General features: G+C 61.5%; 46 protein-coding genes. 17 read left to right on the forward strand and 29 right to left on the reverse strand.

Features of this window, described 5'->3' with window-relative positions; all coding sequences use genetic code 11:
- The 9 genes from ruvX to VKP62_10730 all read right to left on the reverse strand — a co-directional run.
- A partial coding sequence (ruvX, locus tag VKP62_10690; GenBank protein ID MEB3197658.1) for a Holliday junction resolvase RuvX occupies window positions 1-321 on the reverse strand: 321 nt, incomplete at its 3' end.
- Window positions 318-2,255 (reverse strand): glycosyltransferase, encoded by a 1,938-nt coding sequence (locus VKP62_10695; protein ID MEB3197659.1) that lies wholly within the window; start codon window positions 2,253-2,255, stop codon window positions 318-320. The genes ruvX and VKP62_10695, both read right to left, overlap by 4 nt.
- A 378-nt stretch (window positions 2,256-2,633) precedes the next feature.
- Complete coding sequence (locus VKP62_10700) at window positions 2,634-3,623, reverse strand: kinase (GenBank protein MEB3197660.1); 990 nt, start codon at window positions 3,621-3,623, stop codon at window positions 2,634-2,636.
- Window positions 3,620-4,612 (reverse strand): NAD-dependent epimerase/dehydratase family protein, encoded by a 993-nt coding sequence (locus VKP62_10705; protein ID MEB3197661.1) that lies wholly within the window; start codon window positions 4,610-4,612, stop codon window positions 3,620-3,622. The genes VKP62_10700 and VKP62_10705 overlap by 4 nt, the downstream gene beginning before the upstream one ends.
- The gene (gene rfbC / locus VKP62_10710; GenBank protein ID MEB3197662.1) at window positions 4,612-5,124 is read right to left on the reverse strand and encodes a dTDP-4-dehydrorhamnose 3,5-epimerase; all 513 of its coding nucleotides are present in this window, start codon (window positions 5,122-5,124) and stop codon (window positions 4,612-4,614) included. Before rfbC ends, VKP62_10705 begins: the two co-directional genes overlap by 1 nt.
- A gap of 2 nt (window positions 5,125-5,126) precedes the next feature.
- Window positions 5,127-5,867 carry a sugar phosphate nucleotidyltransferase gene (locus tag VKP62_10715; GenBank protein ID MEB3197663.1) on the reverse strand — a complete coding sequence of 247 codons (741 nt, stop codon included), beginning with the start codon at window positions 5,865-5,867 and terminating at the stop codon, window positions 5,127-5,129.
- On the reverse strand, window positions 5,860-6,453 hold the full coding sequence (locus VKP62_10720) for an NUDIX hydrolase (GenBank protein ID MEB3197664.1): 594 nt from the start codon (window positions 6,451-6,453) through the stop codon (window positions 5,860-5,862). The genes VKP62_10715 and VKP62_10720 overlap by 8 nt, the downstream gene beginning before the upstream one ends.
- A gap of 11 nt (window positions 6,454-6,464) precedes the next feature.
- Complete coding sequence (locus tag VKP62_10725; GenBank protein ID MEB3197665.1) at window positions 6,465-7,478, reverse strand: GDP-mannose 4,6-dehydratase; 1,014 nt, start codon at window positions 7,476-7,478, stop codon at window positions 6,465-6,467.
- 9 nt (window positions 7,479-7,487) lie between these two features.
- Window positions 7,488-8,474, reverse strand: a complete 987-nt coding sequence (locus VKP62_10730) for an NAD-dependent epimerase/dehydratase family protein (protein MEB3197666.1) — start codon at window positions 8,472-8,474, stop codon at window positions 7,488-7,490.
- Between the two features lie 659 nt (window positions 8,475-9,133).
- Here VKP62_10730 and VKP62_10735 point away from each other — a divergent pair.
- The 5 genes from VKP62_10735 (at window position 9,134) to VKP62_10755 (ending at window position 14,652) form a co-directional block, all read left to right on the forward strand.
- Window positions 9,134-10,267, forward strand: coding sequence for an aldo/keto reductase (locus VKP62_10735; GenBank protein ID MEB3197667.1), 1,134 nt, complete (start codon window positions 9,134-9,136; stop codon window positions 10,265-10,267).
- Window positions 10,264-11,046: a crotonobetainyl-CoA--carnitine CoA-transferase gene (locus VKP62_10740; GenBank protein MEB3197668.1), complete on the forward strand. Its 783-nt coding sequence runs from the start codon at window positions 10,264-10,266 to the stop codon at window positions 11,044-11,046. The genes VKP62_10735 and VKP62_10740 overlap by 4 nt, the downstream gene beginning before the upstream one ends.
- Window positions 11,047-11,323: 277 nt before the next feature.
- Window positions 11,324-12,355, forward strand: a complete 1,032-nt coding sequence (locus tag VKP62_10745; GenBank protein MEB3197669.1) for an NAD(P)-dependent oxidoreductase — start codon at window positions 11,324-11,326, stop codon at window positions 12,353-12,355.
- The gene (locus VKP62_10750) at window positions 12,352-13,659 is read left to right on the forward strand and encodes a radical SAM protein (GenBank protein MEB3197670.1); all 1,308 of its coding nucleotides are present in this window, start codon (window positions 12,352-12,354) and stop codon (window positions 13,657-13,659) included. Before VKP62_10745 ends, VKP62_10750 begins: the two co-directional genes overlap by 4 nt.
- A gap of 393 nt (window positions 13,660-14,052) precedes the next feature.
- Entirely contained in the window at window positions 14,053-14,652 is a 600-nt protein-coding gene (locus tag VKP62_10755) for a hypothetical protein (GenBank protein MEB3197671.1), read from the forward strand.
- Window positions 14,653-14,900: 248 nt separating this feature from the next.
- Here the strand turns inward: VKP62_10755 and VKP62_10760 are convergent, their stop codons facing one another.
- From VKP62_10760 to VKP62_10785, 6 genes are all read right to left on the reverse strand, one after another.
- Complete coding sequence (locus VKP62_10760) at window positions 14,901-15,827, reverse strand: transketolase C-terminal domain-containing protein (GenBank protein ID MEB3197672.1); 927 nt, start codon at window positions 15,825-15,827, stop codon at window positions 14,901-14,903.
- Window positions 15,828-15,835: 8 nt separating this feature from the next.
- Window positions 15,836-16,768, reverse strand: a complete 933-nt coding sequence (locus tag VKP62_10765) for a transketolase (GenBank protein MEB3197673.1) — start codon at window positions 16,766-16,768, stop codon at window positions 15,836-15,838.
- A gap of 123 nt (window positions 16,769-16,891) precedes the next feature.
- Entirely contained in the window at window positions 16,892-17,944 is a 1,053-nt protein-coding gene (locus VKP62_10770) for a transketolase C-terminal domain-containing protein (GenBank protein ID MEB3197674.1), read from the reverse strand.
- On the reverse strand, window positions 17,934-18,878 hold the full coding sequence (locus tag VKP62_10775; GenBank protein ID MEB3197675.1) for a thiamine pyrophosphate-dependent dehydrogenase E1 component subunit alpha: 945 nt from the start codon (window positions 18,876-18,878) through the stop codon (window positions 17,934-17,936). The genes VKP62_10770 and VKP62_10775 overlap by 11 nt, the downstream gene beginning before the upstream one ends.
- A gap of 79 nt (window positions 18,879-18,957) precedes the next feature.
- Window positions 18,958-20,499, reverse strand: a complete 1,542-nt coding sequence (locus VKP62_10780; protein MEB3197676.1) for a tetratricopeptide repeat protein — start codon at window positions 20,497-20,499, stop codon at window positions 18,958-18,960.
- Between the two features lie 122 nt (window positions 20,500-20,621).
- Entirely contained in the window at window positions 20,622-21,212 is a 591-nt protein-coding gene (locus VKP62_10785) for an SIS domain-containing protein (protein MEB3197677.1), read from the reverse strand.
- A 363-nt stretch (window positions 21,213-21,575) separates the two neighbouring features.
- Between VKP62_10785 and VKP62_10790 the strand changes: the two genes are divergently transcribed.
- Window positions 21,576-22,937 carry a DUF3370 domain-containing protein gene (locus VKP62_10790; GenBank protein MEB3197678.1) on the forward strand — a complete coding sequence of 454 codons (1,362 nt, stop codon included), beginning with the start codon at window positions 21,576-21,578 and terminating at the stop codon, window positions 22,935-22,937.
- Between the two features lie 124 nt (window positions 22,938-23,061).
- The gene (locus VKP62_10795) at window positions 23,062-23,715 is read left to right on the forward strand and encodes a hypothetical protein (GenBank protein MEB3197679.1); all 654 of its coding nucleotides are present in this window, start codon (window positions 23,062-23,064) and stop codon (window positions 23,713-23,715) included.
- A gap of 107 nt (window positions 23,716-23,822) precedes the next feature.
- Here VKP62_10795 and VKP62_10800 read toward each other — a convergent pair whose 3' ends face one another.
- From VKP62_10800 to VKP62_10825, 6 genes are all read right to left on the reverse strand, one after another.
- Window positions 23,823-24,803, reverse strand: a complete 981-nt coding sequence (locus VKP62_10800; GenBank protein MEB3197680.1) for a C1 family peptidase — start codon at window positions 24,801-24,803, stop codon at window positions 23,823-23,825.
- Window positions 24,804-24,967: 164 nt separating this feature from the next.
- Entirely contained in the window at window positions 24,968-25,369 is a 402-nt protein-coding gene (locus tag VKP62_10805) for a hypothetical protein (protein ID MEB3197681.1), read from the reverse strand.
- A gap of 184 nt (window positions 25,370-25,553) precedes the next feature.
- Complete coding sequence (locus tag VKP62_10810; GenBank protein MEB3197682.1) at window positions 25,554-26,318, reverse strand: hypothetical protein; 765 nt, start codon at window positions 26,316-26,318, stop codon at window positions 25,554-25,556.
- 211 nt (window positions 26,319-26,529) lie between these two features.
- Window positions 26,530-27,588 carry a phosphotransferase gene (locus VKP62_10815; GenBank protein MEB3197683.1) on the reverse strand — a complete coding sequence of 353 codons (1,059 nt, stop codon included), beginning with the start codon at window positions 27,586-27,588 and terminating at the stop codon, window positions 26,530-26,532.
- A gap of 8 nt (window positions 27,589-27,596) precedes the next feature.
- Entirely contained in the window at window positions 27,597-31,295 is a 3,699-nt protein-coding gene (locus tag VKP62_10820; GenBank protein ID MEB3197684.1) for an AAA family ATPase, read from the reverse strand.
- A gap of 13 nt (window positions 31,296-31,308) precedes the next feature.
- Window positions 31,309-32,928 (reverse strand): family 10 glycosylhydrolase, encoded by a 1,620-nt coding sequence (locus VKP62_10825; GenBank protein MEB3197685.1) that lies wholly within the window; start codon window positions 32,926-32,928, stop codon window positions 31,309-31,311.
- 224 nt (window positions 32,929-33,152) lie between these two features.
- On the opposite strand from VKP62_10825, the gene VKP62_10830 reads away from it, so the two are divergent.
- Genes VKP62_10830 through VKP62_10845 form a run of 4 tightly spaced genes read left to right on the forward strand, consistent with a single transcriptional unit; the run spans window position 33,153 to window position 37,610 of the window.
- Window positions 33,153-34,343 (forward strand): family 1 glycosylhydrolase, encoded by a 1,191-nt coding sequence (locus tag VKP62_10830; protein ID MEB3197686.1) that lies wholly within the window; start codon window positions 33,153-33,155, stop codon window positions 34,341-34,343.
- Window positions 34,344-34,399: 56 nt separating this feature from the next.
- Window positions 34,400-34,909, forward strand: coding sequence for a hypothetical protein (locus tag VKP62_10835; protein ID MEB3197687.1), 510 nt, complete (start codon window positions 34,400-34,402; stop codon window positions 34,907-34,909).
- Between the two features lie 56 nt (window positions 34,910-34,965).
- Window positions 34,966-36,480 carry a glycerol kinase GlpK gene (gene glpK / locus VKP62_10840; protein ID MEB3197688.1) on the forward strand — a complete coding sequence of 505 codons (1,515 nt, stop codon included), beginning with the start codon at window positions 34,966-34,968 and terminating at the stop codon, window positions 36,478-36,480.
- Window positions 36,477-37,610 carry a glycerophosphodiester phosphodiesterase family protein gene (locus VKP62_10845; GenBank protein MEB3197689.1) on the forward strand — a complete coding sequence of 378 codons (1,134 nt, stop codon included), beginning with the start codon at window positions 36,477-36,479 and terminating at the stop codon, window positions 37,608-37,610. Before glpK ends, VKP62_10845 begins: the two co-directional genes overlap by 4 nt.
- Before the next feature lie 25 nt (window positions 37,611-37,635).
- On the opposite strand, the gene VKP62_10850 is transcribed toward VKP62_10845, so the two are convergent.
- The 3 genes from VKP62_10850 to VKP62_10860 form a co-directional block, all read right to left on the reverse strand.
- Window positions 37,636-39,672, reverse strand: a complete 2,037-nt coding sequence (locus VKP62_10850; GenBank protein MEB3197690.1) for a HEAT repeat domain-containing protein — start codon at window positions 39,670-39,672, stop codon at window positions 37,636-37,638.
- 100 nt (window positions 39,673-39,772) lie between these two features.
- Complete coding sequence (locus tag VKP62_10855) at window positions 39,773-40,084, reverse strand: hypothetical protein (protein MEB3197691.1); 312 nt, start codon at window positions 40,082-40,084, stop codon at window positions 39,773-39,775.
- A gap of 257 nt (window positions 40,085-40,341) precedes the next feature.
- Complete coding sequence (locus tag VKP62_10860) at window positions 40,342-41,580, reverse strand: ankyrin repeat domain-containing protein (protein MEB3197692.1); 1,239 nt, start codon at window positions 41,578-41,580, stop codon at window positions 40,342-40,344.
- A 197-nt stretch (window positions 41,581-41,777) separates the two neighbouring features.
- Here VKP62_10860 and VKP62_10865 point away from each other — a divergent pair, with 197 nt between their 5' ends.
- Entirely contained in the window at window positions 41,778-43,028 is a 1,251-nt protein-coding gene (locus tag VKP62_10865; GenBank protein ID MEB3197693.1) for a M14 family metallopeptidase, read from the forward strand.
- 95 nt (window positions 43,029-43,123) lie between these two features.
- The gene (locus VKP62_10870) at window positions 43,124-44,245 is read left to right on the forward strand and encodes an MBL fold metallo-hydrolase (protein ID MEB3197694.1); all 1,122 of its coding nucleotides are present in this window, start codon (window positions 43,124-43,126) and stop codon (window positions 44,243-44,245) included.
- 114 nt (window positions 44,246-44,359) lie between these two features.
- Here VKP62_10870 and VKP62_10875 read toward each other — a convergent pair whose 3' ends face one another.
- Together VKP62_10875 and VKP62_10880 are read right to left on the reverse strand one after the other, a co-directional pair.
- Window positions 44,360-45,340 carry a hypothetical protein gene (locus tag VKP62_10875; GenBank protein ID MEB3197695.1) on the reverse strand — a complete coding sequence of 327 codons (981 nt, stop codon included), beginning with the start codon at window positions 45,338-45,340 and terminating at the stop codon, window positions 44,360-44,362.
- Window positions 45,341-45,466: 126 nt separating this feature from the next.
- Complete coding sequence (locus VKP62_10880; protein ID MEB3197696.1) at window positions 45,467-46,750, reverse strand: S8 family serine peptidase; 1,284 nt, start codon at window positions 46,748-46,750, stop codon at window positions 45,467-45,469.
- 271 nt (window positions 46,751-47,021) lie between these two features.
- Between VKP62_10880 and VKP62_10885 the strand changes: the two genes are divergently transcribed.
- Together VKP62_10885 and VKP62_10890 are read left to right on the forward strand one after the other, a co-directional pair.
- The gene (locus tag VKP62_10885) at window positions 47,022-47,540 is read left to right on the forward strand and encodes an SH3 domain-containing protein (GenBank protein MEB3197697.1); all 519 of its coding nucleotides are present in this window, start codon (window positions 47,022-47,024) and stop codon (window positions 47,538-47,540) included.
- Window positions 47,541-47,723: 183 nt separating this feature from the next.
- Window positions 47,724-48,356 carry a hypothetical protein gene (locus VKP62_10890; protein MEB3197698.1) on the forward strand — a complete coding sequence of 211 codons (633 nt, stop codon included), beginning with the start codon at window positions 47,724-47,726 and terminating at the stop codon, window positions 48,354-48,356.
- A gap of 32 nt (window positions 48,357-48,388) precedes the next feature.
- Here VKP62_10890 and VKP62_10895 read toward each other — a convergent pair whose 3' ends face one another.
- Both VKP62_10895 and VKP62_10900 read right to left on the reverse strand, forming a co-directional pair.
- Window positions 48,389-48,613, reverse strand: coding sequence for a hypothetical protein (locus VKP62_10895; GenBank protein ID MEB3197699.1), 225 nt, complete (start codon window positions 48,611-48,613; stop codon window positions 48,389-48,391).
- Between the two features lie 41 nt (window positions 48,614-48,654).
- On the reverse strand, window positions 48,655-49,086 hold the full coding sequence (locus VKP62_10900; GenBank protein ID MEB3197700.1) for a hypothetical protein: 432 nt from the start codon (window positions 49,084-49,086) through the stop codon (window positions 48,655-48,657).
- Between the two features lie 288 nt (window positions 49,087-49,374).
- Here VKP62_10900 and VKP62_10905 point away from each other — a divergent pair, with 288 nt between their 5' ends.
- Window positions 49,375-50,604 carry a hypothetical protein gene (locus tag VKP62_10905; protein MEB3197701.1) on the forward strand — a complete coding sequence of 410 codons (1,230 nt, stop codon included), beginning with the start codon at window positions 49,375-49,377 and terminating at the stop codon, window positions 50,602-50,604.
- Between the two features lie 168 nt (window positions 50,605-50,772).
- Entirely contained in the window at window positions 50,773-51,918 is a 1,146-nt protein-coding gene (locus tag VKP62_10910) for a CAP domain-containing protein (GenBank protein ID MEB3197702.1), read from the forward strand.
- A 9-nt stretch (window positions 51,919-51,927) separates the two neighbouring features.
- Here the strand turns inward: VKP62_10910 and VKP62_10915 are convergent, their stop codons facing one another.
- The gene (locus VKP62_10915) at window positions 51,928-52,089 is read right to left on the reverse strand and encodes a DUF2256 domain-containing protein (GenBank protein MEB3197703.1); all 162 of its coding nucleotides are present in this window, start codon (window positions 52,087-52,089) and stop codon (window positions 51,928-51,930) included.
- Between the last annotated feature and the right edge of the window lie 386 nt (window positions 52,090-52,475).

A 52,475-nucleotide genomic window follows, 5' to 3' on the forward strand; every position in this document is an offset into this window, starting at 1 on the left:
GAGACGTTCGTCCACCAGCTCCACGGGAAGGGCGATCGCCGCCTGGAGGGATTCCACAAAGCGTTCCACGAAGCGAGCTTGCTCGCCAATGGAGCCGTCCATGTTCCGGGGATAGCCTACCACAAGCTTTGAAGCGTTGTATACGTCGATCAAGTCGATGATCGCGGCGAGATCTTCGTCAAGCGAGGTCCGGGCAATGGTCGTGACCCCTTGGGCGGTCCAGCCAAGCGGATCACTGATCGCCACACCGATGGTTTTAGTGCCTACATCCAAGCCAATCAGGCGCAATTTCCGGCCCTTTCCCCCCAGTGTGCAGATCACGTCGCCACGGCTCCCGAGGCGGCCGGGAAGCCTGATTTAGAGAGCACCTCAAGTCCTTGCCGGGTGGGTGCGTGATCGGGGAGGCGATCGAGGCAGGCAATCCACAGGGAATGCGCATCATCAAGCTTGCCTTCCTGTAGGGCGCAGTAACCAATCCAATACAACAGTTCTGGCTGGTCTGGCTCGTCCTGCCAGGCGGGCAGCAGCATTTCGAGAGCCAGTTCGGTGAAACCGTCCAAACACAACTGCGCGCCACAACTTCGGCGGATGGGCCACCACACCCCGGCCGGAAGCGCGGATGTCTTCGTGATGAGTTGTTCGAACGCGTCAAAGCGCTGATTGCGCAGAAGTGCCCGCAGGGCGCGATGTAGCTGCCGAGTAGCATCGGGGGACCAGCTGGGCCAGCTGGTTTGAGCGGCCCCAACATAGACGAATCGAGCGAACGTCACCAGTTGCCTGGTGGCGTCATTCACCTCTTCTGGCAGTTCCGCTTCGGTCCAGACCAAACCTGCACGTTCTGATGCGCCGTGACAAAGCCACGTCAATCCGGCCCAGAAAGGGTCGTGTGCGCCGACTGCTTCCTTTAGCAATTCGCACGCCTCCGGCGCACGGCCGTCTTCCAATAAGGCACTCAGCCGAAGTTGGCTGACCCCGCTGGTATTCGGAAACGGCTCCAGAATATCCAGCACCTTCTGGTAGCGCCCCACCTCCAGGCCTGCCTTGGCCGCGAGCAGCCGCAGGTCGCCCGAATTAGGGGCGCTTTCGAGACCCCGTTCAGCGAAATCAAGGGCGCTCGAGTAGTCGCCCTGCTTCAGTTTCAGGGTGACCAGCATCGTAAACGGGGACGCGGTCCTCTCGGATGTGAGTGGCACCGCCGCCAACAACTCCTGTTCCCCCTCCTCATCACGTCCCAGATTGAGCAGCGCCTCAGCCCGCCCCACCCGGGTGAACACTTGGGTGAGCAGGGGGTCCGAATAGCGCAGGGCTTCGGCGCTCCGATTCGCAAGACGTGCGGCCAACAGGTCAGCCTCAGCCGCCTGAAAGTCCCTCTTGGCCAGGTAGGTCCGCCCACGTCTGATCAGGAGGTCGGGATGACCGGGAAACACAGTCAACCCCTCGTCGAGCCATGCCGGGATATCATCCCACCGTCCCAGCTCGGCCAAGGCGTCAGCCCCCAGCACATAAGTGCTGAGCATCAGCAAGTTGGGCCCCAGATTCTGGGCACGCATTAACTCGCGGCACTTTTCGTAACCCGAAAAAGCTTCCTTGGCGTCGACGGAGTGAACCGAACTGGCCAGTGCCCACCACGCGTGAGGGTCATCAGGCGCGTCAGCCAACTGCAGACGAGCCAGACGAATATTCCGCTCGATCTTGCCGCGAGAAGTGACCACCGCCGCGCGGTAACCGTCGTGACGGATGCGCAGGCCATCCAGAAGGATCGAGGCAATATCCCCCGTGTCCGGCTGCATCAGGTGTTCGTGGATTCGCGCGCGATAGCGAGCCGTGGGGTCGGTGCGGTCAAACAACCGCAGAACGGGTGCCCCAGTAGTCGATGCGTGCTCATCGACGCTGTAGAGGCGAATCGAGGCCCGCAACGCGCCAGACTGCATCACCAACGCGGCCAACAACTCGGGCATTTCGACAATTAGCTCTTCGTCCGCGTCGAGCACGAGGGCCCACGGTAAGGTCGCAGCCTCCAGACTCGCGTTGCGTGCAGCCGCGAAGTCGTCGCACCACTGGAAATGCACCACCTTGGCCCCGAATGATTCTGCAATGGCCACCGTGCCATCTGTCGACCCTGTGTCGACGATGACCATTTCCCCCACCCAAGGTTGTGCAGAACGGAGGCACCTCGCCAGTTTTTCCTCTTCGTTTTTGACAATCATGCAAAGGGACAGACGTTCCCGCGGAAATTGAAAGGTGTCTTCACTCACGGAAGGTTCCTCCATCGTGCCCGGTGGGCCATGGCATCGTCACTTGAGATCGCGATTTGGTGTGATCACGCAGCGCGACAGCGGCCTGAACGAAGTTCCGTTGGGGCCTTATCCAGAGTGTCGGAACAGGCGTCGAAAAACTTGAGTTTTTCAGTCTCGTCAGCGGCTGGATGGACTCGAAGCGCAGACAAGACGATCATCGCAGCCGAGGATGGATGGACTCAAAATGGGCAGTGGTCAAGCTCCCGTTCCGCAAGCCACGCCACAGCCGCCACGACGCAGGCGGCACAAGGTGAAACGCAAGGGCAATTGCGATAGCCGGACCACCTCAGGCTGCTACTTGCAACCCTCTGCGGCATCGTCAGCCGATGCATTGTTTCAATCGCGAGAAAAATACACGATTTTTGACCCTGTGAACTCAAATCGAAAGGGGACGAACATCCTTTCGTTCAGTACAGCCTGAATGTTTGCGTGGCATTCCTTGGGAGCATAAAACAACATGAAGCCCCCACCACCAGCGCCCAGCAGTTTTCCGCCCAGAGCACCACACTTGAGTCCAGCCTCATAAATTTCATCGATTTTTGGGGTGGAGACCAAATGGCTGAGACCACGTTTAATACGCCATTGCTCGTTTAGCAGTCTTCCAAATTCATCCAAGGCGTCTTCACGAGCAGTCAAACATTCCAAGGCAGTATTGCAAATATCACTCATCGCTCGAAGTTCACTCAGTTTCGTGGGCGTCAGCTCAATCTGAGACCTGGCGATATCGGATGCTGTGCGTGCATATCCCGTGAAACACAGCAGCAGATTCTCTTGCAGGCGCTGAAGCCGCTCCGGAGCAATCACGATCGGATCTACATCAAATTCACGCACTCCAGCAAAACGGATTAAATTCAAGCCGCCGAAAGCGGCCGCAACCTGGTCTTGGGAACCAACGGCCTCTCCAATCCGTTCCTGCTCTACATGCAGGGCTTGGAGGGCCAATTCGCGCTTCGTCGGCATGTAATTTTTCAACGAGTGAAAAGCGTGAAGGGCCCCTACCGTAAACGTGGAACTGGAGCCCAAGCCGGAACGAGCGGGGAGATCAGCCGTGTGAACCAGTTCAAACGCGTCATCAAATTCTAGATAGCGTGCACACTCGCGAACCGAGGGATGGCGAATCTCGTGAATGGTCTGGGTCTCCTCCTTTTCGAAGTAGCGTATCCTGTGCTTGAAATCGAAAAACGGAGGAAGTCTTCTGGCGGTGATATAACTGTACTTGTTGATCGTTGCGCTGATAACAGCACCCGAATTTTCACGGTACCAAATCGGGTAATCGGTGCCCCCGCCAAAAAACGACACTCGGAAGGGTGTGCGGCAAATAATCATAATGCCATCTCTTCAGGCGTCTTTGCGGCATAAGCGCACTTGTACCATGCAACTGTTTTTTGGATTCCAGACGCCAGCGAGGTGGCCGGAACCCAACCCGTCAGGGCTTGGATTCGGTCAATGTTAATTTCTCGACGGGGTATCATCGTGGGCTGCGTCTCGTCATATTCGATCCGAGCATCGGCATAGTCAGCTGCCGTCAAAATGATCGGTAACATTTCCCGAATCGTGACGGGGCGACCGGAGGCGATATTGACGGGCTCGCCCGACTCAACGTGCGGGAAAGCCTTTAGCAGGCCGTCAATGAAATCTTCCACATACAAAAAATCCTTGATATCGCGCCCGTCCCCCCAAACGACGTAAGGGTCTTGTCGCTCAATGGCCCGGCGAATCAAAGCTGCAATCACCTTGGATTCAGTCCGGGTGAACTTATCAAAGGGCCCGTAAAGGTTACCCGGGCGCGCCACTAACGTCTGCATGGGCGCTTTGATCCGGCCACTATACATTTCACACATGACCTCTGAGAAACGCTTCATCCAACCGACGATGAAATATTTCTCGAAGAAGTCGAATCGTGCGTCCTCTTCTCTCACCGCGAAATCAGTGACCGGGTAAACAGTGTTGGAACTGATGAAGCAAAATTTTTTGACTTCATTTTCATATGCCGCCGCCAACATGTACGCATTCATGACCAGGTTAGGCGTGAGATGCACCAAAGGTGTCTTTTCCATGACAGCCGCCCCAGAACTATTGGCAGCGGCCATAAAGACATAGTCCATCCCCTGCGTCGCCTGTCGACAATCCTCTGATTTCGTGAGGTCACACTGAAGATACCTCACGTCTGGCTCTGGACGTTGGGGCGGCTTTTGATGAAGCGTGCCACGCACCTCTGCCCCCAACTCCACCAAGCGGCGCACCAAGTGAGTTCCGATGAATCCACCAGCACCCGTGACGAGAATGCGTTTGCCTGCAAAAAAGTCTGGTGCCATCACCGCCCTACGCCCTCATCTCGCAGAGAGAGAATCGGATGTTTGACCGGCCACCAGAACTGATATTCCGGGTCATCCCAATGAATGGTGAATTGTCCACTCCGGTCATATTCAGTGGTCTGCTTGTAGTGAAAAATGGCCAACTCGGTCAGCACCAGGTGACCATTGCCAAACATTGGCGGGACAAGAACCTGCAGACGATTACGATCCGAAAGGGTGAATCCCTGCCAATGTTTAAACTGCCGAGATTCGGGGTCATTGTTCACGACCACCAGATAGAATGCTCCGTGCAGGCAGGAGATTAACTTCCAGGTCTTAGAATCACCATGGATGCCTCTCAAGACGTGCTGCCGGGAGGTTGAAATGTCATCCTGAATGAAGTTGAGGTCTATGCCGACCTGACGATAGAGCCTGGCATTAAACAATTCCACATAATTTCCGCGAAAGTCTTCAAAATTCGTGGGCGGGGTGATAAGTTTGACGCCATCCAAATTCGTTGTCTGTACTTGCACGTTCAATCCAATCTCGCGTACTCAAAACAGCTCAAGACCTGTGCTCGAGCATAATCAGCCGGCACCCCGATATCTATGAATGTGGCGTCAGACGTCAACCCTACGACGTGTTGGCCAAGCTCTTGGCATCGAGGAAAAATTTCCCCTTCCAAGGAAAGGTAACCTTCGTGTCGTATGAAGGGGTCCAAGGCGCGCGGATGCACCCAGTAAACACCACCGTTCGCCAGTTGCAAACCGGAGGTTTTGGAATGGGCAGCGGAATTGGAAAATTCGACACGACCCGTTGCCGCGATAGTGACCGGAAGGTAGCGCCGCACATCGGTGGTAGGGAACAGTGAAATCACCCAATCACCACCCTGCACTTGGGCCTGCTGATGAAGGTCCTGCAGGGCGACTTTGAAAAAAGTATCGCCGTTCAGCAGAATAAAAGGCTCGCGAAGTTGAAGGTTACGCTGACACAACATGAGCCCGCCCCCCGTCCCCAGTGGCCTCGGCTCCCTGACATAGACGATGGAGCAACCGAGATACGAGTCCCGGAAGTGAGACTCTATCACCTCGTGACGATAGCCTACCGATAACACGAAGCGGCGCACCCCTTGCCGAACCCAGTACAGCAAAAGGTGCTCCAAAAAAGGCCGACCGGCCACAGGGGCCATCGGCTTGGGCAGGTCAGGCACGGTATCACGCAGGCGGGTTCCCAATCCGCCTGCCAGAATGACTGCGACGGTGGGAAAGTTACTCACTGCTCGCCCAGTTAACCTCCGGAGCGCGACAAAAGCGCTCTCCGACCTCCCTCAGTGAACTGCGCCACAGGTCGAGTTGCAAGATTCCCCCTGCCAGTTGAAGAAGGCCCAAACCAGCAATTTGGAGGAACTCACCACGAAGTGCAAACTGCAAAAGGTCACACCGCGGCACAAGTACAATCTCCGTTCCTGGCTCGGGCACAAAATGTGGCGTGCGCTCGGGAAACATGCCAAAAAACAGGTGGTCCATAATGCTAGTTCGATTCATCATCAGGCTGAATGACTTCCCCAATGGCAACAAAGGGCACCTCAATCCCGTTTCCTCCAAAATTTCTCGTCGAGCAGCAACCAATGGGCTTTCTCCGCGTTCAATTCCACCGGCGGGAATCTCAAGGGTGACGGTTTCCAGGTTCGGTCGGTATTGCCGAACCATCACAAAGCGATCATCTTGATCCAAGACGCAACAAATAACTGAGTCAGGCCCAGTCATTCGATAGTAGGGACCATTTCCGCGACAGGGCTCCTCCGGCGCGGCTTCCAAATTAAAATACTCGGTTTCGAAAACGGGCTTAAATTCAGCAAACACGGCATGTACACCTAGCGCAGCAAGAATCGACCACCCTCAGTTTTCACCCGCTTACGCCAGTAGTTCAGCAGGTCGCTCATGGTCTGCTCGAATGGAATTTCAGGGCGCCAACCTGTGTGCTGCCGGAATCTTTCAGTATTCGGAACCTGTAAATCGGCATCAATAGGGCGAAGTCTGTCGGGGTCGACTTCGACTCTGAATTCTTCTCTCAAGGGAGACAACCCGATCAGATATTCCAGAATTGCGCCGACCTCAAGACTATGGTTGCCACCAATATTATAAAAGGCACCGGCCTGAGGATTGACGGTCACCAGCAAGTAGTAGGCGCGCACCGCATCACGCACATCCGTTACCGTGCGCAAACTCTTGAGGTTGCCGACTCTCAGGACGGGCGGAAGAAATCCCGCCTCTGCTAGTGCAATCTGTTTAGCGAACGACGATTCAGCGAAAACATCCCCTCTTCGAGGCCCCGTGTGCGTGAACATGCGCGTACTCATCACGGTCATGCCATAGGCTTCGGCATAGAAACGACCAATAAGGTCGGTCCCGACTTTCGAAATCGCATAGGGAGATGCCGGGTGAAAGGTGCAATCCTCGTCAATGGGCAACTTCTCCCTCGGAACCCGCCCGAAGACCTCAGAAGAGGCGCATACGTGCACCACAGCCCCTGGCACGCTCCGCCGAATAGCCTCGAGAAGCCTGGTCGTGCCAAGAATGTTGGTATCGAGCGTATCGAGTGGCGCGTCGAAACTGGTTTTGGGAAAGCTCTGGGCTGCTAGATGAAAGATAACATCCGGTGTGAACTGATCAATCGCCCGATCGAGGGAGATGGAATCTTTCAGGTCACCGTACACAAGCGCCACGCGATCCCCGCGGTTCACTCGGTCCAGCAAATGTGCCACGTTATCAAGAGGGCTGCGCCAACGTACCAGGCCCACCACATTCCATTCTGTGTGGGCCAGGAGATAGTCCGCAAGGTGCGACCCCACCATCCCTGTAATGCCAGTAATGAATGCGGTGGTCACAGTCGAGCGCTAGTCTTTGAAATAATTCTGCTTGCGTAGATATTCATCTTGGTTTTGCTGGAACCAGTTCCAGGTTTCCTCCAAGCCTTGGCGTAAAGGGGTGACCGGATTGTACTGAATCCAATCGCGAGCGCGACTGATATCCATCACTCGACGGGGAAACCCGGACGGCTTGCTGGTGTCGAAGACGTATTCAAAGTCGAGAAATTCCCGCAGTGTTTCAACTAGCTGTCGAACACTGTAACCAATCCCACTTCCCAAGTTGACGAAGTCGCCTCGGGTCCCGTAGTAAAGCGCCTGAATGACTCCCAATGCCACGTCGCGACTGTATGCAAAGTCCCGAACGGCCGAGCCATCACCCCATACCGTGACGGGATTTTCACCTCGATGTATCCGCATCATCAACGATGGAATCACCATGGCATTGTCTGGGTCAAAATTATCTCCAGGGCCATAAACATTGCAAGGGCGAACGATTGACCAGTCCAGACCACACTGTTGGCGATAAGCTTGAATTTGCAATTCAGCCATACGCTTTGCCCAACCGGGGAAGGTGTCCATGGGAGGGCCATCTCGATTCTCGGTTTCGACGAATATCTCCGTGCTGCTGTAGGCACCGATGGAACTGGTATAGACGAGCTTCTGTACACGGTTGCGCCGCGCAGCCTCTAAGACATTTGTGTTGAACATCAACAAGGGCACAAGGAAACTGGCGGGCTTCGATTGCGTGACCTCGATGGAACCCTTGAGACCAGCCAAATGGAATACGTAGTCGATGCCCGACGTTTGCTCCAAGCAAAACGTCAGCTCGGTGAGGTCTCCATAGACATGCTCCACCTCTGGATGCACAGTCACTTGGTCTAGTGACACCAAACGTATGCGAGCGTTGGCCCCAGCAAGGAGGCGGGTGACCTCTCTTCCGATCAGGCCCGTGCCCCCCGTGATAAGGCAGCGCTTTCCTTCAAAAAATTTGAGCATCTCATCGGGAAGCGACACGGTTTGGCCCACCACATTCACGAGCAATGTGCGAAAACCTCGTTTGGACGCAATTGAGCCAGTCCCTTGAGCTACGCAATTCGAGCGAATCCAGAAATCCCCGCTCGACCGACCGAACGGGACCACCTCGGACCGGACCAGCCAGGGTTTAGCGGCCGTGTGGGCAGTTCAGAACGCCCCTGGAGGAGCCCACCCATTCTACTTCAAATTCTCGATGGCCCCCAGAGGTTTTTACGAACTGGGGTTGAGCGACTGATAGATCGGAAAAGGCCCCCGCGCCAAACTGTCTGCGCACAACTGAACTCCCGACATCTGGCGGACTGGAAGGCGAAGATTTTTTGCAACTCGGTGACCAAGTTGCTGTTCGAGTTCACTTGCGCGTGTTTAATTGTGTAACGCCCCATCGGGGCCTGTAGAACGCTGGTGGCTGAACATCGCGGCATCGGGCAAAACACGTGAAACGAAGCATTCCGACCTCGAGAGCGACCAGTCTTGCACGTGTGTGGGCTACCCGGGGAGCCTCGGTCAGGGCGCAGACATCTAACAGCGCAATTCGAACGATTGCCTTGCAAACCCTGCTGGCTATCCCAACGGATAGATGAGCAGAGCCCGCCGGCTCCCAAAGAGAATCCGTACTTGAACAGGCTTGGTTGATAATCGTGAAACGTATTGCAATCCCAACTGGTGAAGAATTACCAATTGTCGGACAGGGCTGCAGTGGCATTGGGGAGGATGAACGGGCTGAGTCGGCCCGCAGCAAAGAGCAAATTTATGCCCTGGAGCTTGGGATTGACCTGGGGATGACCCTGCTTGATACGGCTGAAGGATACGCATCAGGACATTCAGAGGAAATCGTGGGCCAAGTCATTCGCGGTAAGCGCGACAAGGTCTTCATCGCGACGAAATTTTCACCCGAAAATCACGAGTTTCCGGGGGTGATTCGCGCGGCCGAGGGTTCGCTGAGACGCCTCAAGACAGAATACATCGACCTTTACCAGATTCATTGGCCTAACCCGACCGTACCGATCGAAGAAACTCTCCGGGCCCTGGAACATCTCCGTGACCAAGGAAAAATAAGGCACATTGGATTATCGAACTTTTCTGCTCGAGAAATGCACGTCGCACAGTCGAAACTGCTGAGAGGTCAGATTTTCAGCAACCAAGTTGAATACAATCTATTCGACCGATTCATCGAAACCTCGATCATGCCGCATTGCCTCTCGACCGACGCACTGGTCCTTGCCTACAGCCCTTTGGACAAGGGGAGAACGGTTGACGGTGATGATGGTCGACAGCTGCTCTCCACCTTGGCAGAGAAATATCAGCGAACCCCCTCCCAGATTGCCCTGAATTGGCTGACATCGCAGCCGTCGGTCATTGCGATACCAAAGGCCGTCCGTGTAGAGCACGTTCGACAAAATGCAGCGTCTACCGATTTCAAGTTATCTCAGGAAGACAAAGAGGCCATTGCACAGGTCTGTTCACGTGAACCTGCCTGGATCGATCCCGGTCATATTCGGGTGAGTTTGGCAGGCGAAGGCAACAAGAAGGTCTACCAGACTCGGGAAGAGGCGCTGTCGAACACGCTGGGCCTGTCACCCAGTCCAACAGAATTGGCTGAATTCATCAGACAAGGGGAACCTACCAAACCAGTAAGGTTGGTAAAAAATGATGACCCCAGAGACGAATTTCCATATGATTTAATTGAGGGAAGACTGCGGTACTGGGCTTGGGTCATCGCGTTCAACGGAGAACGACCGGTCCCCGCCTATATAAGAATGGGCAAAAAATGAATCAAGACAGCAGCAAGTCGCACCATAGCAATGACCTGAGCGTCAAGAACTACTCAAGCTACCAGGAGCGAATCTTACGTGAAGAATTTGCAAGCCACTTTCGAAGCTGTCCGATACCAGATGATCAAATCCTCTCGAATCTAGGGCTGTTTCTCAACTCGAAATCATTGGCCCGACTGCTTTTCATGGACCACATCTATCGACAGATTGTCGACGTCATGGGTGTTGTGATGGAGTTTGGCACAAGGTGGGGTCCGAACCTGGCACAATTTTCAGCCCTGCGTGGAATCTATGAACCCTTCAATCGTCATCGCAAGATCATAGGATTTGATACCTTCACCGGCTTCTTGAAAATTGACGCTCAAGACGGTCATTCCGACATGATGAGGGTGGGGCACCTCCGGGTCAGTGAAAATTATCAGACCTACCTGGAACACATCATGCGGTTACAGGAGCAGGACAATCCGCTGGGACATATTCGGAAATTTGAAATAATTGGGGGAGATGCAACAAAAACCCTGCCAGAATATTTAGATAAACATCGTGAAACCATCATCGCCCTAGCCTACTTCGACTTGGACGTTTATGCCCCGACCAAGGCGTGTCTTGAAGCGATCAAGCCTCGCTTGGTGAAAGGCAGCGTGCTCGGCTTCGATGAATTGAACGATCCGGACTCCCCGGGTGAAACGGAAGCCCTTCTGGAAGTCTTTGGATTGAACAACGTACGCTTGAAACGGTATCCCTATGCGTCCAGGACATCATATTTTGTCGTCGAATAGAGTTCAGCCAAAATTCACGGAACCTTGCCCGTCCCAAAACGTGCAATGGAAACCGGACCATCCTGCGGAAACTCGATAGCCCTCAAATTTTTTGCGGTAAACCAAGCCAGACTTGTTGCATTCGAATCGCTTGGGGCCAAGGAGCATGGCCTGTGTCACTGGCCCGCACCGAACACAATTCCCCCTCCAATGGGCCAGCAGGAACACGTGACCTTGGCACTCCTTCACCCACGCCAACCTAGCAGGCAACGGTTTGAGCCCATTAGGGGAGAGCGCTTTGAATCCGACATTCGATGAAATGGAGGCTGGCGGGCTGCCTATTCCCATCGCTCCTCCATGTATCTCACCTGAGAAGCCGGTCCTACTTTTGGGAGCGGGGGGATTAATTGGAAATTATGTTCTGAACCTACTTGCAGCACGCGGGGCCCCCGTGGTGGCAACCTACCGAACGCGCGTGCCGCAATACAAACTGGGACAGACTGAAAACGTGCGACTCGTTCGATGGGACAGTTCTGAGTCTACTCTGGAGGCGTTGGAAAGAAATCCTGGCTGCGTGATTCATCTGGCGAACAACATTTTTCCCGGCGTTCAGCCCTCAGACCAGAAACTTCAACCACTGTTGGAACACGCAGACACCAACCTTGCCGTGCTGAAATACTGCATCGCAACTCAGCCAGGGAAACTCATTTGGCTTAGCTCTTCGACTGGTTATTCAGGGCGAGTCAACGCGAGTGAAGACTCTTTTTTCATCGATTCCCCCCAAAGTGCCGCGATTGGTTACGCCGTAAGGGCATTTGAAATGCAACTACAAGCTTTCGCATCATTGAGCGCGACGGACGTCCGCGTGATGAGACCGACAACCGTGCTGGGCCCTCTGAAACTGTACAGAGAAAACCATAGCCACCACGCAGTTCGCTCGATACTGGCAGCAAAAAGCGGTGAAACCATCACCATATTTCAGCCTGAATTGAAGCGCGACTATATCTTCGCGATGGACCTGGCGGAACTCATCGTTGAAGAAATGGGCATCCCTCCGACTCCTTCATCCTATGAGGCCTACAACGTGGGCTCCGGGGCCGAGATATCTATTTCCGAAGCAATTCAACTCGTGCGTGCACTTTATCCGGGGGCCAACCCAATCGTGCAATTCAAAGACACGCAAAGACCAGCGCAGATCTCCACATTGCCTCTTGATAAAAGCAGGAAACGTTATGTCTTCCGCCCAAGGGCATTCAAGGAATTCCTGGGAGAAATCCTGGGTATCGATCAAGTCATATCCGCCATCCTTAACATAGAGGTGCCGTCGTGAAAGCCGGGTTCATCGTTCCGTCGTGGCATTACTGGGCCGACCCTTTCAAACTACAGCCCCTATGGGAAATGTATTATGCGACCGTATTAAATAAAGCGAATAAGGGAATCGAGGTTGAGATTTTTGACCTCCGAGGCGAAGGTCCGACTGGCCCTCAAGAAGGCTTCCTGGAGAAAATCCCAGAGCGAAAAATCTATCTCTTCTGGATCATGAAGTCAGGAGATGCCATCGAACTTGAGGCGATCGCAGCATCGCTCAAATCTCGAGACGCACAATGCGTGACAATCGCAGGCGGAACGCACGTGGATATGTGCACAGCCAGAGCGCTCGAATATTTTGATAAGGTCGTCACAGGCCCAGGGGAGTCAGCCTTGTGGGAAGCAATCAATTCAGTCGGTGATTCCAGTCAAAGACTGTTTCGTGGCGACTATAAAGTCGATAGATTCGACTCAACGCCTTATCCGGACAGGTCCCTTCTGCCAGCGGAACGAGTGATAAATAGCAAATTATTCAGTCAGTACGGCGAAGAGCCAGCCACGTCAATTTACATGTCGCGAGGCTGTATCTATCGATGTGGATTCTGCGTTTACAATGTACCCAATGAACTCCAGGTCAGGCACCCGGAGATGCTTAGAAGCGAAATTCAATATCTTAAATCAACCTATAAAATCAAAGCTATTAATTTACGCGACGAAGTAGCGATTCACCCAAGCCCCAAAATATCTGAGCAGTGCTTGAACATTTTGAAAGACGAGGGGGTGATTTGGAGAGGGCAAACGACCACCTTGGCTTCCACCAAGCAATTGAAACTCGCCGCGGAGTCTGGATGTGTGGAACTCTCCGTTGGCGTGGAAACTGTTGACCCAAAGGTCATGAAGATCATCAAGAAAGACTGGCAGAATCTCACTGGTATTCGTCGTTTTTTCGCAGACGCCAAAGAGTTTGGGATCAAGGTGAAGATCTGCCTGATTTTGGGTCTTCCGGGAGAATCGGCCGACATTGTCGAGAAGACTGTTAAATTCTTGGAGGAAATTGACCCGGACTTCGCCTCAGTATCGGGATTCTGTCCGGTGCCAGGTTCCCCGATCGCCAAGGACCCTGAATCCTATGGGATAGAGATGATTGACCAGGACCTGAGCAAACACGCTCACCTCCTCTACAGGTTTTCAAAGGACGAAGAAGTGGGACTCCCCTTCAGATATAAGCCGGATGGTCCCTGGGGGCCGACCTTTACCCGTGAACAGATTATTGGCAATATCCAAAAGATCCAGGATTGGCTGAGCAGTCGAAACAAGACGTACTAGTGTATTCACGTTGACTTATTCGAGCCAGCCGAATTTGGAGAATCATCAACTGGGGCCGTTTCCATGCCACTCAATTCCATCTCCGAGGAATACCTGAAGTCTCTTGAGAGCATTTTCCACTCAGGCCGTGAAGCTCGGCCGACTGTCTCAAATTGGCCCAGGATGCCAAACTATAGCGAAGAAGTCACAACAGACCTACGTGCCCACCATCACGCCGTTGCAAGGTCATTCTTCAAGGCAGAGACGCTCAATCACCTGAAGCTCGAAATCGACCGATGTTTCGGAGAACCTGAGTGTATACAAAGCCCCATACGGGTCCCCCCTCGTACAGGCCAAACAGAGAAGCAAACTCTGAGAGAGATTGAGTCATTACCGAGACTAAGTGAGTACGAGGTGTCTCTGGGCACTCAATACCTGAAAGAGAACACTTCCTACATCCAGTTGAAGACTCCTCTTAAAAACGTGGCAGCCCTCTTACCCGTCATTTTAGATCTTCGTCTGCTCCGGACCGCTCAAGAATATCTTGGATGCTTCCCGCTACTCACATATGTCAAAGTGCAAAGGACGTGGGCTAACCAATTACCCGAAACAAATACACAGCTGTGGCATATAGATATCGATGCTTTCCGAATGCTAAAGGCATTCATCTTCCTCGATGAGATAGACTCAAATACTGGAGTCACGCGCTTTATCGAGGGAAGCCACTTCTTTGAACAAGGAAATTATCACTACCAAGACAGATGGTCGGAAGAGGACATTGAAAATAAGTTTCCATTCGCGCGGAGAGTGACCCCAAAACTGGCCTATGGAGACATGCTATTACTGGACACCTTGCAATTACACCGCGGCGCAAGACCTCGGGGCAGGGACAGAACAGCCATCATTGCCAACTTCTGTGCTCACCCGGAACAAGCTTCTGGAGGATGCCTTGACATGAGAGAAAAAGACTTCAAGGCTCTTCATACGTTGCAGAAGAGAGCCCTGACAACCTGATCAGGAAATTCCTCTACCCATTCAGGGAGCGTAACAAACAGGCAGTTCGCAGGACCTCCGGGCCCTCAGGCTGCCAGTCAAAATTCTGGTTTGCCAGCAAGGTCAACTCAGGGAAATGGTTCTCCATTGAATCAATCTGATGCCCGATCTGCGTGGCAGTTTCGCTCCGGCATAACGTTTGGAAGGCCTACACCAAACCAAAGCCAACCGCCAGGGGCTCACCCCACAGGTCACCGAGCGAACTGCCCTCAGTGGTCTTGAATAACGGTTTGAAGTATGGACGCCGAGTCTACCTTCCCGATTTTTCGCAACAAGCGTCGGTCACCCGAAATGTAATAAAACTTGCTCTCTGGGGCGATCATTTTGAAGGGTATCTTCAAACAATTGGTTGCGACGAGGGAGCCCACCAGTTGGCCAATTCCATTGGAGTAGGATTCTTCTAGAGTATAAATTTTCGAAGCATTGGAAAGAAGCGCCAGGAAATCATCACCATATACCGAGCTCGGCCTGAAGAGGTCAATCACGGACACTTGCTGTCCAATACCTTGCTCAATAGCCGGGAGAACCTCCAACAATTCATGAACGATCGCCCCTGTGGAAATGAACAAGACTCTTCCAGATTTCTTGACCACCGAAAATCCTGTTTCCACCGAGAATTCGGAATCAAGTTTGAGATTGGGCAAAACACCTTTCTCGATACGAATGTAATTGGCCCTCTTAGAATTGATAGCAAATTCCACAAAGGCACCGGTGTTGTGAGGGTCTGATGAATTCAGCACCGTGAGTCCCGGAATTGTCATCACGGCGGGTAATTCCTGCAATCCGTGATGAGTAGGACCGTCGGTGCTATAGGTGAAACCGGCACCCACACTCACGATGCTAACGGGCAATTGCATGGCCGCGACATCCAGGGTCAGTTGTTCCAAGACTCTCAAACTTACAAACGGGCTAATCCCATAAGCAAACACAATCTTTCCACTGGACGCCAACCCAGCCGCCACACCAATCATATTTTGCTCTGCAATCCCGACGTTCACAAAACGTTCAGGCATGGATGTTTCAAATTCCCGTAGCGCAAATGCACCATGATCGGCGCTTAGCAGAACAATTCGTTCGTCCTGCCTTGCAAAATGAACTAATGTCTCAAAAAACGCATCGCGCATGTCCACAGTCATTTGAGATTTTATTTCCCGTCTTGAAGCTCAGCCAAGGCCAATACAAACCGGTCTAAATCTATCCCTCCGTGGTGCCATTCTGGTTGATTTTCCATGAATGACACTCCCTTTCCTTTGACGGAATTCGCGATGACCACGCTTGGCTTGCCCGACGTCTTTGAGAAGTGAGTTGCCCAGGCTGAATTCAGGTCTTCGAATTGATGGCCATCAATCACTCGCACATCCCAGCCAAAAGCCATCCATTTTTTCGCGAAAGGTTCAAGGCGGTTGATACTCTCCGTGGAGCCGTGAGTGATCAGCCGGTTGCGGTCAACAATGGCACACAGATGATGTAGCTCGTGGTGAGCAGCAAACATAGCCGCCTCCCAAACAGACCCTTCGTAGCACTCTCCGTCTCCCATCAGGACCACGGTCTTTCGATTGTTCCCGTCAAGCTTGTCAGCGAGCGCCATCCCGCATCCTATCGGCAATCCGTGGCCAAGCGAGCCAGAGAGGAACTCAACTCCGGGAATTCGAGGGTCAGGATGTTCGCCGAGGAGTTGGCCTTGATTGAGATACGGCATTTCTTCCCGCGAAAAAAAGCCCAGATCGGCAAGGACCGCATAGAGCGCGATACCGGCGTGTCCCTTACTCAACAAAAATCGGTCACGACCGCCCCACAGAGGGTTGGCCGGGTCAAACCGAAGAAATTTCCCGTAGTAAAGACTTACCAGTATTTCAACGATGGAATAGGCTCCTCCAATATGTCCTTTCCCAGCCGAATGTACTGCCCGAAGAATATCAATTCTCAACTCTCTCGATTTTTCGTTGAGTTGGCTCGGACTTAACATTGACAATATCTCCATTGGCATCCAAGAAATAGCCCTCTGCGTGACGAGAGGTGTCGTAGTTGAGAACTCCAGACCTTCGGACGCTGTGGCTGAGGGGCGCTTCAGCGACATCGGGATTCGTGTTTCGGCCTGCCCTAAACATCAAGGTCGATTTTGAGGCCTTGAATGCTCGTCGCGCTCACCACGAACGGCATCTCAATAAGGTCACGGCCTAAAAGTCTCCCATCATCCCGCCTAAAATGGGCCGCTGAAATGTTTGTAGTAATCTCGTATCGGCTGCTTGGCAGGCAACGGTATTCGGTGGTTTGAGTCTGCGGAATACAATTTGGCAATTGCATCGACCAGGTCGTGCATATCCGGGTAGTACAGATCTTCCAACGCCTTGGCAGTCGGGCAGGGCGATGGCTGCATCCCCAAACTCACGGTTGGGGCCTTGAGCATACCGGGGTCGACCTCGTTAATCGCGCGATTGACCTCTGCTGAAACGCCATAAGCCACCCAAGAAGTGTCAGCGACGAGGAGCCGCCCCGTCTTGCTCACGCTGCTCAGAATCATTGCATAATCCGGATGCGACACCGAGTGCAGATCGATCACTTCAACAGAGATGCCATAATCTGCCACGTAGTTGGCCGCCCGGTTCGCCTCCAGCAACATCACAGAAGTTGCAACAATGGTGACATCCGTCCCCTCACGGATTTTGTAAGAACCGAAGATAGATATTTCTGAATCCAGCTGTCTCTCCTCAAATTCCAATTCATACATGAGACGATGCTCAAACATGACGACTGGGCCTCGATGTTTCTCGATGGCAAATCGATAACTGGATAGGATGCTTTGTGGCGAGGCCGGCATGACCACAACCAGCCCTGGAATATGGGCCAGAAGAGACTGCAAACTCTGAGAGTGCTGTGCACCCTGCCCCCAACTGCGACCGATGATCATTCTCATCATCATGGGGACTTCAAACAGACCGCCAAACATGTAGCGATATTTTGCAGCGAGGTTGATTAACTGGTTAAACACCAACAGGCCAAAATCAGCTCGAATGTGGGTATTGATGGGATACATTCCGTTGAGTGCAGCCCCAATACAAATGCCAGCGATGGAGTCCTCTGCCAACGGAGTTTCGATCACGCGATTGGGATGGCGTTCCGCCAAGCCACTGGTTGTGCCAAAAAGCCCCTTGAAGTCCGACACGCCTTGGCCAATGATCAGAGTGTGGTCGTGGGCTTCCATGGCCCAGTTCATGGCATCAGCGAGCGCATCTCGATAGGTCCTAGAGGACATCTGTCAACAAATCCTCCAGCGTCGGCAACGGCGATGCGTTGGCCATCTGTAAAGCCGCTTCAATTTCCGTGGTGATTACAGCTCGATATGAATCGAGTACCGAGGAGGACTGCATCAGGGGGTCTTTGGCCTTCCAAGCGTTCATCTCTGCTTCGGAGCGATAGCCTGCGTGGAAGTCCTCCCCCGGCCCGACGTGTTCACGATAGCGGGCCGTGTGAACCTTGATAAATACGGGGCACTGCTCTTGGCGAACCTTTTCGATTGCGACCCCAGCCAGTGCCCTGACATTCTCAGGGTCATAGCCCTCCTTCAACTCATAATAAGCGATGCCATAGGCTTCAATGAGGCGCCGCACGGAGAAAGCCTGCCGGGCTGAGCAGGATGTATGCACGGCCAATCCATTGTCTTCACACAGGAAGAGAACAGGAACCTGATGCAACGCGGCAAAGTTCAGGGACTCGTGAAACACACCTTGTTCCATAGCCCCATCGCCGAAATTGGCAACAAAAACCCTGCCGGTCTCGCCTCGAATTTTTGATGCCAGTGCCGCTCCCACCGCGTGAGAGATCGACGAGGCCACCACTGCGGAAGCCCCGATGACACCACAATCTGGAGCCGCCAGATGCATTGAACCGGCTTTTCCTTTGCTCAACCCATCCCGTCTGCCCATCAACTCAGCGAAAAACGCCGGCAACGGCCCGCCTTTTGCCAGGTAAAAGGCGTGGCCGCGATAGTTGATAAAGACCCAATCATCTCGACGGAGATGTGCGCAGACACCTACAGCCACTGCCTCCTGACCGATAGAGAGATGTACAGGGCTTTGAATCTGATCGGTCGGATACAACTCGATGATCTTTTCTTCTACCATGCGAATGCGCAGACACTGGTAGAGAAGAGATTCTCTGAGGCTTTCGGCGTTAGATGGGCTGGGCATGGTACTGGCCTCTGATACTTGGCTGCCGCATCTTATCCAATACGAACGGCCCTCACAGGGCAATGGCGACGCTTGAGCATCAGGCCCCTTGCAATGAATGCTCTCCGACGGCTGTGTCAGCCGAGCCCTTTAGCCGCCGAATGCGAAGCAAAGCTTTTTCTCGTTCCGACGTCAGACCAAGTTGCTGTGCAGCGGCCAACACACCATACCAGGCGTCCACGTCGGAGTCATCCCTATGGACCGCGAGTTGAAACCACTCGAGGGCCTGATGATAATTCTCCCGGGTCAATTCGAATTGGCCGAGGTTGATCAACCCATCTTGCTGCGTCCAGGTACCTTCTCGAACATAGCCGGCAAGTTGGTCAAAGACCAGGCTGGCCTCACCCAGACGATTCAAGCAAAACAAAACCGCGCCGTGCAGGTGAAGGATACCGATGTAAAGCGGAAACAATTTGCGCGCCCCTCTCAAGGCTGACTCAGCCTCTTCAAGTCTGTGTTCAGCACTCAAAACACGCGCCCAGACTTCGTGGCTTTCAGGAAAGTTCGGGAATCGCTCAAGCAAATCTCCGGCGATTTGCTTGGCAGCGCTGAGATCTCCCGTCTTCAAAAATTCCATCGCTTCGGCAACATGTGCCTCGGCGGCATCACTGGTCAACCGCAAGCCTTTCGCGAACCGTTGCTGACTTTCCTCATCGCGATCAGCAGCCGCCCATTGCCGCAGCAATTCGGCGGCCCTTCTTTCGACCAAACGGTAAACAGAATCGCCAGCATCACGCGGATTTGACGTGCGAAGCCGTTTCGACTGGCGCCGTTCAAGTTGAACCAACTGAATCTTCCGCATCGGGGGTAATTGAGACGACTCTCGCCAAACCGCATGCAGCGTGTTGACCGCCTCAGTCAGGGCAGTGTCATCGTCGTGCCTAGTCGGAATCAGTAATTCGCGCAAGCGCTCAGATTCCTTCACGCGAACAGGGAACGTACAGTTGAAGAACTGCTCCCAGAACAAGAGATTCTGCATCCGTTGCGTTTCCCCTATCTGGACCCGCAAGGTTGATTGAAGAGGATGGAAGCGCCCAATCATCTGAGCCAATGAATTAAGCCAGGTATCATCGTACCAAAATGGAAAATACTCCGTAAAAATTCTGCCCAACGCGTTTGCCCATTCAGCACTGATCAAGAAAGTTGAGGCGAAATTCTTACCATTAATCTGATCCCTGAGAAAAACCAAGGCTAACCGGTCGGGGTAATAAGAGAATGCTTGCCTGACCTCCTCATCCCATCCAAAAGTCTCATATCGCAACTTGTCACCACCTGGGCAATAGATCCCAGGATTACTCGTGCAGGCCCGTCGCAATGTGTTGCAAATTTCGCCTTGTGTCAGAAGTGGGGGACCTTCGATCACGTGAACTTTTATGATAGGACCCACGAGTTTCTGCAGATCCAAACTTTCTGACTCGTCATCGTTGTCCCGGTACACCCATACATCAATCAAGTCTGGACGGGCGACGGTGTCGCGAACGGATAGCAGATATCGGCCAAGGGCCTCCGGACGTCCCCTGGATGCCACCAAGACACTGATGAAATCGGGGTTGTCCACAGGTTTAACAACATCGAGTGGCATCAAGACCTCATTCTCGGACCTCGACACGTCCGTCAACTCAGGGCGGCCTTGTTCAGAATCTTCGACAACACCGCCAACGCTCTTGAGTTCTCAGACGGAAGCGTTTCAGGCGATTCTTTGTTCTAGAGGTTCGGGAACATGATGCGTTCAACGAGAGCCACCAAGCTGTGTTCGATGGAGAGAAACGTCTCCTGGATAAGTTGGGTGCTGCTTGAGGGAACGACCACAAAGACATCCGCGGACATGCTTCGGTCCAAGGTTTCCCCTGCTAGGAGAACGCCTCGCATCTTCATACGGCACGCTTCCTGCAACGCCAGCGCGACGTTGACCGAACGACCGCTGGTGGAAATTCCAAGCAATACATCACCGGGGGAGCCCAACGCTTCTACCTGACGCGCAAAGACAGTGTCAAACGATTCATCGTTGGCGTGAGCAGTCAACACTGAGGTGTCCGTGGTAAGCGCCAGCGCTGGCAACCCCCTTCGCACGCGCCGCAGATCCAGTCGACAAACAAATTCCGCAGCAAGGTGCTGACAATCTGCAGCACTGCCTCCATTGCCGCAGATCAACAGCTTGTGCCCCCTAATGAAGGCATCGGCAATCAACGTCGCGGCCTCCAAGACCGAATCCAAGGAGGTCTCAAGCGTGCGCTGCTTCAACGCCGCACTGGCCAGAAAATGCTCGATGACACTCTGTTTGGCAGCTTCAATCACGGGATTCAGCGAGCGCCCCCTGGGGGGGCAAGTGGGGAAGGTCTCATCGCCACGTAGTGGCGCGGGGACTTATGTTGTACACACGGTCTGCCTACAGAGCGAGTCAGAATAGGCTCCGAAACACTCATTTCACTAAACCAGAAGAATCCCGTGCCTCCTGGTGCACAATCACATTTTCTCGACGAGGCAAATACTCAGGTGTACCATGTCCGGACGCCATTTGAACACGGGATGCTTGGCCAGTACACCTCTCGTGTCGGAAGCGCCTTGTTGAGCCTTCACACCCTGATGCCAGTCAATTCACCCCCTTTCAGCACTGCGCACACAACTCGGCTGCTGTGCGCTGTCCCGCTGACTTTTCTGATGCTGTTGGTCTCGCTCCCAGCCTGCGCCCCCCTGACCGAGCACCTGCAACACGGCGATCGCCCCCCCGGCATGCCCCGCCCGCCGAGCACGACCCGCGCCGTCCCCACGGCGATCGCCCCCTTGCCAGGCCGGCTCGACGATCGCCCCGTGTTCAACAGCAACTCGCCGGAAATCATCACGGAACCCGGCATCACGCTCTCGACCATGCGGCCGCTGCCTGGCGCGCCGCGGGAGGCCTTTCTGTCCCACCCGGTCAGTGGTCTGTTCACGGTCTTTTCGCACCACATCGCCAAGGACGCCCGCCCCGGCGATCGCCTGCTGGTGCTGGGCTTGCTCGCGCACAATCGCACCAACCGCATGCTCTCGATTTCGTTGCTGGCGGGCAGCAGCTACCTCAGCCAGCCGGAGGCCCCTTTCGTGCGCCTGCCGAGTCTGGTGGCGGCCCCGACCGGTGGGGTGTTTGCAGGCCCGGGCGATCGCGTGGCGGGCGACCTGTTGCGCGGGGATTCCGGGCTGACACGGCAATCGTGGCGACTCGCACCCGGCAGCAGCCAGTTGCTCTGCGCCCAGCCGATTCCCACCGATGTCGCCATTCCGCCGCCGATCAACGGTCGCACCACCCAGTTGCGCCTGTGGAGCAGCGGGGCCACGCATCTGTCGGAAGTCGCACTGTTTGCCGCGAAACGTCCGGATGGATCCTTCGAGACACCCACGCTGGCTGACTTCGAGGCCGTGTTGCGTCGCGGCCAGCGCGCGGGCCCCCTCGAGCCACCGGCCACACCGCCTCAGGCATCCCCGTCGACCGGCGCCTTCCGCTACGGCCGGGTGGCCGGCGTCACGCAGGGGGATGCCTGGCGGGGCGACCTGACCCGCCCGGTGGCCCGCCTGGCCGCCGGGGAGCGCATCGGCTTTCCGATTGCCGCCGTTCTGCGCAACCGCCTGGGCACCGAGCAGGTGCAAAGCGCTCCGTTGCGCGTGCGCTACCCTGACAGCGCCTACGCCGGTCACGGCAACTATGGCGTGCTCTATCGCCTCAGCCTGCGCCTGACCAACCCGGATGCGACCCCGCGCGCCTACACCGTGCGGCTGTCTCAGCCCCTGCGGGTGGAACCCGGGTCCACCGCGACACAGACGATCTACCTGGAACCGCCGGAGCCGGCCGTCACCTTTCGCGGGCTCGTGCGGGTCGATGAGGCCGGTGCGACACGTTACACCCACCTGGTCTTGCGCCGCGGACAACAAGCCGCCCCCTTCGAGACGATCGCCGTGGCGGGCGGGGCCTCTCGCAAGTTGGTGATCAGCCTGATCTACCCGGCCGATGCCACCCCTCCCCAACTTTTAACGATCGAGCGGATTTAGCAACAAAGCCGCGAAAGCCCCGTCCCTGCACCATAACAACCCGCAGGCCAGGTTAGGTGATGCATGTCACCGGGTAGGCTAAGGTTGTCCACATACGCGTCACCGACGCTCGGGTGCCCAGGGAATGATTCGTCCAATCACATGGGGAGCAGCTTGCTGGGCCCTGATCACCGCTCAGGCGATCGCCTCGGCTCAGGCCGTCTATCACGTCGAGAAAGACGTGCGCCATCAAGGGGCCGCCTGGAACAACAGTTCGGACCCGGGGTTGGGCGCGGTCCGACCTGTCTCTGGCTTTTATCGGGACATGCTCGAGCGCGACGTGCAGCTGCACGCGTTTGCGTGGCGCGATGGCTACAGCACCACGGACGGCCAGCCGACCTACAGCGTGCAAGTCAGCCTTCACCGCGAACCCCCACCCCAGACACGCATCCCGGACGTGACGGTGGGCGAGCAGGTGGTTCTCGCTCGGCCCCAACGCAGCCTGGAGTGGCGCATCCCGATCGTGGCCGCGACCTATTACATCTTCCCGCAACACGCCAATGTGCGTTCAGACCCGCCGCTGGCCGTGATGACCGGCAAGAAACCGGAGGATGGTTTTCGCGCCAGCATCTCCGGCCTGACCTCGCGAAATTTTCTGGTGCGTGCCCTGGTCCAGCATCAAGGGACGGATGGCGTCGTCGAACACAACTTCCAACGGAACTACGTGTTCCGGCCACCCACGGTGGAGGTGGTCGATGGACGTCACGAGGCCTACGAACTGTACCATTGGTTCTGGTAGACCGGTCTGACCTCGGCCGAAGGGATCCACACCTCTCGGCGTTGTGAGCCACGAAAATGCCGCTCCGGGGGGAGCGGCATTTTTGTTTAAAATCCAGGGGGGGGCGGCTATTCGAGGGTCCAGCAGTCCCCGTAGAAGTAAGAGCCGACGTAGTTGCTCACGAAGAACTTGTAGGGCATCCAGAAATGCCCCTTGACGCCCCAGTCCGTGCCCCAGGAATTGCGAATCAGGAAGGCCTGTTTGGCATCGTCGTAGCCCACTGCCACCACGGCGTGGCCGCCTTGAATCTCCTCATTGCGGGCGGGCATCGGCATCTCGCCCGATTCGGCCACGGCCTTGGTCATGAACGAGTCGTACAGGATGATCGGCAGCAAGAACGGCTTTTTGGCCGCCAGGGCGCTCTTCATGCCTTGCAGGGTCTTGATGCGGGCCTTTTTCTTCATGCGCAAGTTCTGCGCAGCATCGAAGTGGGCGGCGGTGGCGTCGTAGGCCAGACCAGCCTTGCCATCCGCATAAGGCACCAGATCCTCGGTCACGCAGCCCACCTTGACCGCGGTCGCGGCTGCCAAGGACATGAAGGCGCCGGTGTCTTTGCGGGTGGCCTGACGAGTGCCGTTCGCTTCCATGTCCTTGCGTTCGGCGTAATAGAAGAACAAGGGTGCCAGCCGCTGTTTGCGACGCTTCCCTTGCAAGTTGAGCATCGCCTCCATGACGGCCGTCGCAGCAAAGGCGGAACACGAGCCCAGGCCCCCCTGATTGCGCACAGGGTCGAACGCGGAGCGCAGATCGACCTGCTTGGGCAGGGCCCGACCCCGACCGCCCATGATCGACACCCCCAGCAGGTCTGACTCCTCCACGCTGAGCGTGTCCTCGATGCTCTCGTGCCCCACGCGGCCCTTGGGTTCAGGCAACAGACCTGCCACCACGGTTCCGATCGGCGTCTTGAGATGGCGCGCTTCCTTGGGCGCGCCAAGCGCGGAGACATCCCCCGCGCTGGCGGAAACCGCCGTCAGCTGTTGCGTGGCGGTGCCGCAACCGGCCAGGCAGAGAGCGGCGGAAACAAAAAGAGACAGCGAGCCACGAGCCATGGGGGCGTTCTCCTCCGACAGGGGGGTGTTCATGAGCTGTATCGCCCCGAAGCGGTCGACTTCTGCTGACTTTAAACCGACCTTTGTCGATTCTTAATTCGGGAAGCCCCTCTTGGCGAGGAAACACAGCCGGAGAGAATGTAGGGGCGCGCTGGCCAGCCCGATCAGGCCCAGCAGTCCTCTTCCACGAACAGAGCGCGGGGGTCGGACGCATAGCGCGCCGTCCAATCCTCCCCTTCCTCCGACAACACCCGGCAGGGCCACGTCGCCAGCAGCCAGCTGACGAGGGGCTCGAGCACCCTGAGAATCTCGGCCGGCGCATCCTGGTAGACCTCCACGGCCGCCGGATGCAGCGTCAACAAACCTTGCGTGTCGAGCGGCGTGCGGGGTTCCATGCGCAGCTTGGCCTCCAGCCAGCGGGCCATGCCGGCATCCGCCGCGACGACCCAGCTTCGATCCCGCGGGTCGGGGTGGCGGAAGGCCTGCGGCAACGCCTGCAAGCGGGCTTCCAGCGGGGACAAAAAGTCCGCCTCCGGGGGAGGCACAAGGAAGTAGTGGACCTGCACGCGGTCAACATACCCGCCGCCGCAAGCCGGACGCGCGCGCGTCGAATTTCATCGCGGCGACCAGGGCAACGAATCAGCAGGCCATGCCTCTGAGGACGCGCTTCAGAAGGTCACCTTGCCAGATTGGAGCAGCGGGGTTCAGACGCGACCGCCGTGGCGGGGCGGACTCATCCGGGCGGAGGGCTCAACGCAGGTTGACGTGGGTCCGCGCAGCCAGGTCGTCCAGGAACCGCTTACCGGCGGGCGAAGCGGCCGGGAAGGGGTTGCGGGCGTCCGAGGCCCACTTGGGCAGGGGATTGCCGGCGAAATCGACCTTGAAGGCTTCGTTGTTGAAGTCGTGACCGCTGGAGCCCGGGGGATACAGCACGGACACGCTCAGGTGAGGGGCCGGGCGGTGGCGGCTGGTCGGGTCGCCTTCGGGCTTGATGCGCACCATCCCCCCATCGCGGTGGGTCCAGACCTCCATCGGGACAGGACGCCCGGTCTTGGGGTTGAGCACGGCTTGGCCGGTCCGCACATCCTTGATCACGCCCAGCTCCCGCAGGAAGCCGCGACGCTGCAATTCCTCGCGAATCTCGGCCGCCGCCTTGCCACGCAGGTCCATGCCTTGCACCGACTTGCCGAGCATTCCCTGCGCGTAGGCCTTGAGGGCCTGCTCGGTCCGCGGCGTCATCTGCGTGCTCCAGATCAGCGAAGGATTCTTGGCCACCAGTTCCGCAAAGCCCAGGTTCTGATCGGAGAGGGCGCGGGAGGCCGGCGTGGAGGTCACCCCGTGGCTGCGATTCAGCAGGCCGGTGCCGGGGCGAGCGGCCTTGACGAAGGCATCGCGGTCGACGTGCTTGGCCGCCTGAGGAACGGCGCGCTGAGCGGCTTTGCCAGCGAACGCATCCTTGACCTCGGCCGCCACGGCCCGTCCGATGTTCAGCTTGGAGAAGAGGTTGATGCCCATCGCCGGCTGATTCCCCTGCACACGTTCACGACACTCAGGGTCTTTATGGAGCCGGCACCGCCAAAGCTGACGGCGTTCGAAGCAGAATTAAACGACTTTTAATGCAACTCAGGAGATCAGGCTCGTGGGCGTTGCCAGGAAGGTTTCAGCCGAGCAGAGCAACCATCCGAGGAGACGCCCTGCGCCGCCCTTCGGGAGGCGGGAGAGCGCGCTAGACGAGGACCTCACGCCAGCCAGGATGCTGTCTGAAATACTGGCGGGTGGCCACCAGCAGGTCCCAGAACAGGGCGGCACGCGATTGATCGCCGCGCTGCAGGGCGTCGGCGACCGCGCCCAGGTAAAACTCGACCCGCGCCGTTTCCATCACCAGTGGCAGGGCCTCGCGTTCAGCCAGCAACAGGGGCCGCTCGGTCTGGTAACCGGCCAGAAACGACATCAGGTCGCGATGGTTGGGCTCGCTGCGACCCGCCAGGACTTCCGGCCAGTTGAACCCCACTGGCAGCAACGCCAGCGCCAGATCGAAGACCCAGGGCCCGACGTTCCACATCCCGAAGTCGAGCACATCCGACACCTCGGGCCCCTGCCAGAACAGGTTCCGCTTGATCCAATCGCCATGGATCACGCCCACCGGCCATTCCTCGGAACTCTCGGCGATCGCCGGCGCCAGGGCCGCCACCTCATCCAGCAAGGCCGGCCACTCGGGACGCTGGGTGACGTAGGCCTCCAGGCCCGGCAACCCAGCCACCAGCGCACGCAAGGCCTCGCGCACATCCGCGGCAAACCAGATGCGGTACTGCGCCAGCAGGCCCTTCATGGGACGCGGTGCGGGCAGCGGCCCCTCCTGAGTCACCAGGTGGAAGCGCGCCAGCCATTTGCCGGCTGCCCGGGCCTCCTCCCGGTCGTCGAACGGCTCGAAAACGGGGCGATCGCCGTAACGGTCTTCCCCACTCGCCAGGGAGAAGATCGCATAGGGGCTCTCGGCCAACCAGGTGATCGTATCGCCGCGGTTGTTGGCGTGGATCATGGGCGTGGGGTAGTGCGCCGCCCGCAGTTGCAGCACGATCCCGTGCTCCCACAGCAACGAGTGGGCGTCGACCTGACGCGGGTCGTAGCGCTTGGCAAAGAAACGCCCCGCGTCCGATTCGAAGACACACGCGGCGGAATTCTCGCTCATTCCGTTGCGCAGGATGCCCCGATAAGCACCAAGCCCGGGATAGCGTCTGACAATTTGCGCCAGCGCGGCGCCTTCGATCTCTGGTTTGCCTTGCACGAAAGTTCTCAGTGTGGTCGTTCTAGTGTATCACGGGCCACGCCGCTGCCATCCAGGACACGCTGGCGCTCCCGATGATGGAAGAAGGCCTGTCGTGCGGGTTCTTCCAGCACCGCCACCTGTTCCCAGAGCAAGGCGCGCGCCCGGGAAATCAGGGCGCTCGCGGCTTGGACGGTGGGATGCGCCCGGGCCTGGCCGAAGGCGGCGATCGCCTCGACCACCGGAGACCCGATCGCGCGCGCCACCTCGGCGACGGCCTCAAATTGCACAGTGGCCTGGTTGGCCTGTCCTTCAGCCAGGGCGAGTTCGCCGAGCACGGTGCGCAAGACCGCCTCGTGATAGCGCGTGCCGATGTCGCAGGCCAGCGCCAGACCCGCCCGCGCCTTCGCCGCCGCCTCGCGGGGATCATCCGCCAGCCAGGCCACCAGGGCGCCGGTCGCCAGCAAGGCGACCTCCAGCCCTCGCCCGGGCCGCACTTGCTTCAGTTCGTCGGCCCGGGCCAGGTAGCGCGCGGCCTGCTCGAAGTCGCCACGGCGAGCTGCCAGTTCGGCCAGGAAAGCGCAGACCCGACTTTCCGGCTCGCGGTCCCCCGTCTCCTCCATGTGGGCCAGCAGGGTACCAGCGGTGGCTTCAGCCGCCTCGAACTGGCCGAGGTGACACTGGGCCCGCACCCGATACAGCAGCACCTGCGCCTCCATGTAGCGGTGCTGGAGGTCTCGCGCGATCGTGAGGGCCTCGTCCAGCTCGCGCTCGACCCGTTCGAGCCGCCCCGCGTGCATGCGGGCCACAGCGTGCAGGCAGATCGCCATGCCCTTGGTGTAGCGCGAGTTGAGCGTGGCCGAAACGGCCTTGGCCTCCGCGGCGTGGCGCTCCATCTCACTGAACTCGCCCAGTTCGTAAGCCGTGATGGCGAGGTTGAGACAGGCGATCGCCAGTTCGTCACTGGCACCGATCTCGAAACAGATCTGGCGGTTGCGGGTGAAGGTACGCTGGGCCGCCCGATGGTCGGTCAGCAAGTTCTGAGCGGTTCCCAGGAAGTTGAGCGTGGTGTTGAGGGCGATCCAGTCGCCCAGTTCGGCCAAACAGGATTCGGACTGCTCCAGATAGGCAATCCCCTGCGTCACCCGGGACGGAGCCGACGCCACGTAGAAGTAGCCCAGCATGCCGAGCGCCTCGCCTTCCTGGCCGGTGAAGCCGCCCCGCCGGGCGCGCTGCAGGGCCTGTTCGGCCGACTCGCAGGCCAGCTGAATGTCCCCCTGAAAATAGGCGATGCGCGCGGCCAGGGTGAGCGCCCGCGTCGCGCCGGCCTCGTCGTTCACCTCATCGGCCACGGACCTGGCGCGTCGCACGCAATCCAGAGCCGCCGAGAGATTGCCGAGCACCTGGTGACAGCGCCCCAGCCAGTTCAGCAGGTAACCTTGCAGGCGGCGGTCCTGGGCCGCCTCAGCCAGTGCCAGGGCCTCGGTGTAGGCCAGTTTCGCCTGGTCGTTCCGCCCCATCACGCGGTAGACGTCGCCCAGGGCCTGCAAGGCCCGCAGCCGGGCCCCCGAGACGCCCTCCGCCCCGGACTCCGCCTCGATCAGCTGGAGGCAAGCCGCGAGGAAGTGCTGCGCCTGGACATTGGCAAACAACGCGGCGTGACGCTCGCCCGCTTCGAGGGCCCAGGCGACGGCGGCCGGGCCCCGCTCGCCGGCCAGCGAGTGATGGGCCAGCGCCGTGACCTGGTCGAGCGGGATTTCCAGGGCCCAGACGCGGGAGGCGATCAGTTCTCGCCACGTCCCCCCGACAGAAGCCTCGAGGGCCTCAGCCACCCGCGTGTGCAGGGCGAGTTTCTGCGCGGGCGGCAGTTCGGAGACCAGCAACTCGTTGATCAGATCCTGGGAGAAGGCGTAGCCCCCCTCCTCGCTTTCGACCAGCACCTGGGCCCGCGCCAGACTCGCGACGGCGGCGAAGAGCTCCTCGTCGTCCAGCCCAGCCACCTCGCGGAGCAGGTCCAAGCTGAACGCCCGGCCGATGATGGCCCCCGCAAAGGCCACCTGCTGCGCTTCGGGCGAGAGGCCGCGGATGCGCCAGGCCAGCAGCCCGGCGACGCCATCGGGAAGTTCCTCGGCGGCAAGGTCGAGCTGGGTGTTCCAGTTGCCACGCACGAACTGCAGCGTGCCGCTCTGAACGAGGTGCTCCAGCAGGCGCTCGATGAAAAAGGGACTGCCCTTGGCCAGACGAGCGACCGTGTCGACGAAGGCCGGGGCCACCTCGATCGTGCCCAGCATGGCCGTGATCATGCGGCGGGCGGCCTCCCGAGACAGCGCGGAGACCGGCAGCAGCGTCAGATCGGGGGGTTCGAAGGCCGGCACCTCGCGGCTGCTCATGATCAGCAGGAGGGGTTCGTTCGGGATGTTGCGCAGAATGTAATCCAGCAGTTCCCGGGACAGCGCGTCGGCCCACTGCCAGTCCTCGAGCACCAGCACCAGCGGCTGCTGGGCCGCCAGACAGGCGAGCAGCTCGGTGATGGTCGCCTGCGTGCGCAGCTTCTCCTTGGTGGGACTATCGAGGGCGGGGGCCGGGGCGCCCCCCAGCTCGGGCAACAGCTGCACCAGCAGGGGCGCATAAGCGGCCAGCACGCCCGGCAGTTCCCGCTGAATGGTCGGCAGCAGTTGCCGCAAGGCCATCACCCAGGGCTCATAGGGCGCGCTGCCGCGCTCAAAGCTACGTCCGGTGACGCTGAGCAGGTCGGCGAGCTGGACCTTGAAGCGAAATTCCTGCAACAAACGACTCTTGCCGATGCCCGGCGCGCCCGCGACCAGCACGCCACCACCTCGGCGCGCCCGCAGCAGAGCCTCGAGCTGGCCCTCCAGCAAGCGCATCTCCTGCTCACGACCGATCAAGGGGGAACTCAGCAAGCGGGCCCCGACCCGCTCCACAACGTCGGCCCCGAGGGCCTCGAGCACCTGTTGGGCAGACTGGAAGCGGTCCAGCGGGTTCTTGGCGAGCAGACGCAGCACCAGCCGGTCCATGGCGGGCGAGATTTCCGGGCGACGAATGGAAGGCGGTTCGGGAATATCCTCGATGTGGGCACGCAGCATCTCGCGCGGCACCTCACTGGCAAAAGGCAACTGGCCTGTGAGCAGTTCATAGGCCAGTACCCCGACCGAATACAGGTCCGTCCGCTGGTCGATCGCGCCCCGCCTGATCACCTCGGGCGCCAGATAGGCCAACGTGCCATTCACGAAGCCCCCGGGCGGCCTGGCAAAGTCCATCAGGCCGTAGTCCATCAGCTTGACGCTGCCGTCCGGCCGGACCCTCACGTTCTCGGACTTGACATCGAGATGCACGAACCCGAGCTGGTGGATGTAGCTGAGGGCCGCCAGCAACTCGGTCAGAACGGCCACCACGCGCGCCTCCGACAAGGGCAGCTGTTCGTGCAAGCCCCGCCCGGGCACGTACTCCATCGTGAAGTAGGGCTCCCCATCCGGCGTGACCCCGTAGTCGTACACCGCGCAACAATGCGGGTGACGCAGCTGGGTCATCAGGCGAAATTCCTGCTTGAACTGCAGGACCGACTTCTCGGATTGCCGGAACTTTGGCGCGATCAGCTTGAGCGCCGCTTCCTGACCAGTCAGCAGGTCCAGCACCCGCGACACGTTGCCCATGGCCCCCCCTCCCAGGGGTTCCAGCACCTGATAGCGGTTGGCGAGCAGCACGGTCACGGCGCGAGCTCCCTCAGGGCAGCGGGCGAGGCGTCACGCTCGCGTCAGCGGTGGCCTGGATCACCATGCGGGCCCGCGGACCTTCCTGCGCCTGCCGGTCGACCCCCGCCACGTGCAACGCTTCAAGCGCCTCCGGCCCTTTGAGTGGAAAACGCCATTCCACCCGCGTGGCCGGGGCAATCTCGGTCTTCCAGCGCCCGCCTTGACGGGCATAGACCGTCCACAACCAGGGCACGGTGCCCGGTCGCGGCGAGATGGTCACGTTCAGAGCCTGGCGCTCGGCATCCTTGGCCATAGCCAGCCGGGGAACGGCCGGCGGTTTACCCGCCAACCAGGGCGTGGCCGGCATCAGGGCCGGCAGCTTGTAGGCCTCGCCCCGCAACAACGGCCCGACCCCCGGTGGCTCGTCGGCCATGGCCTTGATGCTGAAGTGAATGTGTCCGCTGGCCCCGGGCTGGAGGCGCGTCCAGTTGATCTGATAGGCAATCTGCCGGGCCACAAAGCCGCGGTCGCCCGCCTCGCGCACGCGGCTGGTGAACAGGCCGGGCCAGATATGGCGTTGGTGCGTGTTCTGCTCCACCCACCACTTGAGCAGAATCGGGTAGGACTGATCCGGATTCTCGATCGACCAGTAGAGCTGCGGCGCGAAGTAATCCACCCAGCCACGCGCCAGCCAGAGCCGCGCATCGGCATAGATGGCGTCATACTGGCTCATTCCCTTGATCTGGGCGGGATGGCCCGCCTTCCAGATGCCAAAGGGACTGATGCCCAGCTTGACCCCCGGTTTTTCGAGCTTGATCGCCTGATACAAGCGTTTGACGAATCGATTGACGTTGTCGCGCCGCCAGTCGTCGCGGGCGAGCTTGCCCCCACCCGTCTGGTACCTGGCGTAGCTGGCGTCATCGGGGAACGGAATGTAGAGGGGCTTGCCCTTCGCATCCGAGGCCTGTTTGCCGTCGAGGCCAATCACCGGCTCCCGGTAGGGATAAAAGTAGTCGTCCATGTGAATGGCGTCGACGTCGTAGCGCTTCACCACGTCCATGATCACGCCGAGAGAGTGTTCCTGCACCTCGCTCTCGCCAGGGTCAAGCCAGAGGTAGCGCCCGTATCGCTTGACCAGATGGGGTTTGCTGACCGAGATGTGTTGGGGAGCTGGATCCGATTGCCCGTCCTCCAGCACCCGTGCCCGGTAGGGGTTCAGCCACGCGTGTAGTTCCAGGCCACGCGCGTGCGCTTCCTCGACGGCAAAGGCCAACGGGTCATACAGCGGCTCCGGCGGAGTGCCCTGACGGCCCGTCAGGTACTCGCTCCACGGCTCCCGGGGTGAGGCATACAGGGCGTCACAGGCGGGACGAATTTGCAGAATCACGGCATTCAGGCGCAACGAGACGGCGCGATCCAGCAAAGCCTGCAATTCGGCCTTCTGGCGCTCCACCGGCAAGCCGGGGCGGCTGGGCCAGTCGATGTTGGACACCGAGGCGATCCACGCCGCGCGGCACTCCCGCGCCAGCTCGGGCGGCTCCTGGCCCGTTTCGCCGGACGCATCCAGTGCCTGGGCGGCCACGCTGCCGGGCAAGGTGGCCACGGCGCAGGCGAGGCCCACAAGCGCACGCAGGTAGATTCGATTGAACATCCCCTGGAATTCCTTTATCCGGCCCGCCCGGCGCAAGCGCCTCCACCCGCGTCACCCCCTTAACTTTAACAGGCCGGGGCCGCTTTTTGCGGGCGGGCTCGGGCAAACTTGCGGGAGGCACCGCCGGATGCTGCCGGGACACGCCATGGTGCAGGTGGTCGAAGCGGGGTGTGGCCCCTCAGGAAGTACTGTCCAGGCCACGGGGAGGGTGTTACGATGGGCCCATGCTTGCCTCCAGCGAGCCCCTGTGGGGGGTTGCCATCTCCAGCCACCAGAACGATGGCGGCGCGCCCGCTTCGGACTGGACGATGGCCGAACGGGCCCGCTTGTTGCCGGTGGCCTCGGGGCTTGGGGCTGACTTTCGCCGCTACTGGCGCGACGACCTTGACCGCCTGAAAGACGAGATCGGCGCCAACGCGTTTCGTTTCAGCGTCGAGTGGGCCCGCGTCGAGCCGGAGCCGGGCCGCATCGATCCCCAGGAGATGGACTTCCTGCTCAAACTGCTGGAAGGCGCCCGAGACCGTGGGTTGGCGGTGATCCTCACCCTGCATCACTTCACGTCACCGAACTGGCTACACGGCCTGCCCGGCGGAGGCTGGGAAGGTCTGGAAAGCACCGCCCGCTTCGAACGCTACACCCGTTTGATCGCACGCGAGTTCGGTCAGGCGGTGCGCTACTGGCTGACGTTCAATGAACCGACCAATTTGCTGGTGGGGGGTTACCTCTCGGGTCGGATGCCGCCCTTTCGCAAGGGTCCGCTGGCCCTGGGCCGCGCGGCCAGGCATCTGGTGCTGGCCCACGAACGTGCCTACGAAGCGATTCACGACCTGCACTCGGCGGCCATGGTATCCGTCAGCGAATTTTCCGGCATCCTGAGGCTCGGCGTCGGACTCGATTATCAACCCGGACACCTGCTCGATGGTCTGCGCACCAGAGGGCAGGCCGCCGCGAGCGGGCTGACGTTCCCGCACCTGGATTACATTGGCCTGCATTACTACGGGGACATCCCGCCCTTGGAACTGATCCATTTTCCGCTGCGGTTTCACCGTTTCCCCGCGCGCCCTGAGGGGTTTGGGCGCCTCATCCGGCAAACCTGGGCGCGCTATCGTCTGCCGATCCTGATCGGCGAAAATGGCCTGGCCACGCGCAACCACGCAGCTCGCCCGGACGGCTGGACCTCAGACCGGTACCTGGAAGCCCACGTCGCGGAGGTTCGCGCAGCCCGGACGGCAGGCATTCCCATCCTGGGTTATTGCTGGTGGACCCTGACGGACAATTACGAGTGGGGAAGCTTCGACAACCGCTTCGGGCTCTATCGCGTGGAATGCGCCAGTGGCGACTACACCCGCCACGCCACCCCCGCCGTGGCGGCCTTCCGCCGCGCCATCCGGCAGGAAAGCGGCCACGAGGATTGACGGCGACGCGCCGATGAGGGCGCAAGGGGGCCGCGCTGTCCGGGTACACAGCCGTCATGTCCCGGCCCCGCCCTCTCTGGTTGCCCCTGCTTCTGAGCCTCACCTGCTGGCTCACGCAGCCTTGCCAGCCCGCCCTTGCGCTGGGCCAGGTGGTGATCTTCCGCGATGCTGACCTGGCGGAACACTACCGAGTCCTGGCGGCCAAGGTGACCAAGCTGCAGTTGCGCGCGGCGGCCGATGAGGACATGCTGAAGCGCCGTGCCAAACCGCTCACGTGCCGGGCCACCATCCGGGAGGTGTACCCCCCGGAGGACACGCAACTGGATCCGGACGCCTGCCGCGTGGTGCTGGCGCTGACGAGCGTGAGTGGGCACGCCGCGACCGACCTGCCGGCGATCGCCTTCTGGGTGCCGCGCCCCCGCGCGCTCTCCCTGAAGCGCAACGAACCCGTGAGTTTGAGCGCGCAGGTGGTCGCCATCGAGCCCAACGGCGCCGTGGCGATTGAGATTCAGGCCCCGGTCGGCTGGCTGGACGTCACGGACCAGGCCCTTCCCTCCCCCCCTTGAGTTCCCCCGCGGGAGCCCCGCGCCCCGCCCAGGATTGATGAAAAGGAGAACCTGAGATGTCTCGCTACATGCTCGCCATTGACCAGGGCACCACCGGCAGCACCGCGATCGTCTTCAACCAGACCGGCCGGGTGGCGGGCAAGGGTTACCAGGAAATCACCCAGCATTATCCTCAGCCGGGATGGGTCGAGCACGACGCGGAGGAGATCTGGACGCGCACCCTCGCGGCGATCGCCGCCGCGCTCTCACAGGCCGGCATCACCGGGGCGGAACTGGCGGGCATCGGCATCACCAACCAGCGGGAGACGGTCGTCTTGTGGGACCGTACCACCGGGCGTCCGCTGCATCGGGCGATCGTCTGGCAGTGCCGTCGAACCGCGGATCGTTGTGCCGCCCTGGCCCGGACGGAGACGGCCGCGGAGGTCAGCCGGCGCACCGGGCTGGTGCTGGATGCCTACTTCTCCGGCACCAAACTGGCCTGGCTGCTGGAGGCCGACCCGGCCCACCGGGCCGCCGCCGAGAGCGGGCAGCTGGCAGCCGGCACGATCGATAGCTGGCTGCTCTGGAACCTCACGGGTGGCCGGGTCCACGCCACCGACGTGACCAATGCGGGGCGGACCATGCTGTTCGATATCCACACGCTGGCCTGGAGCCCCCCCTTGCTCGACTGGCTGAACGTGCCGGCCGCCATTCTCCCAGCGGTCCAGCCCAGCGGCTCGCATTTCGGGGAAACCGCGGCCGTGGGGCCACTCCCCGCCGGCATCCCGATCACCGCCGTGGCCGGCGATCAGCACGCCGCCCTGTTCGGTCAGGCCTGCTTCAAGCCGGGACAGGCCAAAAACACCTACGGGACAGGCTGCTTCATGCTCATGAACACGGGCGAGGAAGCCGTTCCCAGTCAGAATCGCTTGCTCACGACGCTGGCCTGGCAACTGGCGGGACAAAGACCGCAGTATGCCTTGGAGGGCAGCGTCTTCGTGGCCGGAGCGGCCGTGCAATGGCTGCGCGACGGCTTGGGCATCATCGCCAGCGCGGCGGACAGCGAGGCCCTGGCCACCTCGGTCGCGGACACGGGGGGAGTCTACCTCGTGCCGGCCTTCGTGGGGCTGGGCGCTCCTTACTGGGATGGCTTCGCCCGCGGCACGCTGGTAGGGATGACGCGCGGCACCCATCGGGGGCACCTCGCACGGGCGACCCTGGAGGCGATCGCCTACCAGACCCGAGACATCCTCGATGCGATGGGCAAGGACAGCGGCGTGTCGCTCGCGGAATTGCGGGTGGACGGCGGGGCGACGGCCAACCAGTTCCTGATGCAATTCCAGGCTGACCTGCTCGGTGTCCCCGTGGTGCGGCAAAATCAGGTAGAGAGCACGGCTTGGGGGGCGGCCGCGATGGCGGGACTCACCCTGGGCTACTGGGCAGACCAGGACACCCTGAAAGGCCTGCAGGGTGGGGACCGTCGCTTCGAGCCTGGCCTGGCCGAGGGCGAGCGTGCCTGCCTGTATGCGGGCTGGCAGCGTGCCGTGTCGCGTTCGCGCGACTGGGTGCTGCCGGCCAGCGCAGAGGCGTGAGAACGCTGCGGCGGTTCGCCACGGGCTGGCTGGCAGGCGGGGCGATCGCCCTTTGCCTCGGGGCGGCCCTCCCCCCGGTGCCCTTGCCTCCCCCTGCGGCTCCGGGGCCGGAGGGAGTACCGCCCGGTTGGTGGGCTGAATTGCAGCCGCTCCTGACGGGCGGGGCCCGTTGTCGGCTCAAGATCGCGCCTCACTGGCTCGAGCCGGGGGAACCCGCACGGGCGGGCTCGCTCGACGCCTTCGGCATCGCGACGCTGCAAAAGTCCCGGATGCGCGTCGTGTTCGGGCCCGTGAAGAGCCGCGGCGACATGCGGCAGTTGCTGACTGGCCCGCTCGACGGCCTGAGCAGCGAGCGACCGGATCTGCTGGTGGAGGAAACCTTTGCCGTCGACCTCAATGGCGATGGACGTCCCGGCGATTGGATGCTCGACCACGGCAGTGCCCCCTTCGAGCGCCTGGAATTGCGAGGCGAGGGCGGCGCCAAGGGGGTGCGGCCGGGCCACACGCTTCCGGCGTTCGAAGCCGCCATCGACCAGGGCGCCAACTGCCTGGAAAGTCCGGTCTGGTTGACGCAGGACGGCATTCCCGTGCTCGCGGATGGTCCCTGGCTCCAACGCGATCGCGTGCGCTGGAGCCATCCTGGCTCACCCGCCCCGCGCGAGGCAGTCCCGGACCTGCAAGCCTGGCAACTGAGCGCGCTGCGCCACTGGACGGATCGCGGGGTGAAGCAGGACGGCTACCCCATGCAAAATCTCGATCCGCTGCTTTCGCCCGTGTCGCTCGCCTTTGGGCGCCTTCGGGGCTGGGCCGACGTGCATGCCTGGGTCGACCTGGAAAGTTTGCTGGCCTTTGTCAGCTTCTACCAGACTTACTACACGCTCGGGGAAGGTCGCCTGCACCCCGAAGCCGCCGCCAGAGGCGGCCGGGCCAGGCAGGTCCAGCTGGTGCTGTCCCTGCCCCCGAGCGGCGAGGGCAACGATGCGGCCCGTCGCGCCAGTGCGACCTGCCTCGCCATCGGCACGCGAGCCGGCTTTCTGGCGCGCCTGACCCTGCAAAGCACCGACGGTCGGTTACTGGCGGAACTGGCGCGCCGCTACCCCGGGCTGCAACTCTGCCTCCAGTTCCCCTGATCGAGAAAGTCCCAAGCGCGGAGAATCAGCCCCTGGCGCCAGTGGCATCGCGGCGCGGCAAGGCGCCCCGCGCCGCCATCGCCAGCGTGCCCCAAGCCGTCAGCCAGGCCCGCTCGTCTCGCGGCAAGTCGGGATCGCTGTGGCGGCGCTGGGCCCAGGCAATCTCGTCAGCACGCGCCGTCTGCAAGGCCTGAACCGTCATCGGCGGGAGGGCCGGGAACCAGAGGCGGGCACTGCGGTTGCCCTCGGTTGCCGCCGTCATCAGCTGGCCGAGGCTGTTCCAGGACAAAGTGGAGGCACCCGCATAGGCGTGCATCTGCCCGAGCAGGTCACCGTCTGGTAAGGAGAACAGCCGCACGCAGTGGTCGTGGCCCCCCACCGCGATGGCCAGGCCGTCGGGCCGGAAGGCGATCGCCCGCACCACTTTGGTTTCAGCGGCAATCTCGGTCACCAGTTCGCAAGAAGGGAGTTCATACACCCGCACGATGCCTCCCCGGTCTGAGATGGCCAGAAAGCGCTCGTCCGGACTGAAAGACAGCACGGCCAAACCGCCTTCCGCCCCGTCGAAGGCGCTCAGCAAGGCACCCTCCGGCAACGACCAGACGCGGGCGACGCCGTCGCCCCCCCAGGCCGCCAGCAAACTGCCGCGCGGGGAGAGTTCCAGGCGCTTGACCGGGCGCCCTTGATTGCCCAGGGCATGCACGATGCGGGATTTTTCCACGTCCCACAGGTCGATACGCGCCCCGCAGGACGCCGCCAGCAGGCGTCCATCGCCCCGAAAGGCGATCGCCGTGACGTCGACCGTTTCAAGCGAGGCCACCGGCAGCGCATCCGGCAGCCGCAACACCTGCGTGCGATTGGTCATGGTGGCGACGGCGAGCAAGCGCCCCATCCCTGCAAAGGCCAGGGCTCGAGTCCAGCCGGGCATCCCCTCGACCGTGCCGACCGGTTCCCCGTCCGGCAGCGAGAAGATACGCACGTCGTGGTGGTCTCCTCCGACCGCCATGTAGTGCCAATCCGAACTGGTGGCAAGCACGGTGGCCTGGCCTGGCGCGCCTTCGAAGATGGTGCGCTCGCTGATACGCTCCTCCAGGTCTTGCAAGTCCCCCTCACAGCGCGGGGCCAGACTCGCCAGCTTGCCGAAGAGCGCGCCTTGCGGCGAAGCAGGCGGTGGCGCCCAGTCCAGTTCGGCCAGGTGACGCACATAGCGCATCGAGACGGGGACCGGCGCCCGCACCGACCACTTCCAGATGTCTTCGTAGGCCCCGTGCTCCGCCAATACCAGCAACAGGGAATCCCATTCGGAGGGCAAGATCTCGGCCAGGCCGAGCGTGCGCACGGCATAAGTCCAGGGCAACAGGTGATGGTTCCGCGCCACCTCCGCCAGCCGCTGACGACGAGGCAGCGGGGCGGTTTTGAGAACCTCCCCGAGGTGCGTCCCGGAAGGGTCGAAGGAGAGGTAAACGGCCACCTGTTCACTCAGCAAGAGCAACTGCACGCGCGTGGCCGGGTCACCTCCCTGATATCCCGCATCGCGCAGCACCTTGAGCGCGCGCACGTCGTCGGCAAGCAAGGCCAGGTCGACCAGGCGTTGAACCGAATCGGCTCGCTGCAAGTGGGTGGCCACCTGACGAGCGGCCTCGGCCACGCGGGCATCGGTATCCCCCGTGGCATCGAGCAGCACGGGAATCTCATCGGGTTCAAGCTGCACCAGGTCGGTCAGTTCACCGCGGAACAACTTCCCCAGCAAACGAGGCAGTGGCGCGTATTCCGCCTGCCAGCCCTTTTCCGTGATCAGCGCAGCCAGGCGGGGGTTGCGGGTCGCGGCCCAGTATTCGCAGACGACGTCGATCGCCACCTGCTCGGTGAGGGCCCCCAGACGTTCCAGGGCGATCCGATGGACGGCGGGGTCTGTGACCTCGACCAGGGCCCGGCACAGGGGTTCCACCGCCTCGGCGTCACCCCAGCCGGCGATCGCGCGGGCCGTGCGGCGCCGGCGGATGAGACCGAACAAAAATCGGCGGTCGAACAGACCTGCGATCAGCTCATCTGGCTCTGCCACCGACGGTCCCCTTCGTGCCTGCGCGGGCACGCACAAAAAAACTCCCTGGGGCGATGATATCACCCCAGGGAGCATTCTGGCTTGCCTCAGTGGGCCCATTTCACTCCGCGACGACGGGAAGCTTGGCTTCAGCCTTGGCCGCATCGGCGGCCTTCTTGCGCAGGGCGTAGGCCTTCACGCTCTCATGCGAAATGAAGACGATGTCCTTGGCCTCAGGCGAGGCACCACCACGCAGCCGGAAACCGGTGATTTCGCCGCGCGTCTCGAGCGTGGCAATCTGCGAGCGGGTCGTCATCAGGATCTTGGCTGCACCCTCCAGCGAGAGGAAGCCACCCGCTTGCTCCCGAAAAGGCGCAAGTTCGTCGATCCGATCGACATAAGGAAATTTCTTGGACTCTTTCTTCTTCGTCATCAGTGCGTTGGACCCCATGGGTTGAAGAAACGGGTAGTCTAGATCGTTCTCGGGTGCCCTCACGGGGCGATGATTCGGGGCGACGAACGGGCACGGCTTTCCGGAACGTTTCTTCACCATACCACAGCACGGCTCGGCTTGACCAACGCCTCAGCCACCGGATGCTCGAGCGCTCCATGCCGCGCCGACACCCGACACAAGCAGGTCAAATTCAGCTCCCTGACTTGCATTGGCCAATTTATTGAGGTTCGACGAGCTCAGAGTCCGGCCGCGCTCAGCACCTGATCCGCCTCGATCACATACCGAGCAAAGCGGCTCTCGCGATTCTGCGTTTGCAAGGCTTTGGCGCGTTCCAGCGCCACGCGGGAAGCCCGGGCGTCGCGGGTGCGTTCGAGTTCATCGTGAAAGGTGGCGATTTCCCGGCCAAGCAATTCATCTAGATTGGGCACCGCCCAGAACAGGCTGTTCCGGTTGGCTTCCAAGCCTTTCAAGAAGGTCGCGTAATCCCGGCGGAATTCCTCGCGGGAACGCTGAATCCGGGACCAGCCAGCGACCGAGATGTCCTGGGCAGGCAACAGCTGGGCGGCGGAGGCGAGCAGGTTCTGGGCCGGGGCGATCGCACCGGCGGCCGGGCTGCCCGGTACGGCCGCGGAAGCGGATGGGGTGGCCCCGAAGGACGCGGGCAGCGGCGCGAGCGTGCTCGACGTCGCCACCGGAGCGGGCACGGGGCCGGTGGGGGCGGGGGCCACGTCAGGCGTGCCGGCGACAGGTTGGGTGACCAGGGCCGACGCGGAAGAAGCGGCCTGCGCGCTCGGCCCAAGCGCCGGAGAATTGGACGCCACAGCTCCCGCCAGGGGAGGCATCGGGCGGCGTGTGGGCGCAGGGGCAGGAGACAGCGGAGCCCGACCGAGCCGTCGAGAGGGGCCCGGGGGAAGCACGGGCAGGCGCCCTGTCAGGGCACTGCGAATCAAGGCCGCCGGCTGGGCATGGTGGCCTAGCTGGGCCAGGGCCAGCGCCGTGACGCCCCCTTCGGTGCTGACGCGGGGATTGGCCCCGGCGGCCAGCAACAAGGCAACCAGCTCCGTGTGACCTTCCTGGGCGGACCACATCAAGGGCGTAAACCCGTAGCCGTCGGCCGGGTTGCGGGCCGCCCCGTGCAACAGCAGCAACCGGGCAATTTCGGTCCGGCCACGCTGGGCGGCCCAGGCCAGCGGGGTCAGGCCGGTCGCGTCTCGCGCATCCACGCGCGCCCCTCGCTCAACGAGTTCGCGACAGGCCGCCAGGTCTCCTCGCGACACGGCCTCGAACAGGGCCTGCTCGATGGCATAGCCGCCGGGCACGTTCTGGACTGCCGGTTGGGACGGCACGGGCAAGGCCAGCCCCGTTTCCGGTGGACAGTCCGCACAGGGGAGGAGGATCACCTGCGCGTGGCCGCCGGATGTCCAGAGCAAACACGCCCCGAGCAGGGCGACCCCCATCGAAGCAAGGCGAGGCATGTGGACGTTCCTTCGGCTCTGGCACACGTGCGTGCTTTGTACCCTCACCCGCGGGATATTTTTTCTCTTGCTCGGCTGATTTGTACAGCGACACGACGGGATCAATGATTGACACAACATCAAGAAAAGGTAAAAATAAGGTTAAAGCCTTCCCCGTGGGCTGGCCGTCCTCTCTTCAACGCCGAAGGAGTCTCCGCATGCCGTTTCTCAATCGCGCCAAGCGCGCCTCGCTCCTGGCCACCACGATGAGCTTGCTCGCCGGCTGCGGCTTGGCCACGACCAGCGTCGCGCCGACCAAGCAACCTTCTCGGGTGGCGGCACTCGCTGGCGCCAAAGAGCGCACCGTGGTGACCCTGCACTTCCGCGACCGCGCCACGCTCGAACAGCTGGCCGCCGAAGGCGTCGACCTGTTCGAAAACGTCGACCACGAACGGCGGACCGTGGGGGCCACCATCAATCCGCACACGCGTCTGCTGCTGCAACGCCTGGGCGTCCGCTATGACATCAAGCAGACCAGCACGGTCAAGGGTTTTCCGGCCGGCTACGGCTCGGTGACGGTGGTTCAGGACGAGGTGCGCAAGCTGGCGCAGGCCTACCCCCAACTCGTGGAAGCGATCGAAATCGGCAAGTCGTTCGAAGGGCAGCCGGTGCTGGCTGCCCGCATCACCGCCAAGCCGAAGGAAAATTTGCCGGCGGTGCGTCTGACCGGCGGCGTCCACGCGCGCGAACTGGTGCCGGTCGAACTGATGCGCAATCTCAGCAAGACGCTGGTGGAAGGTTACGGCAAGGATGCCACCGTGACCCGGCTTCTGGACACGCGTCATGTCTGGGTCGTGCCGGTGGTGAACCCCGACGGACGGGTGCGCGTGCAGCAAGGCAACGCGATGTGGCGGAAGAACACGCGGCCCACCGGCGGCATGGGCGGGGGCGGGGTCGACATCAACCGCAATGCGGATGACCACTGGCAGCAGGGGGATAGCTCGAAGTGGTCCGATGCCTACCGCGGCGAAGCCCCCTTCTCGGAGCCCGAGACCCAGGCCATCCGGGATCTGGCCTTGAAAGTCCGCTTCAAGGCGTCGTTCGACGTTCACTGCTATGGCGGTATGGTGCTGTGGCCCCCGGGCTACTCGACCGAGTACTCGCCCGATGAAGCCCGTTTCAAGGCCATCGGTGAGAAAATCGCCAAGCCGCTCGGCTACAAGCACGGGACGATCGCACGGACCATCTACAAGACTTATGGCGACATTGCGACCTGGGAATACGTGAAACTTGGCACGCTGGCGTTCGCGGCCGAACTGAATGACGGGGAGTTCGCCCCCGACTTCAACCAGGTCGAGCGCGACTGGACCCTGTGGCGCAATCACTTCCTGTACTTCATCGACGCGGCGGCCAACGACAAGGCCGTCCACGCGCAAGAAGGCCGTCTGCTGGGCTTCCAGGGCTTCTGACGACGACGACCGGCCGCGACCCTGCAAGGTCGCGGCGGCCTGCCATCACGGGGGTATAAATCGGCTGGCACCCAGTGCCCCGGCGGAGCCCCTGTATGACGGCCCCTGTACCAGATCCCGAAACGCTCACCGCCCCCGTGTCGCTCTCCCTCAGCGCCACCCGCCCTCGCTGGTGGCACTGGCTGGGGGCCGGCTGCTTGAGCCTTGGACTGCCCGCCTTTGGCCTGGAATGGTGGCTGGCGGCGCCGACCTACCCGGGGCCCATCAGTGACCATTTTGACGGGGCGGTCTTCAGCAATCTGGCGCCTTTTCCGCCCCGCAACCCGATGGACCTGCTGCGCTGGCGCCTGAGCAGTGACAGCAAACCCTGGCCGGAATGGGTCCCCCTGGCACCCGGACGTCGCGTTCCACCCAAACGCTCTCACAGCCTGCGTATCACCTTCATCAATCACGCGACGACCCTGATCCAGCTGGACGGCATCAACCTGCTGACGGACCCGGTTTATAGCGAACGGGTCGGGCCCTTCGGCTGGCTGGGGCCGGCCCGCCACCAGGCGCCCGGGGTGCCGTTCGAGGCCCTGCCACCGATCGATGCCGTGCTGGTCAGCCACAGCCACTACGACCATATGGACCTGGCGACGATCGCCCGCCTGCAGGAACGGGACCAGCCGATCGTGATGGCGGGGCTCGGCACGCGGGGGCTGTTCCAAAAGCAGGGGCTGCCCCACGCCCGGCTGGTCGAGCTGGACTGGTGGCAGACCCACCCGGTGCGCGGGGTGCAGATCACCTTCACGCCCGCCCAGCACTGGTCGGCGCGGGCTTTGCGCGACCGTCGGCGCATGCTTTGGGGCAGTTTCATGGTCTCCGGCGTCAGGCAGCAGGCTTACTTTGCGGGCGATACCGGAGCTGGTCCTCATTTCAAGCTGATCCGCGATCGCCTCGGCCAACCCGATGTGGCCCTGCTGCCGATCGGCGCCTATGAACCACGCTGGTTCATGAAGCCGCAGCACCTGAACCCCGACGATGCGGTGGAAGCCCATCGGGCCCTGGCCGCCGAAAGCAGCATCGGAATCCACTGGGGCACGTTCAAGCTGAGCGGCGAGGGGCTGCGGCAGCCGGTCGATGACTTGCGGAAGGCCTGTCAGGCGCGGGGCATTTCGCCGACCAGCTTTCGCGTGCTGGAGCACGGCGAGGGGCTCTCCTGGGCGCCTCGCTGAGGCCCCTGCAACCATCGTCCGGAGGGACCCAAGTGGGGGGCATGGCCCAGACGCGCGACGGCGTGAGCGACCACGGGGCCCGCCGTGCTGGCGGGGCTCCTGGCACCCTCGCGGTCAGGTGCCCGCTTTGATTTTTCCGAGGAAGTCCGCGATCGTCTTCTTCTTGGCGGGATCCGCGATCTTGGCCATGAAATCTTCGTAGAATTTGGTGATATCCGCCGGCGTTTTGACATCCTCCAGGATTTCCGGCGTGATGGTCTGGCCCGACTCGTTGCAAGCGTCCCAGACCTTCTGCAATTCGGCGGGGTCCGGCAATGGCACGTCGCGCCCGGTTTCTTTGATGATGGAGCGCATCCGGCTCGTGACCATCGCGTAGATCGGGCAGATCGGCATGGTGACTTTGGCCGACACCGGCACGGGACACATCACCCGGTAGGTCTTGCCATTCACACTGAAGCTGGCCTGAGCCTCAAGAGCCTCATCCAACGCCGTGATGTTCACCTTCAGCTGGCCGTTCGCATCTGACTTGACCGCCTCCTTGGTCAGGCGGGTGCCGTCCGCGCGCAGCGAATTGAAGGTCACCACCGCGTCGACCACAGGGCGGAAATCCGCAAACATGCTGTTGGGCCCCGTATCGATTTTGAGGGTGTAGACAGGCACCCTCAGGACCATCCCGCCCAGCTCGCGGGGCCCCGATACCAGGTTCATGCCGCCGGCCGCGATCAGGTTCATGCCGCCGGCCGCAATCAGGTTCATGCCCCCTGCTGCGATCAGGCCGTTGGCGTTGCTGTTCATGATCTTGGCCGCGCCAGGCGCCATGCCGGCAAGGCCATACACCGTCAGATTCAGTTCGCGGGTCGAGGTGGTCAGCTTGGTGGCTGGTTTGGGGGAGACGAGCGAAGCCGCAGCCGTGGGCGTCGGGACAGGCGCGGGGTCCGCCGGCGCGATCGTTGCCGGGCTGCTGGGCGTCGCGACCGGCGCCGCCGCCCCTGTGGCCGTTCGAAGCGCCGGCCGGGTGGGCGCTGCACAGGCAGCCAGTTGCAGAGCAGACAGCAGAGCAAGCGGCCAGGCGCGCGAGATCGTAACAGAAGGCATCGAACCGACTCCAGAAGGGTAGCGTCCAACCAGCATGGTACCCGGGCAAGCGGCTTTCGGAACGTGGAAAGCGCCCGCAGCCGAACGGCTCACCGCGCGATTCGGATGGATTCGGCCCCGTTGCGATCAGGGCAAGGCTCCGACCGCCCGCGCGCAGTTGATGCGTCCGGCCCCGAACAGGTCATCCCGTCCGGGACGTCCCAGGTCGTCCGCCGTGCGCTCGAGTTGCTCGCGCACCCGCGCAGCCGACCAGTCCGGATGCAGACCGCGCACCATGGTGGCCAGGGCGGCCACCATCGGGGTGGCCATCGAGGTGCCGCTGAACTTGCCGTACCCGCCGAACTTGAGCCGGTAGGTGGCGAAAATATCGACCCCCGGCGCACACAGCGCGGTGGTTTTGCCGTAGTTCGAGAAGCGGGCCTTGCGGTCATCCGGCGTCACGGCGGCCACCTCGACGACCCCCGCGAAGGTGCTGGGCAGATGAGGACGCTTCAAGGGATCGTTCTCGCGATTCTCGTTCCCGGCCGAGGCCACCAGCAGGACATCCCGTTCGAGCGCGTACTTCAGTGCCGCCTCGAAGAGCGGCGAGCTTTCCCCGGCCCCGAAGCTCATCGACACCACGCGCGCACCCGCATCCACCGCGTGAACCAGCCCGGCCGCGAAGGTCGCGTCGTCACCCCGGCCCTGCGCATCCATGATCTTGACCACCAGCAAGGGGGCCTGCGGTGCCACGCCGGCCACGCCTTGCCCGTTGTCGGCCGCCGCCGCGGCGATGCCGGCCACGTGGTTGCCGTGGCCGTAATCGTCCTCAGGGGGGGCATTCGAGTCGAGGACATTACGACTGGCCGGATGGATCCGACCGGTGAATTCAGGATGGGTCGTATCGATGCCGGTGTCGAGAATCGCCAAAGGCGTGCGCGCCTCCCCCCGGGTGATGGGCCAGGCATCGAAGGCCTGAATTTGCGGCAAGTGGGTCTGCTTGGAGACGAGCGGGTCATTCGGCCACGCAGGCGCGCCGCCATGAGTCTGGGGGGCGCCCGCCAGTCCCTCCGCGCGAATCGCCACGGTCGGATGAGCCCAGACCACCTCCTGCTCCCGGCCGAGCACCTGTACCAGGTTCGCGGCCGTCTGATGCGGCGGCGTCTCGAGAATCCAGACCCCCAGGGGGGCAATCCGGGCCACCTCGCGAACCCCGCTGGCCAGATGCCGCCCCAGGATGCCTACCCCGGCCTGCTCTCGCAAGCGCACCGCCACCCGTCGCACGGCCCGACCCGCCCCATCGAAACGTGCCGCCTGGGCGGACCAGCTCGACTGTGACTCGGCCTGGGGCGCTCGGAGCACGGGCGACGAACAGGCCAGCAGACCAGCTAGGGCGAGGATGGAACTGAACGACAGTCGCAACAGGGTCATGACCAACTCCAGATGGCGGGCACGCGGCGCAAAATTTAAGACTATATTAAGATGCCTTAAAGTTAAGGGTTTTACAAGCCCCGTGCGGACCGCCACGCCGCCAGAGCCAGCGACGCAGGTCCACCCGATGGTCCTGGCAAAAACAGGCCTTCCCGATCGCGAAGGCCTGCGGCAGCGGCGCGGAAGCGTGCGGATGAGGGCCTGAGGGGATTTTTATTTTCGACAACAGCGGGTACAAGATTGGCACCCTTGACTCACGGAGGAAGCCCCGATGCCCCCTGGTCCCGCCTGGATGAAGCAGTGGCTGAGCGCCACCCTCGGCGCAGCGTTGCTCTTGACCTGCCTGATGCCAGAAGACGTTGAGGCCCGTCGCCGCGGCGGCGGCGGCGGCTACAATGCCCACGGGGGAAGCCACCACAGCCACCATCGGCGCAGCACGTTCAAGCGGGCACACCGCCACGCGCGGCCCCACGGCCAGCGCCGAAGCGGCTGGCGCAGGGCCGCCCGCTGGGCGGCGATAGGAGCGGGCGCGGCGGGCCTGGTGGCCCTGGGCGCCGCCGGAGCGGCGGCGCTGACTTCCGGCAGCACCATCTACGCGATCGCCCGCGACCTGAACGTGCGCAGCCGTCCGAGCACCCAGGCGGCCGTGCTCGACACGCTCGACTACGGAGAGGCGGTCACGGTGCGGGAAAGCGAAGGACCGTGGGTCGAAGTGACCACCGCCGACGGCCGCAGCGGCTACGTGCACGCCGACTACCTGAGCCAGCAGGACCCGGACGAATCCGAATGAGCGCCCGCCGCGTGAGCGGTCGCCACCGTGGTGGGGTAATTGCCTGAGGGAGCCGAAAATACCCGCTGACAGAGGAGACGGAAGGCGATGATGTGCCATCAGGGGGCAGCGACAGGGGCGGCCTGGCTGGCCGCACGGCGGGGGCCCAGCCCCAAGAAGTCACCAGGACGATGGCCACAGGGGATGTGCCTGCTGGCCGTAGCGGGCCTGCTGGCAGGCTGCCCCAGCACCACCTTGCGAGCGGTCCACGACCCCGACTACGTCGGTCGGACCTACGAGCGGCTGGTCGTGTCGGCGCCGGACGTGACGGATTTCGAGAAGCGCGCGACGATCGAGGACATCTACGCCCGCTCGCTGGTCGACGAAGGGTTTCGCGGCCAGGTCTGGAAGCACTATGCGCTGTTTCCCCCGACCCGCACGCAAACCCCCGAGGCGATCGCCAAGAGCCTGAGCGAGCGTGGCATCGAAGCCCGACTTGAGGTGCGTATCCCCGATTCCGGAGCGACCAGGAGCTACGTGCCGCGGTCGAATACCACCACGTCCACCACGGAAACACGGAAGCAGAAGAACGCCACCGTGCGTGAGACCCGCGTGACCAGCAACGAGAGCGGCGGCTACCACGTCTACACGCCGTGGATGAAGATCGAAGTGCGGCTGGTCGATCTGAACCGCCAGGGGGTGGCCTGGTTGGGGAGTTCAAGCGTGCAAGGGACCGCCTCGGGAAGCGAGACGGCCCTTTACGAAACCCAGGCCGATGCCGTGTCGCGCAAACTGATCGCGGACAAGGTCATTCAGGGCCCCAAGAGCTGGTTTTGACCAGACCGCACGGCGAGCCCGGCCGCCTGGCGTCAGAAGGAAAGAAACTTCATCAAAAAGCCGACCCGACGTCCACGACCATCCTCCTCCAGTTGCATCGCCGGGGATTCCGCGGCTGGCTTGGGAAGATTCAAGATCAGTTCATCGGCGGAGAAAGGAGTCGTCTCCGGGGCCATCCCCTGGTCCGAGCTCAGGTTGGCGGCGCGCACGGCCGGCTTGCTTTGAACGGAAGAGAGCGTCAGCGTTTCCAGAGACATGGCAACCTCCTGAGAGAGCACGGGGGACGGCGTGAGAACGTTCAGAACCACTTTCGGCCGCGACAGGCCCGCTCGGCCTTCTGATAAGCGGCGGCAGCCCGCCGACGCACCGAACTGACCTTGGAGGCCGACGCCAGGCGCAGGGCGCCGGAAGCCAGCAACAGGCCCGTGCCCACCAGCGCGCCCACCAGGCCCAGCGGGAGCAAGGCCGGGACAGCCAACATGGTGACGGTGCCTGCGGTGGCGGCCACCGCGCCAAAAAAGCTCAGCGTGCCAGCGACCCGTCGCGCCTTGATGGCTTCCTCTTCCGCTTCGCGGATGCGGGCCTGGGCGCGGTACCAGTCGTCGATCAGGTAATGGCCATCCCGGCAGCGAATTTCAGGGGCCGGGGGGGAAGGCAGGCTGAGGCCTGAGGGCGCGGCGGACGGCCGCGTGGCCAGCAGGGCAGGCGTGGGAAGGCGCGAAACTTGCACGGGGGCCTCAAACAGCGTGGCGGTGGACCATCAGGTTATGGCCTGCCGGCGTTTCCTCGCGGTTCCACTTCTTGTCCATCGGGTTATATTTTGATTAAAAACCAGGAGAGTTCACCCTAACGCTGCCCGATGGCCCTGGCGCGTCCCCCGGTGACCGCCGGAATCGCACGGACGACTGACCGCAGGCCCGAAGGCGCTGCTTGGAACCGGGGCTCCACCCAAAGTGATTCAAGGGCCTTTCGCCGCGTGGCATGCGCGGGCCGAACGGGTAGAGTGCGAACGAATGCCATGTCTGATGACCGTCCCCGCCTTGCCCCTTTTGAACTGCCCCCCGCCGAGCCGAGCGCTCCACCGGGGCTGAGCCGGCTGGTGCCCCTGGCCGGGCCATCCGCAGCTCCCAAACACGCACTGGCCCCGACCCGCCTGGAACCGCTGAACCCTGACGTCTTCTACGTCGAGAGCTGGTTCTCCCTGATGGAGGCGGTGGACGAGCCGGACGGCCTGACAGCCCGTCAGGTGGCGCGCCGCATGACCCATGAGCCCCTGCGTGAGACGGTCGACGCCCTGCTCAGCCATCTGGCGGATGTGGGAGATGTGGTTCGACGCGGCGGCGGGGCCCAGCGCTACAAGGCCCAGCCGCTGGAGCGCCGCCTCGCCTGGCACCTGCGAGAAGCGCTGGCCCAGTCGCCCGCGGGGGAGGGGTGGGAGGCGCTGCGCGCCGCCATCGCCACTCACCAGAAGGAAAACAAACAGTACACCTGGAATCAATTGCGCGAGGCGTTTGCCCAGCTGGTCGAGAGCTTGCCCGGCTGGCCTGTCCAGGTGAAAGAGGCGGCCCGGCTTCACGCCGAGCGCTGGCTGCCGCGCATCGCCGAGGTCACGCCGCCCGTTCATTTGCGCGAAGAGGACGAATTGTTGCGGTTGCGGGAGGAGGTCCGCGTTCTGCACGCCCTGCTCGCCGAAGCCGCTGAGCGCGAGGGGGCCGCCTTGCCAACAGGCACACCGGCTACGGGCGGGCGCAACGCCCTGCTCAAGCGTCGCGTGGACGAACTGGAGGAGGAAAATGCCGAACTGCGGGCGGCCGTCGCGGACCTGACCTTGGAGGCCAACGCCCTGGAGGCCGAACTGGACGACCTGGTGGGCCCAGACGATGAGACCCTGGTGGATGCCTTCCTGGAGGGGAGCAGCACCGGGCCGTTTCCGGCTCAACTCGGCCTCGCGGAGGCTGAGCGCCTGCGCGCCTTGATCCAGGACACGCGCGCGCCCCTGGCAATCCAGCGGGCGATGGTGGCCAAGCTGGCGGCCGTTTACCGGCGTCCTCATCATTACCAGCGTCTCACCTCGGCCGCCTTTGCCGACGCGAGCCATCCCTTCGAGACGCTTCACCGCGCCCGCGTGGGCCATTATCGATTGGGTTACGGCATCGCCAAGCGCGTTCCCACGGTGATCCACATCGGGCCCCGGGAAAATTTCTACCGAATTTTTTTGAACCGCCTGGAAGCCTGGTGTGGGCGCTGAAGGTGGCCCGGTAGGAGCCTGGGGGCTGCGGTAGAAAGGATCGCCACCTGCCAAGGGCGCTGTGCGTGGTCGTGGGGAATGCCTGCCACCCACCCGAGCGGGTAGAATGGCGGGGTAGCCCCCACATTGGCGCGAGGCGACGCTGTTGCGCTGTTGAGGATGTCGTTCATGCTGCCCCTTTCGCCGCACGCCCCCGCCTCCCGCCTGTCCCTGTTGCTGCTGGCCTTGAGCCTGACGGGCTGCACGATCGATGCACGCGCCCTGGCCACTGCAGCCAACACCTTGGCGCAGGCGGCCGCTCGCGAGCAGGCCGCTGGGCGCGCGCCAGAACCGACGGCGGCTTCCACGTCCCCACGTCCCACGCAACCCCGCCCATCGGCGGCTGCTGACGATGAAATGAACGAAGCAGGCGAATCGGACGACGACGAGACGGAGATGGCGCCGGACGATGACGAGACGGAGGGAGCCGAGGACAGGCGCGGTTCGTTGCCGGCCCCCGCCAGCACGCCACGCCCGAGGGCCAGCGAATGGAGCGAAGACCCGACGGCGGTGCCCTTTCGCCCGTGGAGTCAGGCAGGCCCGGACGAAGCGGGTGAACCGGACCTCGAGGCCCTCGTCTTGAAGTACACCAACGCGGCGCGCGCCGCCGAAGGCAAGGGCCCCTTGCGCGCCAATGTCCGGCTGAATCTGGCGGGTCGGTTGCACAGCAAGGAAATGCTCGACAAACGTTACTTCGCCCACGAATCGCCGGTGGAAGCGCACAGAACGCCCAGCATGCGGGCGCGCCGGGCCGGCTACTTCGGCGGGGCCGCCGAGAACATCTTCGATTTCACCGCCAAGGTGGACATCGAGGACGAGGCCCGCGGCCTGGTGGACGGCTGGATGAAGAGCCCCGGACACCGGCGCAACATCCTCGATGACAACCACGAAATGGGCATCGGGGTTTGGCGTGCCCGAGGTCGCCTGATGGCCACCCAGCTGTTCGGTAAGCAACCCTTCGACTACCGATCGCTGACGCTCAGTCAGCAAAAGGATGGCTACTTGCTAAGCGCAGTGGGGGAGGTCAATGCCTGGTCGCCGTATCGCGCGATCCGGGTGCGCATCGACGAGGAGGAGGTCTCCCTCAAGCCCCTCGCCGTCAAGCCTGGGGAACCCTTCCGATTCACGGCGCTGGTGCCGAAGGGCGGCGCGCACGAGGTGGTGCTGGCGGCTGAAGATCCCGCCGACGGCGGTTCGCGCTACTGGATCTTCAAGGTGATTGCCGTCGACACCTCAAGGCCCCTCGCTCAGGCCTTCCAGTCCCTGAACGATTGAGGGCAAGGGTCAGAGGCCCTCTTGGGGCGCCTCACGTCGACGGCGCCGACAGCGATCGGAGCAATAGCGAACCTCGTCCCAGACCCGCTCCCACTTCTTGCGCCACGTGAAGAGGCGACCGCACACCGGGCACAGCTTCTCGGGCAGGTCGCGCTTGTTCACGCCTCGCACGGGGTCTCCTTCGCCTCCATGACACCTTCATCATAACCACCTGCGCCACCCCGTGGGAGGCGAGGCAGCGCACGGCCCGCTGATGTGGCGGCTCACCCAGGCACCGCTGCAATGAACCGGCCCCTTGGCCAGGCCCGCTTGTGCCGGAATAGAGATTAAGCAAAAGTTAAATAAGGAGAAAATTACGTTCGCACGGCTTCCGACCAGGGAACGCCTCGGTGGATCGCGCTCTTGCCGGCGTGCTAAGGTGAGGGCCAGCCTCCCTGCAGGCCCTGACCGGGCCACTTTCAGTCGAGAAGCCATGAGCCCCACGCAACTCACGCCCGCCCTCCTGCCGCTTGGTCGCACCTCCCTGCGCGTCTCCCCCCTGGCCTGGGGCATGTGGC

The sequence above is a fragment of the Candidatus Sericytochromatia bacterium genome (assembly GCA_035285325.1).
In the GTDB taxonomy this organism is placed as follows: Bacteria; Cyanobacteriota; Sericytochromatia; order S15B-MN24; family JAQBPE01; genus JAYKJB01.

What these genes read in the sequence shown, in the direction of transcription:
- VKP62_10825 (MEB3197685.1), bottom strand. Translation starts at nt 32,928, where the DNA reads ATGTTCAATCGAATCTACCTGCGTGCGCTTGTGGGCCTCGCCTGCGCC.
- VKP62_10705 (MEB3197661.1), bottom strand. Translation starts at nt 4,612, where the DNA reads ATGGCACCAGACTTTTTTGCAGGCAAACGCATTCTCGTCACGGGTGCT.
- VKP62_10895 (MEB3197699.1), bottom strand. Translation starts at nt 48,613, where the DNA reads ATGTCTCTGGAAACGCTGACGCTCTCTTCCGTTCAAAGCAAGCCGGCC.
- VKP62_10800 (MEB3197680.1), bottom strand. Translation starts at nt 24,803, where the DNA reads ATGGCTCGTGGCTCGCTGTCTCTTTTTGTTTCCGCCGCTCTCTGCCTG.
- glpK (MEB3197688.1), top strand. Translation starts at nt 34,966, where the DNA reads ATGTCTCGCTACATGCTCGCCATTGACCAGGGCACCACCGGCAGCACC.
- VKP62_10780 (MEB3197676.1), bottom strand. Translation starts at nt 20,499, where the DNA reads ATGCCACTCGATGTTGTTAAACCTGTGGACAACCCCGATTTCATCAGT.
- VKP62_10905 (MEB3197701.1), top strand. Translation starts at nt 49,375, where the DNA reads ATGTCTGATGACCGTCCCCGCCTTGCCCCTTTTGAACTGCCCCCCGCC.
- VKP62_10860 (MEB3197692.1), bottom strand. Translation starts at nt 41,580, where the DNA reads ATGCCTCGCCTTGCTTCGATGGGGGTCGCCCTGCTCGGGGCGTGTTTG.
- VKP62_10865 (MEB3197693.1), top strand. Translation starts at nt 41,778, where the DNA reads ATGCCGTTTCTCAATCGCGCCAAGCGCGCCTCGCTCCTGGCCACCACG.
- VKP62_10795 (MEB3197679.1), top strand. Translation starts at nt 23,062, where the DNA reads ATGATTCGTCCAATCACATGGGGAGCAGCTTGCTGGGCCCTGATCACC.
- VKP62_10880 (MEB3197696.1), bottom strand. Translation starts at nt 46,750, where the DNA reads ATGACCCTGTTGCGACTGTCGTTCAGTTCCATCCTCGCCCTAGCTGGT.
- VKP62_10835 (MEB3197687.1), top strand. Translation starts at nt 34,400, where the DNA reads ATGTCCCGGCCCCGCCCTCTCTGGTTGCCCCTGCTTCTGAGCCTCACC.
- VKP62_10875 (MEB3197695.1), bottom strand. Translation starts at nt 45,340, where the DNA reads ATGCCTTCTGTTACGATCTCGCGCGCCTGGCCGCTTGCTCTGCTGTCT.
- VKP62_10740 (MEB3197668.1), top strand. Translation starts at nt 10,264, where the DNA reads ATGAATCAAGACAGCAGCAAGTCGCACCATAGCAATGACCTGAGCGTC.
- VKP62_10870 (MEB3197694.1), top strand. Translation starts at nt 43,124, where the DNA reads ATGACGGCCCCTGTACCAGATCCCGAAACGCTCACCGCCCCCGTGTCG.
- VKP62_10700 (MEB3197660.1), bottom strand. Translation starts at nt 3,623, where the DNA reads ATGATTATTTGCCGCACACCCTTCCGAGTGTCGTTTTTTGGCGGGGGC.
- VKP62_10775 (MEB3197675.1), bottom strand. Translation starts at nt 18,878, where the DNA reads ATGCCCAGCCCATCTAACGCCGAAAGCCTCAGAGAATCTCTTCTCTAC.
- VKP62_10885 (MEB3197697.1), top strand. Translation starts at nt 47,022, where the DNA reads ATGCCCCCTGGTCCCGCCTGGATGAAGCAGTGGCTGAGCGCCACCCTC.
- VKP62_10770 (MEB3197674.1), bottom strand. Translation starts at nt 17,944, where the DNA reads ATGTCCTCTAGGACCTATCGAGATGCGCTCGCTGATGCCATGAACTGG.
- VKP62_10855 (MEB3197691.1), bottom strand. Translation starts at nt 40,084, where the DNA reads ATGACGAAGAAGAAAGAGTCCAAGAAATTTCCTTATGTCGATCGGATC.
- VKP62_10890 (MEB3197698.1), top strand. Translation starts at nt 47,724, where the DNA reads ATGTGCCTGCTGGCCGTAGCGGGCCTGCTGGCAGGCTGCCCCAGCACC.
- VKP62_10910 (MEB3197702.1), top strand. Translation starts at nt 50,773, where the DNA reads ATGCTGCCCCTTTCGCCGCACGCCCCCGCCTCCCGCCTGTCCCTGTTG.
- VKP62_10760 (MEB3197672.1), bottom strand. Translation starts at nt 15,827, where the DNA reads ATGACTGTGGACATGCGCGATGCGTTTTTTGAGACATTAGTTCATTTT.
- VKP62_10790 (MEB3197678.1), top strand. Translation starts at nt 21,576, where the DNA reads ATGCTGTTGGTCTCGCTCCCAGCCTGCGCCCCCCTGACCGAGCACCTG.
- VKP62_10765 (MEB3197673.1), bottom strand. Translation starts at nt 16,768, where the DNA reads ATGTCGCTGAAGCGCCCCTCAGCCACAGCGTCCGAAGGTCTGGAGTTC.
- VKP62_10830 (MEB3197686.1), top strand. Translation starts at nt 33,153, where the DNA reads ATGCTTGCCTCCAGCGAGCCCCTGTGGGGGGTTGCCATCTCCAGCCAC.
- VKP62_10810 (MEB3197682.1), bottom strand. Translation starts at nt 26,318, where the DNA reads ATGGGCATCAACCTCTTCTCCAAGCTGAACATCGGACGGGCCGTGGCG.